Annotated in this window: 57 protein-coding genes (1 of these 57 running past the window's edge); 42 read left to right on the top strand and 15 right to left on the bottom strand. The window is 71.1% G+C overall.

Annotated elements, in window-relative coordinates; translation table 11 throughout:
- Positions 1 to 10, top strand: the final stretch of a protein-coding gene (locus ASD62_RS06500; RefSeq protein WP_056915262.1) for an MraY family glycosyltransferase. Its footprint begins 1,103 nt before the window's first position; only the last 10 of its 1,113 coding nucleotides appear in the window; the start codon falls outside the window, past its left edge; the stop codon is at positions 8 to 10.
- Here the strand turns inward: ASD62_RS06500 and ASD62_RS06495 are convergent.
- On the bottom strand, positions 7 to 630 hold the full coding sequence (locus tag ASD62_RS06495) for a GNAT family N-acetyltransferase (RefSeq protein WP_056915261.1): 624 nt from the start codon (positions 628 to 630) through the stop codon (positions 7 to 9). The genes ASD62_RS06500 and ASD62_RS06495 overlap by 4 nt on opposite strands.
- A 187-nt stretch (positions 631 to 817) precedes the next feature.
- On the opposite strand from ASD62_RS06495, the gene ASD62_RS06490 reads away from it, so the two are divergent.
- The 10 genes from ASD62_RS06490 (at position 818) to ASD62_RS06445 (ending at position 9,189) form a co-directional block, all read left to right on the top strand.
- Positions 818 to 1,312: a hypothetical protein gene (locus ASD62_RS06490; protein ID WP_056915260.1), complete on the top strand. Its 495-nt coding sequence runs from the start codon at positions 818 to 820 to the stop codon at positions 1,310 to 1,312.
- A gap of 187 nt (positions 1,313 to 1,499) precedes the next feature.
- Positions 1,500 to 2,300: a F0F1 ATP synthase subunit A gene (gene atpB / locus ASD62_RS06485; protein ID WP_235529060.1), complete on the top strand. Its 801-nt coding sequence runs from the start codon at positions 1,500 to 1,502 to the stop codon at positions 2,298 to 2,300.
- 99 nt (positions 2,301 to 2,399) lie between these two features.
- Positions 2,400 to 2,621 carry an ATP synthase F0 subunit C gene (gene atpE, locus ASD62_RS06480; protein WP_030527793.1) on the top strand — a complete coding sequence of 74 codons (222 nt, stop codon included), beginning with the start codon at positions 2,400 to 2,402 and terminating at the stop codon, positions 2,619 to 2,621.
- Positions 2,622 to 2,676: 55 nt separating this feature from the next.
- Positions 2,677 to 3,255 (top strand): F0F1 ATP synthase subunit B, encoded by a 579-nt coding sequence (locus ASD62_RS06475; protein ID WP_082552853.1) that lies wholly within the window; start codon positions 2,677 to 2,679, stop codon positions 3,253 to 3,255.
- Positions 3,255 to 4,067 carry a F0F1 ATP synthase subunit delta gene (locus tag ASD62_RS06470; RefSeq protein ID WP_056915258.1) on the top strand — a complete coding sequence of 271 codons (813 nt, stop codon included), beginning with the start codon at positions 3,255 to 3,257 and terminating at the stop codon, positions 4,065 to 4,067. The genes ASD62_RS06475 and ASD62_RS06470 overlap by 1 nt, the downstream gene beginning before the upstream one ends.
- A gap of 99 nt (positions 4,068 to 4,166) precedes the next feature.
- Positions 4,167 to 5,804, top strand: a complete 1,638-nt coding sequence (gene atpA, locus ASD62_RS06465; protein ID WP_056915257.1) for a F0F1 ATP synthase subunit alpha — start codon at positions 4,167 to 4,169, stop codon at positions 5,802 to 5,804.
- Between the two features lie 134 nt (positions 5,805 to 5,938).
- On the top strand, positions 5,939 to 6,838 hold the full coding sequence (locus tag ASD62_RS06460) for a F0F1 ATP synthase subunit gamma (RefSeq protein WP_056915256.1): 900 nt from the start codon (positions 5,939 to 5,941) through the stop codon (positions 6,836 to 6,838).
- A gap of 18 nt (positions 6,839 to 6,856) precedes the next feature.
- The gene (gene atpD, locus ASD62_RS06455) at positions 6,857 to 8,314 is read left to right on the top strand and encodes a F0F1 ATP synthase subunit beta (protein WP_056915255.1); all 1,458 of its coding nucleotides are present in this window, start codon (positions 6,857 to 6,859) and stop codon (positions 8,312 to 8,314) included.
- 161 nt (positions 8,315 to 8,475) lie between these two features.
- Positions 8,476 to 8,745, top strand: a complete 270-nt coding sequence (locus ASD62_RS06450; RefSeq protein WP_056917208.1) for a F0F1 ATP synthase subunit epsilon — start codon at positions 8,476 to 8,478, stop codon at positions 8,743 to 8,745.
- A gap of 15 nt (positions 8,746 to 8,760) precedes the next feature.
- Positions 8,761 to 9,189 (top strand): DUF2550 family protein, encoded by a 429-nt coding sequence (locus tag ASD62_RS06445; protein WP_056915254.1) that lies wholly within the window; start codon positions 8,761 to 8,763, stop codon positions 9,187 to 9,189.
- A gap of 3 nt (positions 9,190 to 9,192) precedes the next feature.
- On the opposite strand, the gene ASD62_RS06440 is transcribed toward ASD62_RS06445, so the two are convergent.
- The gene (locus ASD62_RS06440; RefSeq protein WP_056915253.1) at positions 9,193 to 9,822 is read right to left on the bottom strand and encodes a cob(I)yrinic acid a,c-diamide adenosyltransferase; all 630 of its coding nucleotides are present in this window, start codon (positions 9,820 to 9,822) and stop codon (positions 9,193 to 9,195) included.
- A gap of 48 nt (positions 9,823 to 9,870) precedes the next feature.
- On the opposite strand from ASD62_RS06440, the gene murA reads away from it, so the two are divergent.
- From murA to ASD62_RS06420, 4 genes are all read left to right on the top strand, one after another.
- Complete coding sequence (gene murA / locus ASD62_RS06435) at positions 9,871 to 11,154, top strand: UDP-N-acetylglucosamine 1-carboxyvinyltransferase (protein ID WP_056915252.1); 1,284 nt, start codon at positions 9,871 to 9,873, stop codon at positions 11,152 to 11,154.
- A 126-nt stretch (positions 11,155 to 11,280) separates the two neighbouring features.
- The gene (locus ASD62_RS06430) at positions 11,281 to 11,646 is read left to right on the top strand and encodes an STAS domain-containing protein (protein ID WP_056915251.1); all 366 of its coding nucleotides are present in this window, start codon (positions 11,281 to 11,283) and stop codon (positions 11,644 to 11,646) included.
- Between the two features lie 80 nt (positions 11,647 to 11,726).
- Positions 11,727 to 13,742 carry a protein meaA gene (locus ASD62_RS06425; RefSeq protein WP_056917207.1) on the top strand — a complete coding sequence of 672 codons (2,016 nt, stop codon included), beginning with the start codon at positions 11,727 to 11,729 and terminating at the stop codon, positions 13,740 to 13,742.
- 42 nt (positions 13,743 to 13,784) lie between these two features.
- The gene (locus ASD62_RS06420) at positions 13,785 to 14,342 is read left to right on the top strand and encodes a GNAT family N-acetyltransferase (protein WP_056915250.1); all 558 of its coding nucleotides are present in this window, start codon (positions 13,785 to 13,787) and stop codon (positions 14,340 to 14,342) included.
- Positions 14,343 to 14,352: 10 nt separating this feature from the next.
- Here ASD62_RS06420 and ASD62_RS06415 read toward each other — a convergent pair whose 3' ends face one another.
- Positions 14,353 to 15,552, bottom strand: a complete 1,200-nt coding sequence (locus ASD62_RS06415; protein WP_056915249.1) for an N-acetylglucosamine-6-phosphate deacetylase — start codon at positions 15,550 to 15,552, stop codon at positions 14,353 to 14,355.
- A complete protein-coding gene (locus ASD62_RS06410; protein ID WP_056915248.1) occupies positions 15,549 to 16,451 on the bottom strand; it encodes an SIS domain-containing protein in 903 nt (300 codons plus the stop codon). Before ASD62_RS06410 ends, ASD62_RS06415 begins: the two co-directional genes overlap by 4 nt.
- A gap of 295 nt (positions 16,452 to 16,746) precedes the next feature.
- On the opposite strand from ASD62_RS06410, the gene ASD62_RS06405 reads away from it, so the two are divergent.
- From ASD62_RS06405 to ASD62_RS06375, 7 genes are all read left to right on the top strand, one after another.
- Entirely contained in the window at positions 16,747 to 17,991 is a 1,245-nt protein-coding gene (locus ASD62_RS06405) for an extracellular solute-binding protein (protein WP_056915247.1), read from the top strand.
- Positions 17,992 to 18,003: 12 nt separating this feature from the next.
- Complete coding sequence (locus ASD62_RS06400; RefSeq protein WP_369818812.1) at positions 18,004 to 18,957, top strand: carbohydrate ABC transporter permease; 954 nt, start codon at positions 18,004 to 18,006, stop codon at positions 18,955 to 18,957.
- Positions 18,954 to 19,793, top strand: a complete 840-nt coding sequence (locus ASD62_RS06395; protein WP_235529058.1) for a carbohydrate ABC transporter permease — start codon at positions 18,954 to 18,956, stop codon at positions 19,791 to 19,793. The genes ASD62_RS06400 and ASD62_RS06395 overlap by 4 nt, the downstream gene beginning before the upstream one ends.
- Positions 19,790 to 20,599, top strand: a complete 810-nt coding sequence (locus ASD62_RS06390) for a DeoR/GlpR family DNA-binding transcription regulator (protein WP_056915246.1) — start codon at positions 19,790 to 19,792, stop codon at positions 20,597 to 20,599. The genes ASD62_RS06395 and ASD62_RS06390 overlap by 4 nt, the downstream gene beginning before the upstream one ends.
- A 2-nt stretch (positions 20,600 to 20,601) precedes the next feature.
- Positions 20,602 to 21,519 carry an ROK family protein gene (locus tag ASD62_RS06385; protein WP_056915245.1) on the top strand — a complete coding sequence of 306 codons (918 nt, stop codon included), beginning with the start codon at positions 20,602 to 20,604 and terminating at the stop codon, positions 21,517 to 21,519.
- Positions 21,516 to 22,445 carry a 1-phosphofructokinase family hexose kinase gene (locus ASD62_RS06380; protein ID WP_056915244.1) on the top strand — a complete coding sequence of 310 codons (930 nt, stop codon included), beginning with the start codon at positions 21,516 to 21,518 and terminating at the stop codon, positions 22,443 to 22,445. Before ASD62_RS06385 ends, ASD62_RS06380 begins: the two co-directional genes overlap by 4 nt.
- Before the next feature lie 2 nt (positions 22,446 to 22,447).
- Positions 22,448 to 23,281, top strand: coding sequence for a class II fructose-bisphosphate aldolase (locus ASD62_RS06375; protein WP_056915243.1), 834 nt, complete (start codon positions 22,448 to 22,450; stop codon positions 23,279 to 23,281).
- Positions 23,282 to 23,348: 67 nt separating this feature from the next.
- Here the strand turns inward: ASD62_RS06375 and ASD62_RS06370 are convergent, their stop codons facing one another.
- On the bottom strand, positions 23,349 to 24,368 hold the full coding sequence (locus tag ASD62_RS06370; protein WP_056915242.1) for an aldo/keto reductase: 1,020 nt from the start codon (positions 24,366 to 24,368) through the stop codon (positions 23,349 to 23,351).
- 100 nt (positions 24,369 to 24,468) lie between these two features.
- Positions 24,469 to 24,855, bottom strand: coding sequence for a MerR family transcriptional regulator (locus ASD62_RS06365; RefSeq protein ID WP_056915241.1), 387 nt, complete (start codon positions 24,853 to 24,855; stop codon positions 24,469 to 24,471).
- 80 nt (positions 24,856 to 24,935) lie between these two features.
- Here ASD62_RS06365 and ASD62_RS06360 point away from each other — a divergent pair, with 80 nt between their 5' ends.
- Positions 24,936 to 25,559: a histidine phosphatase family protein gene (locus ASD62_RS06360; RefSeq protein ID WP_056915240.1), complete on the top strand. Its 624-nt coding sequence runs from the start codon at positions 24,936 to 24,938 to the stop codon at positions 25,557 to 25,559.
- Between the two features lie 4 nt (positions 25,560 to 25,563).
- Here the strand turns inward: ASD62_RS06360 and nucS are convergent, their stop codons facing one another.
- Positions 25,564 to 26,259, bottom strand: a complete 696-nt coding sequence (gene nucS, locus ASD62_RS06355) for an endonuclease NucS (RefSeq protein ID WP_056915239.1) — start codon at positions 26,257 to 26,259, stop codon at positions 25,564 to 25,566.
- Between the two features lie 123 nt (positions 26,260 to 26,382).
- On the opposite strand from nucS, the gene ASD62_RS06350 reads away from it, so the two are divergent.
- From ASD62_RS06350 to ASD62_RS06330, 5 genes are all read left to right on the top strand, one after another.
- Positions 26,383 to 26,787 carry a hypothetical protein gene (locus ASD62_RS06350; protein ID WP_056915238.1) on the top strand — a complete coding sequence of 135 codons (405 nt, stop codon included), beginning with the start codon at positions 26,383 to 26,385 and terminating at the stop codon, positions 26,785 to 26,787.
- 55 nt (positions 26,788 to 26,842) lie between these two features.
- Entirely contained in the window at positions 26,843 to 28,621 is a 1,779-nt protein-coding gene (locus tag ASD62_RS06345) for a 3-hydroxyacyl-CoA dehydrogenase family protein (RefSeq protein ID WP_056915237.1), read from the top strand.
- Positions 28,622 to 28,778: 157 nt separating this feature from the next.
- Entirely contained in the window at positions 28,779 to 30,299 is a 1,521-nt protein-coding gene (locus ASD62_RS06340; protein ID WP_056915236.1) for a hypothetical protein, read from the top strand.
- Positions 30,296 to 30,883 carry a SigE family RNA polymerase sigma factor gene (locus ASD62_RS06335; protein WP_200947707.1) on the top strand — a complete coding sequence of 196 codons (588 nt, stop codon included), beginning with the start codon at positions 30,296 to 30,298 and terminating at the stop codon, positions 30,881 to 30,883. Before ASD62_RS06340 ends, ASD62_RS06335 begins: the two co-directional genes overlap by 4 nt.
- Positions 30,841 to 31,140: a hypothetical protein gene (locus ASD62_RS06330; protein WP_056915235.1), complete on the top strand. Its 300-nt coding sequence runs from the start codon at positions 30,841 to 30,843 to the stop codon at positions 31,138 to 31,140. The genes ASD62_RS06335 and ASD62_RS06330 overlap by 43 nt, the downstream gene beginning before the upstream one ends.
- A gap of 3 nt (positions 31,141 to 31,143) precedes the next feature.
- Here ASD62_RS06330 and ASD62_RS06325 read toward each other — a convergent pair whose 3' ends face one another.
- The 3 genes from ASD62_RS06325 to mce all read right to left on the bottom strand — a co-directional run bounded on the left by ASD62_RS06325 (position 31,144) and on the right by mce (position 34,467).
- On the bottom strand, positions 31,144 to 32,505 hold the full coding sequence (locus ASD62_RS06325) for an AI-2E family transporter (RefSeq protein WP_056915234.1): 1,362 nt from the start codon (positions 32,503 to 32,505) through the stop codon (positions 31,144 to 31,146).
- Between the two features lie 49 nt (positions 32,506 to 32,554).
- Entirely contained in the window at positions 32,555 to 33,892 is a 1,338-nt protein-coding gene (ccrA, locus tag ASD62_RS06320) for a crotonyl-CoA carboxylase/reductase (protein ID WP_056915233.1), read from the bottom strand.
- Between the two features lie 131 nt (positions 33,893 to 34,023).
- Positions 34,024 to 34,467 (bottom strand): methylmalonyl-CoA epimerase, encoded by a 444-nt coding sequence (gene mce / locus ASD62_RS06315; RefSeq protein ID WP_056915232.1) that lies wholly within the window; start codon positions 34,465 to 34,467, stop codon positions 34,024 to 34,026.
- Positions 34,468 to 34,550: 83 nt separating this feature from the next.
- Between mce and gatC the strand changes: the two genes are divergently transcribed.
- From gatC to gatB, 3 genes are all read left to right on the top strand, one after another.
- Complete coding sequence (gene gatC / locus ASD62_RS06310) at positions 34,551 to 34,847, top strand: Asp-tRNA(Asn)/Glu-tRNA(Gln) amidotransferase subunit GatC (RefSeq protein ID WP_056915231.1); 297 nt, start codon at positions 34,551 to 34,553, stop codon at positions 34,845 to 34,847.
- Positions 34,848 to 34,918: 71 nt separating this feature from the next.
- Complete coding sequence (gene gatA / locus ASD62_RS06305) at positions 34,919 to 36,436, top strand: Asp-tRNA(Asn)/Glu-tRNA(Gln) amidotransferase subunit GatA (RefSeq protein WP_056915230.1); 1,518 nt, start codon at positions 34,919 to 34,921, stop codon at positions 36,434 to 36,436.
- 5 nt (positions 36,437 to 36,441) lie between these two features.
- A complete protein-coding gene (gene gatB / locus ASD62_RS06300) occupies positions 36,442 to 37,980 on the top strand; it encodes an Asp-tRNA(Asn)/Glu-tRNA(Gln) amidotransferase subunit GatB (protein ID WP_056917203.1) in 1,539 nt (512 codons plus the stop codon).
- 68 nt (positions 37,981 to 38,048) lie between these two features.
- Here gatB and ASD62_RS06295 read toward each other — a convergent pair whose 3' ends face one another.
- Positions 38,049 to 39,233, bottom strand: a complete 1,185-nt coding sequence (locus ASD62_RS06295; RefSeq protein ID WP_056915229.1) for a sorbosone dehydrogenase family protein — start codon at positions 39,231 to 39,233, stop codon at positions 38,049 to 38,051.
- 93 nt (positions 39,234 to 39,326) lie between these two features.
- On the opposite strand from ASD62_RS06295, the gene ASD62_RS06290 reads away from it, so the two are divergent.
- Complete coding sequence (locus ASD62_RS06290; RefSeq protein ID WP_056915228.1) at positions 39,327 to 40,265, top strand: 2-hydroxyacid dehydrogenase; 939 nt, start codon at positions 39,327 to 39,329, stop codon at positions 40,263 to 40,265.
- On the opposite strand, the gene ASD62_RS06285 is transcribed toward ASD62_RS06290, so the two are convergent.
- The gene (locus tag ASD62_RS06285) at positions 40,253 to 41,050 is read right to left on the bottom strand and encodes a glycoside hydrolase family 16 protein (RefSeq protein WP_056915227.1); all 798 of its coding nucleotides are present in this window, start codon (positions 41,048 to 41,050) and stop codon (positions 40,253 to 40,255) included. The two genes, ASD62_RS06290 and ASD62_RS06285, sit on opposite strands and share 13 nt — an antisense overlap.
- A gap of 77 nt (positions 41,051 to 41,127) precedes the next feature.
- Here ASD62_RS06285 and ASD62_RS06280 point away from each other — a divergent pair, with 77 nt between their 5' ends.
- Both ASD62_RS06280 and ASD62_RS06275 read left to right on the top strand, forming a co-directional pair.
- Positions 41,128 to 42,213: a sialidase family protein gene (locus ASD62_RS06280; RefSeq protein WP_056915226.1), complete on the top strand. Its 1,086-nt coding sequence runs from the start codon at positions 41,128 to 41,130 to the stop codon at positions 42,211 to 42,213.
- The gene (locus ASD62_RS06275) at positions 42,210 to 42,494 is read left to right on the top strand and encodes a MoaD/ThiS family protein (protein WP_056915225.1); all 285 of its coding nucleotides are present in this window, start codon (positions 42,210 to 42,212) and stop codon (positions 42,492 to 42,494) included. The genes ASD62_RS06280 and ASD62_RS06275 overlap by 4 nt, the downstream gene beginning before the upstream one ends.
- 47 nt (positions 42,495 to 42,541) lie before the next feature.
- Here the strand turns inward: ASD62_RS06275 and ASD62_RS06270 are convergent, their stop codons facing one another.
- Positions 42,542 to 43,651 carry a PLP-dependent cysteine synthase family protein gene (locus ASD62_RS06270; protein WP_056915224.1) on the bottom strand — a complete coding sequence of 370 codons (1,110 nt, stop codon included), beginning with the start codon at positions 43,649 to 43,651 and terminating at the stop codon, positions 42,542 to 42,544.
- A 10-nt stretch (positions 43,652 to 43,661) separates the two neighbouring features.
- Positions 43,662 to 44,327, bottom strand: coding sequence for a TetR/AcrR family transcriptional regulator (locus ASD62_RS06265; RefSeq protein WP_235530649.1), 666 nt, complete (start codon positions 44,325 to 44,327; stop codon positions 43,662 to 43,664).
- 87 nt (positions 44,328 to 44,414) lie between these two features.
- Between ASD62_RS06265 and ASD62_RS06260 the strand changes: the two genes are divergently transcribed.
- The 8 genes from ASD62_RS06260 (at position 44,415) to serA (ending at position 55,203) form a co-directional block, all read left to right on the top strand.
- Complete coding sequence (locus ASD62_RS06260; RefSeq protein WP_056915223.1) at positions 44,415 to 45,032, top strand: hypothetical protein; 618 nt, start codon at positions 44,415 to 44,417, stop codon at positions 45,030 to 45,032.
- Positions 45,029 to 47,092, top strand: coding sequence for a YhgE/Pip domain-containing protein (locus tag ASD62_RS06255; RefSeq protein ID WP_056915222.1), 2,064 nt, complete (start codon positions 45,029 to 45,031; stop codon positions 47,090 to 47,092). Before ASD62_RS06260 ends, ASD62_RS06255 begins: the two co-directional genes overlap by 4 nt.
- 84 nt (positions 47,093 to 47,176) lie before the next feature.
- On the top strand, positions 47,177 to 47,701 hold the full coding sequence (locus ASD62_RS06250; RefSeq protein ID WP_056915221.1) for a histidine phosphatase family protein: 525 nt from the start codon (positions 47,177 to 47,179) through the stop codon (positions 47,699 to 47,701).
- Between the two features lie 132 nt (positions 47,702 to 47,833).
- Complete coding sequence (gene ilvD / locus ASD62_RS06245; protein ID WP_056915220.1) at positions 47,834 to 49,549, top strand: dihydroxy-acid dehydratase; 1,716 nt, start codon at positions 47,834 to 47,836, stop codon at positions 49,547 to 49,549.
- 285 nt (positions 49,550 to 49,834) lie between these two features.
- Positions 49,835 to 51,748: an acetolactate synthase large subunit gene (locus ASD62_RS06240; protein WP_056915219.1), complete on the top strand. Its 1,914-nt coding sequence runs from the start codon at positions 49,835 to 49,837 to the stop codon at positions 51,746 to 51,748.
- Positions 51,749 to 51,753: 5 nt separating this feature from the next.
- Entirely contained in the window at positions 51,754 to 52,266 is a 513-nt protein-coding gene (gene ilvN / locus ASD62_RS06235; RefSeq protein WP_056917201.1) for an acetolactate synthase small subunit, read from the top strand.
- 100 nt (positions 52,267 to 52,366) lie between these two features.
- Positions 52,367 to 53,395 carry a ketol-acid reductoisomerase gene (ilvC, locus tag ASD62_RS06230; RefSeq protein ID WP_056915218.1) on the top strand — a complete coding sequence of 343 codons (1,029 nt, stop codon included), beginning with the start codon at positions 52,367 to 52,369 and terminating at the stop codon, positions 53,393 to 53,395.
- 221 nt (positions 53,396 to 53,616) lie between these two features.
- Positions 53,617 to 55,203: a phosphoglycerate dehydrogenase gene (gene serA / locus ASD62_RS06225; protein ID WP_056915217.1), complete on the top strand. Its 1,587-nt coding sequence runs from the start codon at positions 53,617 to 53,619 to the stop codon at positions 55,201 to 55,203.
- Between the two features lie 28 nt (positions 55,204 to 55,231).
- Here serA and ASD62_RS06220 read toward each other — a convergent pair whose 3' ends face one another.
- Positions 55,232 to 55,771 (bottom strand): GNAT family N-acetyltransferase, encoded by a 540-nt coding sequence (locus ASD62_RS06220; protein ID WP_056915216.1) that lies wholly within the window; start codon positions 55,769 to 55,771, stop codon positions 55,232 to 55,234.
- Between the last annotated feature and the right edge of the window lie 61 nt (positions 55,772 to 55,832).

Here is a 55,832-nt window from a genome sequence, read left to right as displayed (position 1 = left end):
CGCCCTCTAGCGCGGGACCCGGCCCAGCCGCTCCTCCAGGCCTGCCCGCACCTGCGGCCACTCGTCGGCGAGCACGCTGAACACGACCGTGTCGCGGAACGTCCCGTCGGCCCGCCGCGTGTGCCGGCGCAGCACCCCCTCGCGGGTGGCGCCCAGCTTCGCGATCGCTGCCTGGGAGCGCTGGTTGACCGCGTCGGTCTGGATCTTGACCCGCCCGAACCCCAGGTCGAACGCGTGCCCGAGCAGCAGCAGCTTGCACTCCGGGTTCACCGCGGTGCCCCACCACCGCGAGCCGTAGAGCGTCCAGCCGAGGTGGGCTCGTTCGTTGACGACGTCGATGTCACCGAGCGACGTGGTGCCCACGACCGTGCCGGCGGCCCCGAGCCCGCCCGCTCCCGTGAGCCGCACCGTGTATGCCGTGCGACCGACCTCCCGCGCCGCCATCGCGGCGGCGACCAGCGCCCGGGTGGCCGCGAGGTCGGGGGGAGGGGAGGCCATGACGTACCCCTGCGTGTAGACGACGGGGTCGCTGTGCACCGCGTGCAGGCCCCCGGCGTCGTCGGCCCGGACCGGGTCGAGGCGGACGAACGTCCCCTCGAGGGGCGAACCGGACGGAGCACGCGCAGGCATGACGGCAGGCTAGTTGCCGAGCCGCGGACGGCGGCGGCGGGCGGCGTCGGGAACCCCTACGGTGGGACCGCGAAAGGCCCCGCTGTGAAAAGGCTGAACGCTTGTGATACCTTTCACAAGCGCCCACCGAAGGGCGTGACCACCCCTTTCGCCAGGCATTCCAGCCCCGACGAGCAGGCAGGCCACCATGACGCAGCAGAGCGCCCAGACGGGTTCCTACCCGTTCAGCGCGACCCTTCGCGGCGCCCTGGTCCCCACCCTCGTCGCAGGTGGCGTCGCGACCGTGGTCCTCGCGCTGACGCGGGGTCTCGACGGTGGCGTCTCCGCCCTCGTGGGTGTGGCCATCGCCGTCGTCTTCTTCGGCTCCGGCCTGCTCCTCATGGACAAGCTGGTGCGCGACCGCGACCCGATGCTCTTCATGGCCGTCGGGATGGCGATCTACTTCGGCCAGGTGCTCCTGCTGCTCGGGGTCCTCGTCGTCGCCGGACGCATCGAGAGCCTCGACAGCTGGGCCGCGGGGGTGGCCATGCTCGTGGCCGTCCTGGCCTGGCAGGTCGGTCAGGTCCGCGCCTGGCGACGTGCCCGCGTCCCCGTCTACGACCCGCCGTCGGACCTGCCGTCCGCGGGTGGCACGGACACCCCTGCCGACCCGTCGTCGACCGGAGCAGGTGAGGGGCGGTGACGGGCCGGTCCCGCGTCGCCCCGATGCTGCGGAGTCGGGTAGCGTACCTACCGTTCTGCGCCGAGCCGGTGTCGAGCATGCATTCGTCCCGGTTGTCCCGCACCGACCGTGAAGTCTTCGCGGTGAACGGGTTGCACGTCAGTTCATTCGAGGAGAGGCAGTGAGCCCAAACATGGTGTCTGCGGACATGGTCACGAATCTCGTGGCCGCAGGAGGCGAGGACGGGTTCAAGACCCCCGGCGTCGCCGACTTCTGGTGGCCGCTCATCGGTGGCAACAGCCCGTGGACGCTGACCCGTCCCGCGCTCGTCCTGCTGATCTCGGTCGGCATCCTGGGCTGGTTCTTCGTCTCGGTGTCGCGCAAGCTCACGGTCGTCCCGGGCAAGACGCAGTTCATGGCCGAGGGCGCCTACAACTTCGTGCGCAACACGATCGGCCGCGACATCATCGGCACCAAGGACTTCATGCAGTTCGTGCCGCTGCTGTTCACGCTCTTCACGATGATCCTGGTCAACAACCTGTTCGGGATCATCCCGTTCGTGCAGTTCCCCACGATGAGCCGCGTCGGCATCCCGATCGTCCTGACCCTCATCGTCTACATCGTCTACCACACGGTCGCGATCCGTCGTAAGCACGGCGTCCTCCCGTACTTCAAGTCGCTGATCCCCCCGGGCCTGCCCGGCTGGCTCAAGCCGATCCTGTTCGTGCTGGAGTTCCTGACCTACTTCGTGATCCGCCCGCTGACGCTCGCCCTGCGACTGTTCGGCAACATGCTCGCCGGCCACCTCATGCTGCTGGTGTTCATCATCGGCGGCGAGTACCTGCTGCTGCACGGCAGCAACCTGTTCCTGAACTTCTCGGGCGTCCTCGCCTTCGGGTTCTCGATCGGCATGACGTTCTTCGAGCTCCTCATCGAGTTCCTCCAGGCGTTCATCTTCACTCTTCTTGCGGCGCTCTACATCTCGGACGCGGTGTCCGAGCACCACTAGCCCGCTCGACCGTCGAGGCCCCCGGCCTCGCGTGCACCACCTGAATATCCACACCCCCGACACCGGGAAGCGGTCCCGGTGCCATGGAAAGGAAATGACATGTACGGCTCCATCGCCTACCTGGGCTACGGCCTCGCTGCTATCGGCCCCGGCATCGGTGTCGGCCTGATCTTCGCCGCCTACATCAACGGCGTCGCCCGTCAGCCCGAGGCTCGCGGCATGCTCCAGACCATCGCCTTCACCGGCATGGCGATCACCGAGGCGCTCGCCATCCTCGGTCTGGTGTTCGCGTTCGTCTTCCAGGGCACCAACCCGAACTGACGCGGCCCCGCCGCCCTCGTGCCACACCCGATCGCTTAAGAGATAAGGACGCGATGTGATCCCCGCATCCATAGTCGCTGAGGGGGAGACCACCGGATTCCCCTCGGGATTCCCGCTGCTCCCGCACCCCGCCGAGATGATCGTCGGGCTCATCGCCTTCGGGATCTTGTACTGGCTGTACAAGACCAAGGTCGTGCCGCGCATGGAGGAGCTGTACGCCGAGCGCACGGCTGCCATCGAGGGCGGCATGCAGCAGGCCGAAGAGGCCCAGCAGCAGGCCCAGGCTGCTCTCGAGCAGTACCAGGCCCAGCTGGCCGAGGCTCGCGCCGAGGCTGCTCGCATCCGCGAGGAGGCTCGCGAGCAGGGTGCGGCGATCGTCGTGGAGATGCGCGGTCACGCGCAGTCCGAGGCGGCTCGCATCACCGAGGCCGCGCACAAGCAGATCGAGGCCGAGCGCCAGCAGGCCGTCGTGTCGCTGCGGGCCGAGGTGGGTCGCCTGTCGACCGACCTGGCCAGCCGCATCGTGGGCGAGTCCCTCGAGGACGAGGCACGCCAGCGCGGGATCGTCGACCGCTTCCTCGCGGAGCTCGAGTCCGGCCAGGTGCAGCCCGAGAAGGTCGGAGAGGGCGCCTGATGCGTGGTTCGTCGCGGGCCTCCGCCATCGCCGGGAGCACGGCCCTCGAGGCCGCGCTCTCCGCAGGCACGGACCGCCGGGCCCTCGCCGAGGAGCTCCTCGCGGTGACCGCCCTCATCGACGGCAACGCCACGCTGCGACGGGCCCTCGCGGACCCGTCACGCGAGGCGGCCGGCAAGCAGGAGCTCGCCGAGCGCCTGTTGTCGGGCAAGGTCTCCGCGGAGACCGTCGTCGTGGTCAAGGCCCTCGTGGGCCAGCGCTGGGCGACCGAGCGCGACCTGTCCGACACGGTCGAGCGGCTCGGGATCGAGGCGCTGCTCGCCGACGCCGAGGCCAACGGGCACATCGACCGGGTCGAGGACGAGCTGTTCCGCTTCGAGCGGATCGTCGCCGGCAACCCGGACCTGCGCGACCGCCTGACCAACCGCCAGGGCGACGTCCAGGCCAAGGCCGGCGTCGTGGCGCAGCTGCTCGAGGGCAAGGCCAGCGAGGAGACGGTCCGGCTCGCACGCCAGGCCGTGCTGGCGCCCCGTGGGCGCAAGCTCGACCGCACGCTCGAGGGCTACCTCGCCCTCGCGGCGACGCGGCGCGAGCAGGTCACGGCTGTCGTCACGGCCGCCACCGACCTCACCGAGCAGCAGCGTGAGCGTCTTGCCGCAGCGCTGCAGAACATCTACGGCAAGACCATCGTGCTGCAGGTCGTCCGCGACGAGCAGGTCATCGGTGGCATCCGCGTGCAGGTCGGCGACGAGGTCGTCGACGGCACGATCCTGCGGCGCCTCGACGAGGCCCGCAGGCACATCGCCGGCTGACGGCACGCACCACAACTCCACAGCACGACCACCACACCGCCTTCCGGTCCGAGCCCCCTCGGCGCCGGTCACTGCACCACTCAAGGGAGAAGAGATCAGATGACGGAGCTTTCGATCCGTCCGGAGGAGATCCGGGACGCACTGGACAACTTCGTTCAGTCCTACGAGCCCGGCACGGCCTCCCGCGAAGAGGTCGGCCGCGTCAGCGACGCCGGTGACGGCATCGCCCACGTCGAGGGCCTGCCCTCGTGCATGACCAACGAGCTGCTCGAGTTCGAGGACGGGACGCTGGGCCTCGCGCTCAACCTCGACGTCCACGAGATCGGCGTCGTCATCCTCGGTGACTTCTCCAAGATCGAGGAGGGCCAGGAGGTCAAGCGGACCGGCGAGGTGCTGTCGGTGCCCGTCGGCGACGCGTTCCTCGGTCGGGTCGTCAACCCGCTGGGCCAGCCGATCGACGGTCTCGGCGAGGTCGCCACGACCGAGCGCCGCGCCCTCGAGCTGCAGGCGCCCACCGTGGTGCAGCGCAAGTCCGTGCACGAGCCGCTGCAGACCGGCCTCAAGGCCGTCGACGCCATGACCCCCATCGGTCGCGGCCAGCGCCAGCTCATCATCGGTGACCGCCAGACCGGCAAGACCACGGTCGCGGTCGACACGATCATCAACCAGAAGCAGAACTGGGACTCGGGCGACCCGGAGAAGCAGGTTCGCTGCATCTACGTCGCCATGGGCCAGAAGGGCTCGACCATCGCTGCCGTCCGCGGCACGCTGGAAGAGGCCGGTGCCCTGGAGTACACGACCATCGTCGCGGCGCCCGCGTCCGACTCGGCCGGCTTCAAGTACCTCGCGCCCTACACCGGTTCGGCCATCGGCCAGCACTGGATGTACCAGGGCAAGCACGTCCTCATCGTGTTCGACGACCTGTCCAAGCAGGCCGAGGCCTACCGCGCCGTGTCGCTGCTGCTGCGTCGCCCGCCGGGCCGCGAGGCCTACCCCGGTGACGTCTTCTACCTGCACTCCCGCCTGCTGGAGCGCTGCGCGAAGCTGTCCGACGAGCTCGGCGCCGGCTCCATGACGGGTCTGCCGATCATCGAGACCAAGGCCGGTGACGTCTCCGCGTACATCCCGACCAACGTCATCTCCATCACCGACGGCCAGATCTACCTCCAGGCCGACCTCTTCAACGCCAACGTGCGTCCCGCCATCGACGTGGGTGTCTCCGTCTCCCGTGTCGGTGGCGCCGCCCAGATCAAGGCCATGAAGGAGGTCTCCGGTCGTCTGAAGCTCGACCTCGCGCAGTTCCGCGCGATGGAGGCGTTCGCCATGTTCGCCTCGGACCTCGACCCGGCCTCCCGCGCCCAGCTCGCGAAGGGTGCCCGCCTCGTCGAGCTCCTCAAGCAGAAGCAGGCCGCGCCGTTCCCGGTCGAGGAGCAGGTCGTGTCCATCTGGACCGGCACCACCGGCCAGCTCGACTCGATCGCGGTGGAGGACGTCTCGCGCTTCGAGGCCGAGTTCCTCGACTACCTGCGTCGCGAGAAGAAGGGCCTCCTGGACGCCATCCGCGAGTCCAAGAAGTTCGAGGACGAGACCCGCTCCGGGCTCGAGGACGCGGTCACCGCGTTCAAGCAGCAGTTCGCCGCCTCCGGCTCCGAGCACACCCCCGTCGGCCACGAGGCCGACCCGGGCGAGCTCGAGCACGAGGTCGAGCAGGAGAAGATCGTCAAGCAGAAGCGCTGAATCGGCTGCCGGGTGCGCGCCTGTCGCGCACCCGGCACCGCAGGCGAGCGGCCGCGGGGGAGACCCCGCAGCACCCCCCGAACTGATCGGCGGCGACCAGCCGCACCAGGAACGAACGAGAGAGGCGGCAACATATGGGAGCGCAGATGCGGGTCTACCGCCAGCGCATCCGGTCCGTCCAGGCGACCAAGAAGATCACGCGCGCGATGGAGCTCATCGCAGCCTCCCGCGTGGTCAAGGCGCAGCAGCGTGTGCGCGAGTCCTCGCCCTACGCCCGTGCGCTGACCCGGGCCGTCTCGGCCGTGGCGACGTTCTCGAACGTCGACCACCCGCTGACCACCGAGTCCGAGGAGGTGCGCCGCGCCGCGGTGCTCGTCGTGACCTCCGACCGTGGTCTGGCCGGCGCCTACAGCTCCTCCGTCCTCAAGGAGAGCGAGCGCCTCATCGGCGAGCTCAAGGCGGACGGCAAGGAGGTCACGCCCTTCCTCGTCGGACGCAAGGCGGTGGCCTTCTACAAGTTCCGCAAGCGCGAGTACGCCGACGAGTGGACCGGCTTCACCGACCAGCCCACCTTCGAGGTCGCCCGTGAGATCGGGGAGACCCTGGTCGCCGCGTTCAACCGCGACCACTCCGAGGGCGGGGTCGACGAGGTGCACATCGTGTTCACGCGCTTCGTCAACATGGTCTCCCAGGAGCCTGACGTCATCCGCATGCTGCCGCTCGAGGTCGTCGAGGGCGAAGAGGCCCCGGCCGAGGACGACGTGCTGCCGCTCTACGAGTTCGAGCCGAGCGCCGAGCAGGTGCTCGACGCGTTGCTGCCGAAGTACGTCACGGCGCGCATCTACAACTGCCTGCTGCAGGCCGCCGCGTCCGAGCTCGCTTCGCGCCAGAAGGCGATGAAGTCGGCCACGGACAACGCCGAAGAGCTCATCAAGAAGTACACCCGGCTGGCCAACCAGGCTCGCCAGGCTGAGATCACCCAAGAGATCAGCGAGATCGTGGGCGGCGCCAGCGCCCTCGCCGACGCCAGTTGAGAAGGTAGAGAGAAACCAATGACTGCCACTGTCACTGAAGAGACCAAGGCCGCCACCCCGGGTGGCATCGGCCGCATCTCCCGCATCATCGGCCCGGTCGTCGACGTGGAGTTCCCCGCGGACGCCATGCCGGAGCAGTACAACCTGCTGACCACGTCGGTCGAGCTCCTGGGGGAGACCAAGAACCTCAACCTCGAGGTCGCCCAGCACATCGGCGACAACATGGTCCGCGCCATCTCCCTGCAGCCGACCGACGGCCTCGTCCGCGGTACGCAGGTCCAGGACACCGGCGGCCCCATCTCGGTGCCCGTCGGTGACCAGACCCTGGGCAAGGTCTTCAACACCACCGGTGAGGTCATGAACCTCGCCGAGGGCGAGACCTTCGAGGTCAAGGAGCGCTGGGGCATCCACCGCAAGGCCCCGGCCTTCGACCAGCTCGAGTCCAAGACCCAGATGTTCGAGACCGGCATCAAGGTCATCGACCTGCTGACCCCCTACGTCCAGGGTGGCAAGATCGGCCTGTTCGGCGGCGCCGGCGTGGGCAAGACGGTGCTCATCCAGGAGATGATCGCCCGTGTCGCCCGCGACCACGGTGGTGTGTCGGTGTTCGCCGGTGTCGGCGAGCGCACCCGTGAGGGCAACGACCTCATGGTCGAGATGGAGGAGGCGGGCGTCCTCGGACAGACCGCCCTCGTCTTCGGCCAGATGGACGAGCCGCCGGGCACGCGTCTTCGCGTCGCGCTCTCCGCGCTGACCATGGCGGAGTACTTCCGTGACGTGCAGAACCAGGACGTGCTGCTCTTCATCGACAACATCTTCCGCTTCACCCAGGCTGGTTCCGAGGTCTCCACCCTCCTCGGCCGCATGCCGTCCGCCGTGGGTTACCAGCCCACCCTCGCCGACGAGATGGGCACGCTCCAGGAGCGCATCACCTCGACGCGTGGTCACTCGATCACCTCGATGCAGGCGATCTACGTGCCGGCCGACGACTACACCGACCCGGCTCCGGCCACGACGTTCGCGCACCTCGACGCGACGACCGAGCTCTCCCGTGAGATCGCCTCGCTGGGCATCTACCCGGCCGTGGACCCGCTCACGTCGACCTCGCGCATCCTCGACCGTCGTTACATCGCCGAGGACCACTACAACACCGCGGTGCGCGTCAAGCAGATCCTCCAGCGCAACAAGGAGCTGCAGGACATCATCGCCATCCTCGGCATCGACGAGCTCTCCGAAGAGGACAAGATCCTCGTCAACCGCGCCCGTCGCATCCAGCGCTTCCTGTCGCAGAACACCTACGTCGCCAAGCAGTTCACCGGCATCGAGGGTTCGACGGTCCCGCTGACCGACAGCATCGAGGCGTTCACGAAGATCGCCGACGGCGAGTACGACCACGTGCCCGAGCAGGCCTTCTTCATGTGTGGTGGCCTCGACGACGTCGAGCGTCAGGCCGCGGAGATCGAGAAGAACCTCTGACGCCACGGCGTCGCAGCACGATGACGCGCGAGCGTCGCCCGCAGCACCCGTAGGTCGTGGGGCCAGCCGCACTGGCTGGCCCCACGGCATACCACCCGTCGGGGGGCCTCCCCACGACGGTCGTTAGACTCGAGCAGTACGCATTCCCCGTGGAGGACACCGTGAGCACCCTGCAGGTTGAACTCGTCGCCGCCGACCGCAAGGTCTGGGAGGGCGAGGCCGAGATGGTCCAGGCCCGCACCATCGACGGCGAGCTGGGCATCCTGCCCGGCCACACGCCCCTGCTCGGCGTCCTCGTCGAGGGCGAGGTCCGCATCAAGACCGGCGGCAGCACCGCCGTCGCCACCGTGGACGGCGGGTTCCTCTCCGTCGACCGCGACAAGGTCATCATCGTCGCCGAGGCCGTCGACGCCTCCCAGATCCCGGCCTAACCGGAAGGGGTGAGCATGTCGCCCGTGGTCTTGTTCGAGATCACCGTGGGGACGCTCGCCCTGCTCGCAGTCCTGGCGCTGGCGTACATCTTCGTGCGCCGGCGCCTCCTGTCGTCCGGGGCTCCCCTCATGCTCTGTGCGCTGCGACTCCCGGGCCGCACGTCGTACCGGTTGGGCCTGCTGCGCTTCTCCGGCCCCTCGCTGGAGTGGTTCACCCTCATCGGGCCCTCCCCGCGCCCGGTCCGTTCGTGGGAGCGGCCACGGCTCGAGCTCGGGCCGCCGGAGGTCGCGCAGGAGCCCATCTCCGGACTGCCCGACGCGGTCACCGTCGAGTGCCACTACGAGGACGAGCAGTTCCGGATCGCCCTCGCCCCGCCTGCCTACACGGCGATGCGCAGCTGGCTGGAGAGCTCGCCCCCGGGCTTCAACGTCAACGTCGCCTGAGCGTCACTTCTTCGCGCGGGGCGCCTCGGCACGGCCGCCACCGGGCTGCCAGAGGACGTCGCCGCCGATCGGCAGGTTCGCGACGCGCGCCAGCACGAACAGCAGGTCCGACAAGCGGTTCAGGTATGTCGCGGTGAGGACGTTGACGCCGCCCTCACCCTTGGTGCCGGTGCCCGGCTGGTCCCCATAGGCGTCGATGGCCGCCCACGCAGCCCGCTCGGCCCGGCGCACCACGGTCGTGGCCACGTGCAGGTGGGCCGAGCCCACGGTGCCGCCCGGGAGGATGAAGGACCTCAGCTTCTCGACGCGCTCGAGGTAGCGGTCGCAGTCGGCCTCGAGCTCGTCGATCCAGGCCTGCTCCACCCGCAGCGGTGGGTACTCGTAGGTCGGCTGCAGGGGGGTGCAGAGGTCGGCCCCCACGTCGAACAGGTCGTTCTGCACCCGGAGCAGGGTGGCCCGCAGGTCCTCGGGCAGCTCCCCGGCGGCGAGGGCGACGCCGATGGCGGCGTTCGCCTCGTTGGTGTCGGCGTAGGCGAGGAGGCGGACATCGGTCTTGCTGGTCCGGCTCATGTCGCCGAGGTGGGTCTTCCCGTCGTCGCCGGTGCGGGTGTAGATGCGGGTGAGGTTGACCATGGCTGCAGCCTGTCAGATGGGGGAGTCGGGCGCGGATAGGGTGGGTCGGTGGCTGAGAGATTCAGGGTTGTCGGAGGCACCGCGCTGCGCGGCGAGGTGGCCGTGTGGGGCGCGAAGAACAGCGCCCTCAAGCTCATGGCGGTGGCGTTGCTCGCCGTCGGCCGCACCCGCCTCACGAACGTCCCGGCCATCCTCGACGTGACGATCATGGCCGAGCTCCTCCGGCGCCTCGGCTGCACGGTGGACTACGACGCGCCTTCCGGGGTCGTCGAGATCGACGTGCCGGAGAAGATCGGCCACCGCGCCGACTACGACCTCGTCCGGGCCCTGCGTGCCTCGACCGCCGTGCTGGGGCCACTCGTGGCACGCACCGGTTCGGCGGACGTGGCCGTCCCCGGTGGGGACGCGATCGGTTCGCGCGGGCTCGACCTGCACGCGGCCGGGCTGGAGGCGCTCGGTGCCAGCGTCCACGTGACGCACGGCTTCCTCGTCGCCGAGGCGCCCCGCGGGCTGGACGGTGCAGAGATCCGCCTCGACTTCCCGAGCGTTGGCGCCACCGAGAACGTCCTCACCGCGGCGGTCCTCGCCCGGGGGACGACCCGCCTGGAGAACGCCGCCCGCGAGCCGGAGATCGCCGACATCGCCGCGATGCTCACCTCGATGGGCGCGCAGATCAGCGGTGCAGGCACCTCGGTGATCGAGGTGCACGGCGTCGACAGCCTCACCGCGATCGAGCACGCCGTCGTCCCCGACCGGATCGCCGCCGGCACCTGGGCGTTCGCCGCCTCCGCCACCCGTGGCGACGTCGAGGTGGTCGGCGCCAACAGCGCCCACCTCGTCGCCGCCCTCGAGCTGGTCGAGGCCAGCGGGGCGACGGTCACCGACACCCCGCGCGGCTTCCGCGTCGACTCCGGCGGGCGTCGACCCAGGGCGTTCGACGTCGCCACGCTGCCCTACCCGGGCTTCCCGACCGACCTACAGCCCTTCGCACTCGCCTGCAACGCCGTCGCAGAGGGGTCGGCGATGATCACCGAGAACCTCTTCGAGGCCCGGTTCCGGACGGTGCAGGAGCTCAACCGCCTCGGCGCCGAGACCCGGATCGACGGCCACCACGTCATGGTCCACGGTGTCGAACGGCTCTCCGGGGCGCCGGTCGAGGCCAGCGACATCCGAGCCGGCGCTGCGCTCGTGATCGCCGGGCTGGTCGCCGACGGCGTCACGACCGTCAGCGGGGCCCAGCACATCGACCGCGGGTACGCCGGCTTCGCCGAGAGCATGCAGGGCCTCGGCGCGGACGTCACCCGGGAGCCGGACGACGACCCGTTCCTGTGACCGTCGGCCCCTGGGGGTGTGACGCAGGTCTCAACAGTTACCCAAAAGAGACCTGACCTGCGACAACCAAAGTCCCCTTCACTTGCGTCTGTGTGAGTGAATGTGTCCACGGACAAGGGGGTTCGCATGTCGGTCAGCACCATCGGGGTCCTCCCCGTCGCAGTCCGCCCGGTGCACACGGGCCAGGAGGTCGCGATCACGGGTCGCATCGACGTGCACACGGTCCCCGACGTCCGGCTGCTGCTCCACGAGATCATCGACACCGGCTTCGGCGACGTCCACATCCGCCTCGCGGGCGCGGAGATCGGTGACGCCACCGGTCTCGGGGTCCTCGTCGAGGCGTACAACCGGGCCCGCCGGGCCGGGCGCCGCCTCGCCGTGGTCGACATGAGCGAGCGCACCGGCCGCCTGTTGCGTGCATCACGCCTCGACCGGTCGCTGGTGCTCCGCGAGCTCCCGGACGGCGCGACTGTGGCGGCTGTCACCGCCTGAACGCCTCCCGGCGCGCACCACCCCGCAGGTAACTTCGGGCCATGCCTGCCGAGCCGATCGAACGTGACCGTCCCTGGGTGATGCGCACGTACGCCGGCCACTCCAGCGCCGCCGCCAGCAACGCGCTCTACCGCCGCAACCTCGACAAGGGGCAGACCGGCCTGTCCGTGGCCTTCGACCTGCCCACGCAGACCGGTTACGACCCCGACCACCCGCTCGCGCGCGGTGAGGTGGGCAAGGTGGGCGTGCCGATCTCGCACATCGGCGACATGCGCGCCCTGTTCGACCAGATCCCGCTCGACCAGATGAACACCTCGATGACCATCAACGCCACCGCCATGTGGCTGCTGGCGATGTACCAGGTCGTGGCCGAGGAGCAGGCCCTTGCCGACGGTCGGGACCCGGCCGAGGCGGTGCGATCCCTTGCCGGCACGACCCAGAACGACATCATCAAGGAGTACCTGTCGCGGGGCACGTACGTCTTCGCGCCCGGGCCCTCGCTGCGCCTGATCACCGACATGGTTGCCTACACGGTGTCGGACATCCCGAAGTGGAACCCGATCAACATCTGCAGCTACCACCTGCAGGAGGCCGGCGCGACGCCGGTGCAGGAGATCGCCTATGCGATGTGCACCGCCATCGCCGTCCTCGATGCGGTGCGTGACTCGGGGCAGGTGCCGCCGGAGCGCTTCGGCGAGGTGGTCGCACGGATCTCCTTCTTCGTCAACGCCGGTGTGCGGTTCGTCGAGGAGATGTGCAAGATGCGGGCGTTCGTCCAGCTGTGGGACGACCTCACGCGTGAGCGCTACGGCGTGCAGGACCCCAAGCAGCGTCGCTTCCGGTATGGCGTGCAGGTCAACTCGCTCGGCCTCACCGAGGCGCAGCCCGAGAACAACGTCCAGCGCATCGTCCTCGAGATGCTGGCGGTGACCCTGAGCAAGGACGCGCGCGCCCGGGCCGTGCAGCTGCCGGCGTGGAACGAGGCGCTCGGACTGCCCCGGCCGTGGGACCAGCAGTGGTCACTGCGCATGCAGCAGGTGCTCGCCTTCGAGTCCGACCTGCTCGAGTACGACGACCTGTTCGCGGGTTCGACCGTGGTGGAGGCCAAGGTCGCCTCGCTGGTCGAGGGTGCGCGGGCGGAGATCGCCCGGGTGCAGGAGCTCGGTGGCGCGGTCCCGGCGGTCGAGAGCGGGTACATGAAGTCGGCGCTGGTGGCCTCGCACTCGCTGCGACGCCAGCGGATCGAGACGGGTGAGGACGTCGTCGTGGGCGTGAACCGCTTCCAGACGACCGAACCCAACCCGCTCACGGCCGACCTCGACGCGGCGATCCAGACCGTCGACCACGACGTCGAGGCGAAGGCCGTCGCGGCGGTCCGCTCCTGGCGGGAGCAGCGCGACGCCGATCCCGCGGGGCGCGACCGGGCGGCGGCTGCCGTCGCCGCGCTGCGGGCCGAGGCCCGTGCCGGGTCGAACCTCATGGCGGCGTCGCTCGAGGCGGCGCGGGCAGGTGTCACGACGGGGGAGTGGGCCCAGGCGCTGCGCGAGGAGTTCGGGGAGTTCCGTGCCCCGACCGGGGTGTCCGGGTCGGTCGGCGTGAGCGACGGCGGCACCGACGAGCTGCGCGCGGTGCGTGAGCAGGTGCGCCACACCGCCGGCGAGCTCGGCGAACGGCTCCGGGTGCTGGTCGCCAAGCCCGGACTCGACGGCCACAGCAACGGTGCCGAGCAGATCGCCGTGCGCGCCCGTGACGCGGGCTTCGAGGTCGTCTACCAGGGCATCCGCCTGACCCCGGAGCAGATCGTGGCCGCAGCCGTGGCGGAGGACGTCCACCTCGTCGGCATCTCGATCCTGTCCGGCTCCCACATGGAGCTCGTGCCCCAGATCCTCGACGGGCTGCGCACTGCCGGTGCGGGTGACGTGCCCGTCGTGGTCGGCGGGATCATCCCCGACACGGACGCCAGGGCCCTGCAGGCCCTCGGGGTTGCTGCCGTCTTCACGCCCAAGGACTTCGGCCTCAACGACATCATGGGCGAGTTCGTGCAGATCGTGCGCCGGTCGCGTGGGCTCGCCGCCGAGGTGGCCGCGCCCGCCTGAAAAGGAGGCGACCACCGCTGAGGGAGTTGGCACCATGCCGGTATGACGTTGCCGACCCCCACCCTGCACACCGATCGCCTGCTGCTGCGCCCCTTCGATGACTCCGACGCGGACGCCCTGTTCCGGCAGCAGAGCGACCCCACGGTGCTGCGCTACTGGGACTCACCGCCCTGGGTCGACCGGGCTCGGGCGGACCAGTTCATCGCAACCTGCCGGGACCTCGAGCGAGAGGGCAGCGGCGCGCGCCTGGTGGTCACCCGGCACGCTGACGGGGAGTTCCTCGGCTGGGTCAGCCTCACGCGGTGGAACCCCATGTTCCGCAGCGCGTCCCTCGGCTACTGCTACGGCGAAGCCGCCTGGGGCCGCGGCCATGGCACCGAGGCGGCTCGGGCGGTGCTGCGCTGGGGTTTCGAGACGCTCGACCTCAATCGGGTGCAGGCCGAGGCCGACACCCGCAACATCGGTTCGACCCGGGTGCTGGAGAAGTCGGGCTTCGTGCGGGAGGGCACCTTGCGCGAGGACTGCATCGTCGATGGCGTCATCTCCGACTCGCACGTCTACGGGCTCCTGCGCCGGGAGTGGGAGCAGCAGGTCGCGTAGCCGACCGCGCTCAGAGCCAGGCGCCGTGGCGCAGGACGCCCACGGGGTGCAGCTCGCGGTCCGTGACGAGCACGTCGGCCCGGGACCCCGGGGCCAGGGTGCCCACGCCCACCAGCGACAGCGACCGCGCCGGAGTCGCCGCTGCCGCCGCCACGACATCCACCAGGTCGATGCCGAGCTCCGTCACGCACCACCGGACCTGGTCCAGCAGCGTGGAGACCCCGCCCGCGAGCGATCCGCCCTCGGCGAGCCGGGCCTCGCGACCGCGGACCTCGACGTCCCGGCCCCCGAGCGTGTAGGTGCCGTCGTCGAGGCCGCTGGCCGACATGGCGTCGCTGACCAGCGCGATGCCTGCCGGGCCGACGGTGTCGAAGACCAGCTGCACGGTGGCGCCGTCGAGGTGGACACCGTCGGCGATGAGCTCGACGACAGCCTCGCTGCGGGCGGCCGCGCCCAGCGCGGCGGCGACCGGGCCGGGGGCGCGGTGGTGCAGCGGCGGCATACCGTTGAAGAGGTGGGTGACCAGGGGGAGCCCGCCTCGGACGCCGCCGCCGAGCACGGCGGACAGGGCCCGGGAACAGGTCGCGTGGTCGGCGTCGGTGTGGCCCAGGGCGCCGAGGACCCCGTGTCCGGCGAGGGCCGAGGGGAGGCTGCCGGAGGGATCGCGCTCGGGGGCGAAGGTCATGTGCAGCAAGCCACCACCGGCCGCGGCCACCAGCGCGTCGACCAGGTCGAGGTCGACGTCGACGAGCGCCGCGGGATCCTGCGCCCCGCAGCGCAGGGTCGACAGGAACGGACCCTCGAGGTGCAGGCCCGCGAGCTCCCCGGAGGCCACGAGCGGGGCGAGGGCCGTGGCACCGGCGAGCAGGACGGAGGCCGGGGCGGACACGAGCGAACCCACCACGGACGTCGTCCCCGCCCGGTGGTGGTGGGCCGCGGCCGTCCGCGCGCTGTCCGCGTCGGGGCCGAACTCGCCACCGGCGCCGCCGTGGCAGTGCACGTCCACCAGGCCGGGGAGCAGGGTGACGTCCCCGGGGAGGTCGTCACGGGTGGGCAGCCCCGCCCACAGGTCGGGCAGCTCGGTGCGCGGACCGGCGTAGGAGATGCGGTCGCCCTCGACCACGACGGCCCCGTCCTCGACGACCCCACCGGGCAGGACGAGACGTCCGGTCAGCAGGAGTCGGTCGAGGGTCGGGCCGTCACTGGTCACGACAGGATGATGGACCGCGAGAGGTGCCGCGGTCGATCAGGGTCCACGCCGGCGCGTCCCGCCTTGAGCAGGCACAGCCGGTGGACGCGCAGGAGGTCGGCCAGCGGGTCGATGTCGCGGTGCTCGAAGTGGGCACCCGTCGCGCGGACGTCCTCGTCGAGCCCGGGCGGGACCTCGCCGAACGCCCACGTGGCCCCGCCCTCGGTGGTGATGCTGATCGGCCCGTGGCGGTACTCCATCGCGGGGTACGCCTCGGTCCAGAACTGGGCCGACTCGCGGAGCTTCAGGGCCGCCTCCTGGGCCAGGCCGTTGGTCCAGCCGCGCCCCACGAAGGTCAGCTGGGCGGCATCGGCCACCCCGGCCAGCGCGCTGTCCTCGTCCTCGGCCAGGACGGCCTCGGCGTCGGCGATCGCCGGGCCGAGGTCCTCACCGAGGGTGGCGCGCAGCAGCGCCAGGACGGTCGTGGCGAAGCGGGTCTGCACGACCGACTGCTCGTCCACCTCGGGCAGGAGGAAGGCGTGGGTGGCCAGCGACGGGATCGCCGTGCCCTCGGTCGCCACGATGGCCGTGGTGGTTCGCCCGTCGGCCCGCAGGCGCTCGAGCAGCTCGATCACCTCGGTCGTGGTGCCGGAGCGGGAGATGGCCACGACGTGGTCGAACTCCCGGGTGAGGGGGAACTCGCTCGCGGCGTGGGCTTCCGTGTGCCCGGCGCCGGACTGCTCGCGCAGGGTCGCGTAGGCCTGCGCCATGAAGAAGGAGGTGCCGCAGCCGACCACGGCGACGCGGGCGCCAGGGGCCGGCAGGACGGCCAGGGCCTCGTCGACCCGGCTGCGAACGGCGGCCCAGTCGGTGGGCTGCGTCGCGATCTCGTGGGCGAGGTGGCTCGAGTAGGAAGTCATCGAGATCCCATCTGTGAGTGATTGAGAGTGCTGAAAGTCTCTACCAGTCATATTCGATCAGTCAAGATCCCGGCGGTATGTCCCGTTTCGCGCAGGGGTTTGGTGAGAATCTCTCGGAAATGGGTGCGGTGAAGTGCTTGACGAGGCTCGCGGGGAGGGCCAAGGTTTCCCTCATGCTTCCTCGAAGATGAGCGAAGCGCGCTTGAAACGCTAGGAAACGATCATCCGTTTCGCGACAGTGACGAACGACTTGAGGAGCGACGTGGGCACCACGACTTCACGACACACACAGGCGGTGCGTTGGGGCGGCCTCGCCCTCGGCACGGCATTCGCCCTGGCGGCCTGCTCCGGGGGCACCGGGGCCGGCACGGCCGGCGGCGGCGACAGCTCGGGGAAGAAGGCGACGACCATCAAGCTCGTCGCCGCGGAGTACTCCAAGGACCACACGAAGGCGTTCTGGGACAAGTTCGCCACCGACTACAAGGCCAAGACGGGCAACACCCTCGAGGTGCAGATCGTCAGCTGGGACGACATCGACCAGCAGAGCTCGACGATGGTCCAGAACAACAACCCGCCGGACATCCTCAACCTCAACGCGTACGCGAGCTACGCGAAGGACGACCTGCTCTACAGTGCCGACGACGTGCTGTCGGACTCGGTGAAGTCCGACCTGCTCGAGGCGTTCGTCAAGTCCGGGTCCTACAACGGCAAGATGTACGGCATGCCCGACCTGAGCTCGGCGCGGGCCATGTTCTACAACAAGAAGCTGTTCCAGCAGGCGGGCATCACCGCGGCGCCGAAGACCTGGGACGAGTTCAAGGCCGACGCCAAGAAGGTCTCGGCCCTCGGGAACGGCGCCATCGGCTACGGCCTGCCGCTCGGCCCGGAGGAGTCGCAGGGCGAGTTCTCGATCTGGATGTTCAACAACGGCGGAGACTGGAAGAAGGACGGGAAGTGGACGATCAACTCGGCCCAGAACGTCGAGACGCTGTCGTTCCTCAAGTCGCTGTCGACTGACAAGCTGACCCAGAACAACCCCGGCAAGACGAACCGCCAGGACGCGTTCGACCTGTTCGCCTCCGGCAAGGTCGGCATGGTCGTCGGCTTCTCGCCGCTCGCGGCCACCCTCGACGCTGCGAAGAAGGTCGACTACGGCGTCGCGCCGATGCCGACCAAGGCCGACGGCGGCGAGCCGCAGACCTTCGGCGTCACGGACTACCTCATGGCGTTCAAGAAGGACGGCAACAAGGACGCGGTGAAGGCGTTCTACGACCTGTACTACCAGAAGGACCAGGTCAACTCGTTCATCAAGGCCGAGGGCTTCCTGCCGGTGACCAAGTCCGGCATCGAGGAGTTCAAGTCCGACACCAAGCTCGCGACCTATCTCGAGACGCTGCCGAACGCGCACCTCACGCCGACCGACGACCCCACGTGGGACAAGGTCAAGCTCGCGGTCCAGCAGAACCTCGGCACCGCGATGACGGGCGACCCGAAGGCCGTGCTCGACAAGCTCCAGAAGTCTGCTGAAGCCGGCGGCTGAGCGTGANCTCCCGTGGGTGCGACCGGTGACCCGGCCGCACCCACGGCGGGTCGCCGGCCGCGCCGGGCACGCCCGCGCCGCGGCCGGGCCTCGCTGGGTCAGGCGCTCCTGTGGCTGGGGCCGGCCCTCCTCCTGATCTTCGGCGTCGTCGTCTACCCGGCCGTCGAGCTGGTCAAGGCCTCGCTGTCGCGCTACTCGATCACGGGTCTGCGCAAGGGCGACGCGGGCCTCGACAACTACACGAACGTCCTGGCCAACGAGTCGCTCGGCACCGTGCTGACCAACACCCTCGTCTGGGTGGTCGCCGTCGTGGCCCTGACGATCCTCATCAGCCTCGGCCTCGCGCAGTTCCTCACCAAGGAGTTCTGGGGCAGACGGATCGTGCGCTGGGCCGTCATCGTCCCGTGGGCGGCCTCGCTGGTCATCACGGCGCGGTTGTTCAGCCTCATCTACAGCTACTACTACGGCACCCTCAACGCCGTCCTGCTGAAGATCGGCCTCGTGGACACCCCCATCGACTTCCTGGGTGACGACCGCTGGATCATGCCGTCGATGATCGCGGTCGGGGTGTTCGTGTCGATCCCGTTCACGGCCTACGTGTTCGTCGCCGGCCTGCACGCCATCCCCACCGACGTCTACGAGGCGGCCCGCATCGACGGTGCCTCGCCGTGGCAGATCTGGCGCCGGATCACGTTGCCGCTGCTGCGCCCGGCCATCCTCGTGGCGACGGTGCTCAACATGATCTACGTGTTCAACAGCTTCCCGATCATCTACACCCTCAACGAGTCCAACCCCGGCTTCAGCCACGACACGACGATCACGTTCATGTACAAGCTGGCGTTCAAGAGCGCCGAGAAGGACGTGGGCCAGTCGGCTGCGGCCGGCCTGTTCAACGTGCTGCTGATCCTCGTGGCCGTCGTCATCTACCTGCGTGTCTCGCGCTGGCGCGAGGAGGAGGAGTCGTGAACGGCACCCTGAGCTGGCGTCGGATCCGCCCGGCGGCGATGCCGGTCATCGGCCTCGGGGTCGCGTTCGCGTTCCTGTGGCCCTACCTCGTCATGCTGCTCGACGCGTTCCGCCCGAGCGGCGACGTGGTGCAGACCCCGGCGTCGATCCTGCCGCGGGAGTGGAAGTGGACGACGTTCTCCGAGGTGGTGGGGGACGAGCGCTTCCGCGCCTGGCTCCAGACGTCCCTGATCGTGGCCCTGTCCTCGACGGTGATCGTGGTCCTGGTCGCCGTCCCGGCGGCATACTTCACCGCGCGGTTCCGCTTCCCCGGGCGGATCGCGTTCCTCTTCCTGGTCCTCATCACGCAGATGTTCTCGCCGACCTCGCTCGTCGTGGGCATCTACCGGGAGTTCTACGCGCTCACCCTCGTCGACACCTACCAGGCGCTCATCCTCACGAACGCGGCCTTCAACCTCGCGTTCGCGATCTGGATCCTGCACGGGTTCTTCGCCTCCATCCCCAAGGAGGTCGAGGAGGCGGCGGAGCTCGACGGGTGCGGACCCCTCCTGCGGCTGCGCCGGGTCATGCTGCCCCTCACCCTGCCCGGGCTCGTGACGGCGACGATCTTCACCTTCATCGCGGCGTGGAACGAGTACGTCGTCGCGCTGACCCTGATGCTCAGCGACGAGAAGAAGCCACTCACCGTCGGCATCAACTCCTACGTCACCGGCTACGAGCAGAACTGGGACCAGCTCTTCGGTGCCTCGATCATCGCGATCGTCCCCGTCGTCATCCTGTTCGCGGTCATCGAGAAGCACCTCGTCGGGGGCCTGACTGCCGGGTCGGTCAAGTGACCGCACCCACCGCCAGGCCGGCAGACCGGGGGGCGCGCTGGAGCGCCCTCCTCGGCCTGCTCGCCGAGCACGGGCGGCTCAGCGTGACCGAGGTCGTCGAGTCGCTCGGCGTGAGCGAGGCGACGGTGCGCCGCGACTTCGCCGACCTCGCCGCCCAGCAGCTCGTGACCCGCACGCACGGCGGCATCGTCGCGACGGCGGTGGCCTACGACCTGCCGGCCCGCTACAAGCAGGCCGGCGGCGACGACGCCAAGGACCGCATCGCCGCGTGTGCCGCGGACCTCGCCCTCGAGGGATCGGTGGTCGGCTTCAACGGCGGCACCACCACGAGTGCCGTGGCACGACGCCTCGCCGCCCGGTCGGACCTGGCGATGTCGTCGCGACGCCCCGCCATCACCGTGGTCACCAACGCGCTCAACATCGCCACGGAGATGGTGCTGCGTCCGTTCGTCCGCTGCGTCTCCCTCGGTGGCGTCGCCCGCCCGGAGTCCTACGAGCTCTCCGGCCCGCTGGCGGCGATGGTCCTCGGCGAGCTCTGGCTCGACACCGTCTTCCTCGGCGTCGACGCGGTCTCGGCGACGGCCGGTGCGATGTGCCACCACGAGGGCGAGGCCGGCATCAACTCGCTCATGGTCGAGCGCTCCGAGCGCGTCGTGGTGGTGGCCACGGGCGCCAAGCTCGGCACCAGGGCGTTCGCCCGCATCTGCCCGTCGTCGCGGATCAACCTCGTCGTCACCGACGGCAGTGCACCGAAGGCCGCCGTCGCCGACCTGCGTTCGGCCGGCATCACGGTGGAAGTGGTCTGAGCGTGGCGCAGGTCGTGGCCGCCGTGGACGTCGGCGGCACCAGGGTCAAGGCCGCGCTGGTCGACGCCGCCGGCCACGAGGTCGAGTCCCGGACCGTGCCCACCGTGCCCGGCGCCTCGGTCGAGGGTGTCCTCGTCGGCCAGGTCGCCGGGTTGGTGCGCGACCTGCGCGACAGCGCCGGCAGCCGGCACGAGGTCGGTGCGTGTGGCGTCGTCGTCCCCGGCCTGGTGGACGGCTCCGCGGGGGTGGCCCGCTGGTCGGCCAACCTCGGATGGCGGGACCTTCCCGTGTCAGGTCCCCTGACGGAGCTGCTCGGGCTGCCGGTGGCGCTGGGCCACGACGTGCGCGCCGGGCTCGTGGCGGAGGTGCGCTGGGGCGCGGCCTCCGGCGCACGCAACGTCCTGTTCCTGCCCGTCGGCACGGGCATCGCCGGAGCCCTCATGCTCGACGGCCGCGTCGTCGAGGCCGACGGGTGGGCCGGCGAGCTCGGTCACGTGGTCGTGGAGCCCGACGGTCCGCTCTGCGGGTGCGGTGCCCACGGGTGCCTCGAGGCGGTCGCCTCCGCGGCTGCCGTGGAGCGCCGGTATGCCGCGCTGTCGGTTCCCGTCGCGGGCGGCCACGTCGGCGCCGACCGGATCGCCTCCCTGGTCGACGCCAGCGACCCGCTCGCCGTCGAGGTGTGGGGGGTCGCCGTCGAGGCGCTGGCCCGGGCCGTGACCCTCACCGTGACCCTGACGGGGGTCGAGCGGGTCCTCGTCGGTGGTGGGCTGGCACAGAGCGGGGAGACCCTGCTGGGTCCGCTGCGGGCCGCCGTCGCGTCCCGGCTGACGTTCCAGCGGGCGCCCGCCATCGAGCGGGCGCAGCTGGGGGAGCGGGCCGGGTGCCTCGGCGCGGCCGCACTGGCCTGGGACCTCTCATGATCCTCACCGTCACCCCCAACCCCGCCCTCGACGTGACCTACGACGTCGAGCGGCTGGCCGTGCACGAGAGCCACCGGGTGCTCGCGGTCCACGAGGTGGCCGGTGGCAAGGGCATCAACGTCGCGTCGGTGCTGCACCTGCTCGGCCACGACGTGCTCGTCACCGGAGTCGTCGGCGGCCCGACGGGTGACCAGGTGCGCGCGGACCTCGACCGTCGCGGCATACCCCACCGGTTCGCGCGTGCAGCCACGCCGACCCGGCGCACGACCACCGTGGTGAGTGGGGAGGACGGCGAGGCGACGGCGTTCAACGAGCCCGGGCCACCGTGGCCCGGCGGAGCCTGGGGTGGTCTGCTCGACCACGTCGCGGCCCTGCTCGACGACCTCCCCGTGACGGTGCTGGTCGCGTCAGGCAGCCTGCCGCCGGGCGTGCCCGACCATGCCTTCGCCGACCTGACGACGGTGGGGCGGGACGCCGGCGTGCCGGTCGTCGTCGACGCCTCGAGAGCGGCACTGCTCGGCGCCCTCGCGGCGTCCCCGGACGTCGTCAAGCCGAACCGTGAGGAGCTGCGCGGGGCCACCGGGGTCGACGACCCCGCGATGGGAGCGAAGCTGTTGCAGGACAGGGGCGCCCGCCACGTGGTGGTCTCCCTGGGAGCCGACGGGATCATGGCCGTGGCGCCCACCGGCGAGGTCGTCCGGGCGCGGCTCGGGGCGAGGTTGCGCGGCAACGCCACGGGTGCCGGCGACGCGGCCGTGGCCGCGCTCGCGGTCGCCCTCGCGCGCGGGTCGGACTGGGCGTCCGGAGTTGCCGACGCCGTGGCGTGGTCCGCCGCGGCCGTCCTGCAACCCGTCGCCGGATCCGTCGACCCCCGAGACATCGAACGACTGCGGCCGACCGTCCGCGTCGAGACCCTGGAGGACTGACCGTGCTCGTGCCGTTGACCGAGGTGCTGGGCCCTGCGCGAGACCGGGGCCGGGGGCTGGGCGCCTTCAACGTGATCCACCTCGAGCACGCCGAGGCGCTGGTCGGCGCGGCCGAGGACGTGGGGCTGCCCGTCGTCCTCCAGATCAGTGAGAACACCGTCGCGTGGCACGGTTCGCTCGCGCCGCTGGCCGCGGCCACCAGGACGTTGGCCGAGCGGGCGTCGGTGCCGGTGGTGCTCCACCTCGACCACGCCGTGTCGGTCGACCTGGTCCGCGAGTCGCTCGACCTCGGGTTCACGTCGGTGATGTTCGACGGGTCGACCCTCGACGACGCCGCGAACCGCTCCACGACGCGGGAGGTCGTCTCGCTCTGCCACGAGCGGGGCGTCGATGTGGAGGCCGAGCTGGGCGAGATCGGCGGCAAGGACGGTGTCCATGCCCCAGGTGTGCGGACGGATCCCGTTGAGGCACAAAGGTTTGCGCTCGACACCGGGGTCGACGCGCTGGCCGTGGCCGTCGGCTCCTCCCACGCGATGACCGAGCGCACCGCCGCGCTCGACCTCGAGCTGGTGGTGGCGATCCGCGCCGCGGTGCCGGTCCCGCTGGTCCTGCACGGGTCCTCCGGCGTGCCGGACGACGGCCTGGTGGCCGGGGTGCGGGCCGGCATGACCAAGGTCAACATCGCGACCCACCTGTCCAGCGTGTTCACCGGAGCCGTGCGCCACCACCTCGAGTCCGATGCCCGGCTCGTGGACAGCCGCAGGTACCTCGGACCGGCACGTTCGGCGATGCGGGCCGAGGCGGCGCGCCTGCTCGAGCTCCTCGCCCTGCGCTGACAGGGCGAACCCACGCACGGAGGGGCCGACGCGGCGTACGCGTCGGCCCCTCCGTGGGGGTGTCGGCTCAGGCGTCGATGTGGGACATGTCGCCGTACCGGTCGCCTGCGACCGCGTCGCGCGGCACGGCCTGCTCGAGGGCAGCCAGGTCCTCGGCGCCGAGCTCGACGCCGATCGCGGCGACGTTCTCCTCGAGGTACTTGACCCGCTTGGTGCCGGGGATGGGAGCGATGTCCTGCCCCTGGGCGAGGACCCAGGCCAGGGCCAGCTGCCCGGGCGTGCAGCCCTTGGCCTCGGCGAGCTGCCTGATGCGCTCCACGAGCAGGAGGTTGGCGTCGAGCGCCTCGCCCTGGAACCGCGGGAAGTAGGGCGACCGGCGCGCGTCGGCCTCTCCGTCGGCACCCTGGGTGCGGGAGATCGTGCCGGTGAGCATGCCTCGACCCAGGGGCGAGTACGGGACCAGCCCGATGCCGAGCTCCCGGACCGTCGGCAGGATCTCGTCCTCGAGGTCCCGGGTGAACAACGAGTACTCCGTCTGGAGCGCGGTGATCGGGTGCGTGGCGTGGGCGCGACGGATGGTCTCGGCCGAGGCCTCGGACAGGCCCAGGCGGCGGACCTTCCCGGCCTCGACCAGCTCGGCCATCGCCCCGACGGTCTCCTCGATCGGCACCGTCTTGTCGACGCGGTGCTGGTAGTACAGGTCGATGTGGTCGACGCCGAGACGCTGCAGGCTGGCGTCGGCGGCCTTGCGGACGTACTCGGGGGAGCCGTTGATGCCGAGACGCTCGCCGTTCGCCCCACGCTCGTTGCCGAACTTGGTGGCCAGGACCACCTCGTCGCGACGTCCCGCGATGGCGCGGCCCACGAGCTGCTCGTTCGTGAACGGGCCGTACATGTCTGCCGTGTCCAGGAACGTCACGCCGAGGTCGAGGGCGCGGTGGATCGTGGCGATGCCCGACGCCTCGTCGGGGGTGCCGTAGAACTCGGACATCCCCATGCAGCCGAGGCCGAGGGCGGAGACGGTGAGGTCGGTGCCGTGGTCGGCGCTGCCGAGCACGCGGGTGGGGAGGGCGTTCGATGTCGTCATGGGCTCCACTCTCCGACTTCGAGTGCGCTCCAAGTCAAGCGGGGCGGTACCCGGGCGGGCGGGTCGGGTCAGGTCGGTCAGGCGGGTCCGGTCAGGCCGGTCAGGCGGAGCGGCGACGGGCGGGTCGGGCGAGCCGGGAGCGGTAGAGCTCGATCTTCGTGTCGATGGCCTCGAGGTGCGCCCGGACCTCCTCGAGGTCGGCGAGCACCTTCTCGCGGTGGGTGAGCAGGAGCTCCAGCCGCTCGCGCTCGTTGCCGTCCCCGCCACGCACGAGGTCGGCGTAGGTGCGGACCTCGCGGATCGGCATACCCGTGGCACGCAGGCGGGTGAGCATGGTGATCCACGTGACGTCGTCCTCGGTGTAGCGCCGGTGTCCCGAGGGGGCGCGGTCGACGACGTCGAGGAGCAGGCCGTCGCGCTCGTAGTAGCGCAGGGTGTGGGCGGTCAGACCGGTGCGCTGGGCCGCCTCGGCGATGGTGAAGGTCACCCACCGATGCTCATCGCGCGACGGCGCGAGGTCAAGCGCGGGGCCTACCCGCAGCGCCGCACGCGGCATACCCTCGCAGCGTGAGCGACCTGCACTGCCCGGCGACGTTGCTCGTCGCGCGGCACGGTGACGCGGAGTACGGCCACCCCTCGGTGCTCTCGGACGAGGGCGGCTGGCTCAGCCCCCGGGGGCGGGCGCAGGTGCGCGACCTGGCACGGTCCCTGCGGGACAGGCGGGTCGCCCGGGTCTTCACCAGCACCCTCGAGCGCGCGGTCGAGTCGGGGCAGGTGGTCGCCGAGCTGCTGGGGGTGGACGCGGTGCAGGTCGAGGGTCTCGAGGAGTTCTCGGTGGGGGCGCTCGCCGGCCGTCCCCACGACGACCCCGAGCTCGCCTCGGTGTTCAAGGCCTGGATGCACGGCGATCGCGGCCGGTTCATCCCCGGCGGCGAGTCGGGGGCGGAGGTCCTCCGGCGCTACCGCGAGGCGCTGCAGGGGATCGCCGACCAGCACCGCGGCGAGACGGTCCTGGTGTTCTCGCACGGTGGCGTCATGTCGTTCGTCCTGCCCCGGCTCGGCGACGCGGTCCGTGAGGACCTGGTGGCGCGCGCCTTCCTGCCCAACTGCGGGGCGGCCGAGGTGGAGGTCGACGGTGACGGCTTCCGGGTGCTGAGCTGGCCCGGTTCGCTGGACCGCAGCGTGGTGTGACCGCTCAGAACAGGCGGGTCGTGGTGTCGTCGATCCCGCGCAGCGCGTCGTAGTCGAGGGTCACGCAACGGATGCCGCGGTCGGTGGCCAGCGTCCGGGCCTGGGGCTTGATCTCCTGGGCGGCGAAGATGCCGGTGACCGGGGCCAGGTGCGGGTCGCGGTTCATCAGCTCGAGGTAGCGGGTCAGCTGCTCGACCCCGTCGATGTCACCTCGACGCTTGATCTCCACGGCCACGGAGCTGCCGCCGGCGTCACGGCACAGGATGTCCACCGGCCCGATGGCCGTCATGTACTCACGGCGGACCAGCGTCCAGCCCTCACCGAGGGTGTGGATGTGCTCGGCCAGCAGCTTCTGGAGGTGCGCCTCGACGCCGTCCTTGATCAGCCCCGGGTCGACGCCGAGCTGGTGGGATGAGTCGTGCAGCACCTCGTGGATGAGCACGCGGAGGCGGTCCTCGGACTTGGCGTGCTGGACCTGCCACACGGCCGTGACCCCCTCGGCGGCTTCGTGCTCCTCGGGGGAGACCTCGGCCATCGCGCACGGCGGCGACATCCAGTTGAGCGGCTTGTACGAGCCGCCGTCGCTGTGGACGAGCACCGAACCGTCGGCCTTGACCAGCAGCAGCCTCGTCGCGAGGGGGAGGTGGGCCGAGAGCCGACCGTCGTAGTCCACCGAGCACGTCGCTATCACCAGTCGCACGAAGGGTGACTCTACGGTGGCGCGCAGGGGTCGGGCGAACCGGTGAGGCGATGGCGACGAACACCTGATTGCGCAGGACGAGATCCGGGCGCACACTCGAAGTCCGAGGTGAGGTGAGCTCCCATGAGGAACCTGCTGGGCAACGCGGCCGGGCTGGCGGTCTTCGTCGCCGTCTGCTGCACGGCGTTGCGCTGGCTCGCGAGCGGGATCCCGCCCCGGCTCCTGAGGCCCCTGCTCGAGCGGTGGGAGGCCCGTCGGGCCCGCCGACGCGTGAAGCCCGAACCCCTCCCTCCCGTCCTGATGGCCCTCGAGGTCAGCCGCCTGGCCGACCACGTGCGCTACGTCGAGCACTCCGACCTGCCCAACAAGGCCGAGCGGCTGATGGCGGCCCGCCTGGCGTACGACCACACCCTGCGCGACTACTGCCGCGCCGTGGACATCCCGGTGCCCACGGCCATCCGTGGCCTGTCGACGGAGCAGCGCTTCCACATGGAGTCGGCCCTGATCGGTTCCGGGCACGAGTGGTGACCGTCACGCCGCTCGGGTTCCCCTCCTCCTGAGTGGCTCTGACAGACTGCGCCGCATGGCTCGTGAGTTCAGCAAGGTCGCTGTCGTCGGACTGGGCACCATGGGTGCCGGCATCGTGGAGGTGTTCGCCCGCAACGCCATCGACGTGGTGGCGATCGAGGTCGACGAAGCCGCGGTCGACAAGGGCCGCGGCGTCCTGCAGCACTCCACCGACCGCGCCGTATCCCGCGGCAAGCTCTCCGTCGAGGACCAGGCCGACCTGCACGCCAGGGTCCACTTCACCTCGAGCATGGACGAGGTCGCCGACTGCCAGCTGGTCATCGAGGCGGTGCCCGAGCACCTCCACCTCAAGAAGGAGATCTTCGCCAAGCTCGACGCCGTGGTCGGGCCCGACGCGATCCTCGCCACGAACACCTCGTCGCTGTCGGTCACCGAGATCGCCGTCGCCACGAGCAACCCCAAGCGCGTCGTCGGCATGCACTTCTTCAACCCGGCGCCGGTCCTGCAGTTCGTCGAGGTGATCCGCACGGTCGTCACCGAGGACGAGGTCTTCGAGGACGTCAAGGCGCTCGCGCAGCGCCTCGGCAAGCAGCCGGTGGTGGTCGGCGACAAGGCGGGCTTCATCGCCAACGCCCTGCTGTTCGGCTACCTCAACCACGCCGTCGCCATGTTCGAGAGCCGGTACGCCAGCCGCGAGGACATCGACGCGGCCATGAAGCTCGGCTGTGGCTACCCGATGGGCCCGCTCGCCCTCATGGACCTCATCGGCCTCGACACGGCCTACGAGATCCTCGACACGATGTACAAGCAGGGGCGCGACCGACTGCACGCCCCCAGTCCGATCCTCAAGCAGATGGTGAGCGCAGGCCTCAAGGGCCGCAAGAGCGGACGCGGCTTCTACACCTACGCCGAGCCGGGCAGCTCCCAGCTCGTCGACGACGCCCTCAGCCCTGCCGCCGACGGCGGTGACCACGAGGCGACCCGCACGGTGCGCACCGTGGGCGTCGTGGGGTCGGGGACGATGGCCACCGGAATCATCGAGGTCTTCGCCAAGGCCGGGTTCGACGTCACCTACGTCACCCGCAGCCAGCCCAAGGTCGACGCCGTCACCGCGGCCGTGCAGAAGTCGCTCGAGAAGGCCGTCCAGCGCGGCAAGCTGACGCAGGAGGCCCGTGACGAGGCGCTGCGGCACCTGACCGGGTCCACGTCGCTCGACGACCTCGCGACCGTCGACCTCGTGGTCGAGGCCGTGCTGGAGGACCTCGCCGTGAAGCGGGCGCTGTTCGAGAACCTCGACGAGATCTGCAAGCCCGGCGCCATCCTCGCGACGACCACCTCCTCGCTCCCGGTCGTGGAGTGCGCCGCCGCCACCACGCGGCCGCAGGACGTCATCGGCATGCACTTCTTCAACCCCGCGCAGGTGATGAAGCTCGTCGAGGTCGTCCACACGGTCTCCACCGCGCCCGACGTCGTCGCCACCGTGGAGCAGCTGTGCGCCGACCTCGACAAGCACTCCGTCACCTGTGGCGACCGGTCCGGCTTCATCGTCAACGCCCTCCTCTTCCCGTACCTCAACGACGCGGTGAAGATGCTCGAGGCCAACTACGCGACCGCCGACGCGATCGACACCGCCATGAAGACCGGCTGCGGCCTGCCGATGGGGCCGTTCGAGCTGCTCGACGTCGTCGGCCTCGACGTGTCCCTGGCGATCCAGCGCGAGCTCTACCTCGAGTTCCGTGAGCGCGGCTTCGCCCCGGCCCCGCTGCTCGAGCACCTGGTCACGGCGGGTTACCTGGGCCGCAAGTCCGGGCGCGGCTTCCGCACCTACGCCTGACACGGCCTCCCGCGGCGCGGCGGCACACGGTATGTCGCGCACGCTGCATACCGTGTCCGCGTGGGTCCGGGGCCTCGTGGGGTAACGCGGGCAGGGGGGATCCGCGTCTGGTGGGTGACGGGCTGCGAGGCAGCCGCCACGACCTGAGGGGGGACCCATGACGACGACCGAGGACGAGGCGCTCGAGGCGCTGCTGCGCGACACCTTCGCCGGTGCCCGGACCCGAGCCGGTCTGGACATGCAGGCGGTGACCGAAGGCATCGCGGCCCGCACCACCACGCTGCGGCGGCGACGTGCTGCGGCGCGCGGCGCGGCGCTGACGGCCGGCATCGCGGCGACGGTCCTCGCCGTCGCGATCGGTTCGGGGACCTTCGGTCCCGCCCGCACGGTCCTGTCCGTGAGCACGCACACCGGCTCCACGGACGCGCGGTGGTCCTCGCTCGTGGGGAGCTCGGAGGGCTTCGCCTACCGGTTCCCGACCACGGTGGCCACGCCCTGGCCCGCGGGTCTGGAGGGGCAGACGCAGCCTGACGACACGAACGCGTCCGGGAGCGACGTGGCGACCGACGCCTCCCCGCTCTCCCACGAGGACGCGGACCTCGTGGGTCCGGCAGGCGTCTGCACGTGGGACGTCCGCACCGACCGTCGCCAGCCGGTGGCCGGGCGGTCCTGGGACCTCACCTTCTCGTCGAGCCCGGGTCGCGGTGGAGCGCACCTGGGGCTCGCGGGGTTCACGACGGGGACCGGGGCCGACGCCCTGCGCGACCTGCGGGCGGACGCACTCGCCTGTGGTCCCGGCCCCGACCTGAAGGCCGTCACGTGGGCGGGCCACGCGCAGGACTCGGTGCTCTTCGTCGGGACCTCCACCGTCGCCGACACCACATTCACGCAGGCCATGGCGGTGACGCGGGTCGGTGACGTGCTCGTCAGCGGTGCCGCGATCTCGGGCGACCCCGCCCTCGCCCGGCGTGCCGCGACCAAGCTCGCGGACTCGGCCGTGGGCCACCTGCGCCAGCTGGACTTCCCACCGGGCCTGGGTCAGCCCCTGGGCAGAAGCACTGTCGCGCCCAACGCCGCGTCGGCGCCCGGCGCGAGCCCGGCCGCGCCCCTCGTGGCTGCGGAGGAGTACCGCTTCGGCGACGTCCTGCCCACGGTCGCCGAGCTCGGTCACGGCCTGAGGTACCACGGTGACGCCATCCACGGCCGGACCGTCCCGGCCTCCAGTGGTCAGCTCTGCGACCTGAGCGGACTGCCTGCCGCCCGGGTTGCCCAGGCGAACGCGGCGCCCCACCCTGTCGCAGGGACCCTGCAGAGCGCGTGGTCGGGGGACGGACAGGGCCCCGACCCGAGCGTCGACATCAATGTGACCGGCTACTCCGCGGGCACCGGGCCGGAGGCCTTCCGCCGCCTGCAGCAGGACACCGGGCCCTGCACGTGGCTGCCGGCCCAGGAGCGCCAGGCCTGGCCCGGCGAGGACGACCAGCAGACGTGGCTGTCGCGCGGCGCTGGTGCGGACTCGGCGACCTACATCGCTGCCCGGCGTCTCGGCGACGTCATCGTCTCGGTCCAGGTCGTCGGATTCTCGGCCCAGGACGCGCACGACGAGGCGGTCCGGGTGAACGGCATCATCGCCCAGAAGCTGCGCGACAGCGGCCTCCCCGCAGCCCGGGGGCGGTGACCGTGGGGTTCTTCAACCGGCCGGCGCCACCGTCGCCCGAGCGGACGACCAGCCAGGCCGACGCCTACGTCTCGGCGGCGATCCCACGGCTCATGGGGGCAGCCTTGTCCCTCACCGGCAACCGGCACGACGCCGAGGACCTCGTGCAGGACACCCTGGCCAAGGTGCTGGTCCACTGGCGCAAGGTCGAGCGGGCGGACAGCCCGGACGCCTACGTCCGCAAGGTCATGGTCAACACCTTCGTCTCCGGGAAGCGGCGCCGCTCGTCGAGCGAGGTCGTCTCGCACGTGCTCGTCACAGCGGACGGGTCGGCGACCGCGGACGCCCAGGTCGGCCCCGAGGACCGCGACGAGATGTGGACCCTGCTCGCCGGGCTCTCACCGCGCCAGCGGGCCGTGCTGGTCCTGCGGTACTACGACGACCTCCCGGACGCGGCCATCGCCGACGTGCTGGGGTGCTCGCCGGTGTCGGTACGGGTCACGGCGCACAAGGCGCTGGCCAGGCTCCGCGAGCAGATGCCCGGTCTGGGAGACTCGGGGCCATGCCCCGAGCCAACCGGCGCCGCCGTGACGACGTCCCGCTGAACGTCGACCGTGCCGTCGGCGGGCTCACGCGGCGCGAGTCGTATGGCGGCTCGGAGTGGTTCGTCCGCCGGGTCACCGGGGCGTCGTCGAGCCGGGCCTACCTGTGCCCGGGCTGCCAGCAGAACATCCCGATGGGCACGCCCCACGTCGTCGCGTGGCCCGCCGACGGCATGGGCGGCCTGGACGACCGCCGTCACTGGCACACGACGTGCTGGGAGGCGAGGGAGCGGCGGCACACCCGCGGCGCCATACGCTGAGCGTCAGTGGCGCCGCTGGCGCGGCAGCAGGACCTCTTCGTAGAGCAGCAGCAGGCCTGCGGCGACGGGGATCGCGAGCAGGGCACCCAGCACGCCCAGCAGGGTGCCACCGGCGAGGGCGGCGACGACGGTGACCGCCCCGGGCACCGAGACGGTGCGCTGCATGATCTTCGGGGCGATGACGTAGTTCTCGACCTGCTGGTAGATCACGTAGTAGACCGCCGCGATGACGGCGTCCTGGGTGTTCGTGAAGAGCGCGACGAGGACGACGATGGCCGCGCCGATCGTGGCACCCACCATGGGCACGAGGCCGAGGAAGCCGACCGCGACCGCGAGCACCGCGGCATACGGGATCCCGACGATCGACATCATGATCCACGAGCAGATGGCGTTGATCGTGGCGACGGCGACCTGGCCGATCGCGTAGGAGCCCGTGCGCCGCATGATCTCCTCGGACAGCGAGATCACGCGGGGACGGCGGGACGCCGGGACCATCGCGTAGGCCGCCTGCTTGACGCGCGGCAGCGAGGCGAGCAGGAAGAGGGTGAGGACCAGGACCGTGAAGGCCTGGAAGATGCCACCGATGACCGCGGCACCGACCCCGAGGACGCCGCCGAAGACCTGGCTGATGAAGTTGCCGTCGGTGAGGCGCTTGTTGAACTCCGCCTCGATCTTGTCGACCACCTTGTAGTGCTGGTCGAAGTCCTTGACGACGGGGTTGTTGAGCAGCTGGTTGAGGTAGTCGGGGGACTTCGCCGCCAGGTCGCCACCCTGCTGCACGACCGGCGGCACGACGAGCAGGCCGATGAGCGTGAACACGACGATGACGCCGAGGAAGACGAGGGACACCGCTCCCGACCGCCTGATGCCCCGGCGGGTCAGGAACTCGACGAGCGGGTTCAGGGCGAGGGTCAGGAAGAACGCCACGACGACGAGCGTGATGGTGGTGGTGAGCCTGCCCAGGGTCTGCCACAGCAACAGGGCGAGCAGGACGCCGAGAGCTCCGACGAACCCCATGTAGAACGGCGACTGGCGGTTGAGCGGGCGCCCCGCCCTGCCGTAGCGCTGGGTCGTCTCGGTTTCCTTGACGCCACCCACCTGCTCGGCGGCGTCCCCGCCACCAGCCTCGCGGAGGTCGGGCGCCGTCGCGTCCGTCGTGCCGGACCCGCTGTGTGGAGCCACGTGCTCCTCGTGCGCGTCGCGACCGCCCTCGGCCTCGCTGCCCTGGCGCAGGGCAGGCAGGACGTCCGCCAGCAGGTCGGCCGCCGTCGGCGTCGCCTCACCCCGGTCGTTGGGGTGGTTGCTGGCACGCAGAGCCTCTCGCTGTGCGTGCCGGAACTCGCGCCATCGTTCCAGCACTGACATGTCAGGAACCCTAGGGCACCGCGGGCTGCTGCCGTCGCGAAGGTGCAGGTCAGGTGTTGCGGAACCGGTTGATCGCGGCCAGGTGGGTGGCCCGCTTCTCCTCGTCCGTGACGCCCAGCCCCGCCTCGGGGGAGAGCGTCAGCACGCCCACCTTGCCCTGGTGCAGGTTCTGGTGGACGTCGTATGCCGCCTGGCCGACCTCCTCGAGGGCGTACGTCCGGGACAGGGTCGGGTGGATCAGCCCGCGGTTGACGAGGTCGTTGGCCTCCCACGCCTCGCGGTAGTTGGCGAAGTGGCTGCCGATGACGCGCTTGAGGTTCATCCAGAGGTAGCGGTTGTCGTACTCGTGCATGTAGCCGCTCGTGGACGCACAGGTGACGATCGTGCCGCCCTTTCGCGCGACGTACGTGCTCGCGCCGAAGGTCTCGCGACCGGGGTGCTCGAACACGATGTCGGGGTCCTTGCCCCCGGTGAGCTCGCGGATGCGCGCGCCGAACCGCTTCCACTCGCGCTGGTCCTGGGTCGTCGGGTCGCTCCAGAACCGGTAGCCCTCGGCCGTGCGGTCGATGACCAGCTCCGCACCCATGGCGCGGCAGATGTCGGCCTTGTCGGGGGAGGAGACCACACAGACGGGGGTCGCGCCGCCGGCGAGCGCCATCTGGGTCGCGTAGGAGCCGAGGCCGCCGGACGCACCCCAGATGAGGACGACGTCGCCGAGCTTCATGCCGGCGCCGTTGCGGGAGATGAGCTGGCGGTAGGCGGTGGAGTTGACCAGGCCGGGGGAGGCCGCCTCTTCCCACGTGAGGTGGGTGGGCTTGGGCATCAGCTGGTTGGTCTTGACGATCGCGAGCTCGGCGAGTCCGCCGAAGTTGGTCTCGAAGCCCCAGATGCGCTGCTCGGGGTCGAGCATCGTGTCGTTGTGGCCGTCGGCGCTCTCGAGCTCGACGGACAGGCAGTGCGCCACGACCTCCTCGCCCGGCTTCCACTTCTGGACGCCCGGGCCGGTGCGCAGCACGACACCGGCGAGGTCCGAACCCACCACGTGGTAGGGCAGGTCGTGGCGCTGCGCGTACGTCGAGGTGCGGCCGTAGCGCTCGAGGAAGCTGAACGTCGACACCGGTTCGAAGATCGACGTCCAGACGGTGTTGTAGTTGATCGCGCTGGCCATCACGGCGACCAGGGCCTCGCCGGGGGCCAGCTCGGGGAGCGGCACGTCGTCGACGTGCAGGGACCGGCGGGGGTCCTTGTCGCGGCTCTCGAGCCCCTCGAAGAGGTCGACCTCGTCCTTGTGGACGGTCACCCCTCGATAGGTCTCGGGGAGGGTGAGGGAGGCGTACGTCTGCTCGCTGCGGTCCCCGGAGAGGATGGCGTCGCGGATGTCCTGCATGGGATGTGGCTCCTCGGCGTCGTCGGCGTCTGTGGCACGGCTGCGGCCGAAACTACTGCGGGGTAAAGCGCGTCGGTGGGGAGTGAGACTCCGGTCACGCGGTGACCTACCTCACCCACCCCGAGGACGGGTCAGTGCGTCTCGTACGCCGGTTGCACCAGCTCCACCAGGACCCCGCCGGCGTCCTTGGGGTGGATGAAGTTGACCCTGCTGTTCGAGGTGCCGCGACGCGGCTCGTCGTAGAGCAGGCGCAGACCGCGCTCCCGCAGGACCGCGCTCACGGCCTCGACGTCCTCGACCCGGTAGGCCACCTGCTGCACGCCCGGACCGAAGCGGTCGAGGAACTTCGCGATGGTCGACTCCGGCGTGAGGGGGGCCAGCAGCTGGATGTGCGACCCGCTCCCGCCGACGGCCATCATCGCCTCCCGGACGCCCTGCTCCTCGTTGACCTCCTCGTGGGCCAGCGTCATGCCGTAGGTGTCGCGGTAGAAGGCGATCGCGACATCGAGGTCGGTGACGGCGACGCCGACGTGGTCGATGGCCGTGAAGAGCTCGGTGGGCAGCGCTGCATCCATGTGCCTCACCCTAGGACGCAGCCCGCACGGCGCGACAGGAGTCCTTGGTCACTCCCGCTGCCTGCGCCCCTAGACTGGCTCGCATGTCTGCACTGTCCCGGGACGACGTCGCCCACTTGGCCGGCCTCGCCCGCATCGACCTCTCGGACGCCGAGCTCGACCGGATGTCCGGCGAGCTCGGGGTCATCCTCGACTCCGTCGCGAAGGTGCAGGAGGTCGCCGCCGGTGACATCGAGCCGATGTCCCACCCGCTTCCCCTGACCAACGTCACCCGCCCCGACGTGGTCCGCCCGTCGCTCGGGGCTGCGGCCGCCCTCGCCGGCGCGCCGCAGCAGGACCAGCAGCGCTTCTCGGTGCCGCGCATCCTCGCCGAGGACTGACCGGCGCCCGCGCGGCCGCCCCTGACCCTGCGCTCCTCGCGCACCTCGCGACAGACCAAGGACCACCACTCGTGAACTCCGACCTCACCCGTTCCAGCGCCGCCGAGCTGGCCCACGCCCTGGGCTCCGGCGAGCTCAGCTCCGTCGAGATCGTGCAGGCGCACCTCGACCGCATCGCCGCCGTCGACGCCGACGTCCACTCCTACCTCCACGTCGACGGGGAGGGCGCGCTCGCCGCCGCCCGCCAGGTCGACGAGCGTCGTGCCGCCGGAGAGGACCTGCACGTCCTCGCCGGGGTGCCGATCGCGGTCAAGGACGTGCTCGCGACCAAGGGCCTCCCGACGACCTGCGGCTCGAAGATCCTCGAGGGCTGGGTACCGCCGTACGACGCCACGGTCGTGGCCAAGCTGCGCGCGGCCGGCATGCCGATCCTGGGCAAGACGAACATGGACGAGTTCGCGATGGGTTCCTCCACCGAGCACTCGGCCTACGGCCCCACCCACAACCCGTGGGACCTGACCCGCATCCCGGGTGGGTCCGGCGGTGGCTCCGCAGCCGTCGTCGCGGCATACGAGGCTCCGCTGGCGATCGGCACGGACACGGGTGGTTCGATCCGCCAGCCGGCGTCCGTGACCGGCACGGTCGGCGTGAAGCCGACGTACGGCGGGGTGTCCCGCTACGGGCTCGTGGCCCTGGCGTCGAGCCTGGACCAGGCCGGTCCCTGCACGCGCACCGTCCTCGACGCCGCCCTGCTGCACTCGGTGATCGGTGGGCACGACCCGCTCGACTCGACGTCGATCGACGCACCCGTGCCGGCCGTCGTGGAGGCGGCCCGCCGCGCCGACGTCAAGGGGCTGCGAGTGGGTGTCATCAAGGAGCTGGGTGGCGAGGGCTACCAGGCCGGCGTGCGCGCTCGCTTCGACGAGTCCGTGGCGCTGCTGCAGGAGGCCGGTGCCGAGGTCGTCGAGGTGTCCTGCCCGAGCTTTGACTACGCGCTTGCGGCCTACTACCTGATCCTCCCCAGCGAGGCGTCGTCCAACCTCGCCAAGTTCGACGGAATGCGTTACGGCGCAAGGGTCCTGCCTCCGGGCATCGACGACCCGAGCGCCGAGCAGGTCATGGCTGCCACCCGTGACGCCGGCTTCGGCGACGAGGTGAAGCGCCGCATCATCCTCGGCACCTACGCCCTCTCGAGTGGGTACTACGACGCCTACTACGGCCAGGCGCAGAAGGTTCGCCGCCTCATCGCCGACGACTTCGCCACAGCGTTCGAGAAGGTCGACGTGCTCGTCAGCCCGACCGCGCCGACCACGGCGTTCAAGCTGGGCGACAAGCTCGACGACCCGATGTCGATGTACCTGCAGGACGTCGCGACCATCCCCGCGAACCTCGCGGGTGTCCCCGGCATGTCGCTGCCCAGCGGCCTCGCCGACGAGGACGGCCTGCCGACGGGCATCCAGATCCTCGCCCCGGCGACCCGCGACGACCGGCTCTACGGCGTGGGTGCGGCCCTCGAGCGGATGCTCCTGGACCGTTGGGGCGCTCCGCTGCTCACCAAGGCCCCCGAACTCTCCGCGAAGGGAGCGTGACCCCGATGGCCACCGCTGTCACCGAAGAGGTCGTCGACTACGACGAGGTGCTCGAGCGCTACGACCCCGTGATGGGTCTCGAGGTGCACGTCGAGCTCAACACCGCGACGAAGATGTTCTGCGGCTGCGCGACCGAGTTCGGCGCCGAGCCCAACAGCCAGGTCTGCCCCGTCTGCCTCGGGTTGCCGGGTGCGCTTCCGGTCGTCAACGACAAGGCGGTCGAGTCGGCCATCCGCATCGGGCTGGCGCTCAACTGCGAGATCGCGACCTGGTGCCGGTTCGCCCGGAAGAACTACTTCTACCCGGACATGCCGAAGAACTTCCAGACCTCGCAGTACGACGAGCCGATCGCCTTCAACGGGCACCTCGACGTCGAGCTCGAGGACGGCACGACCTACCGCGTGGAGATCGAGCGCGCGCACATGGAGGAGGACACGGGCAAGTCGCTGCACGTCGGTGGCTCCACCGGTCGCATCCACGGCGCGGAGTACTCGCTCGTCGACTACAACCGCGCCGGCATCCCGCTCATCGAGATCGTCACCAGGCCGCTCACCGGTGCCGGTGGGCGCGCCCCCGAGGTCGCCAAGGCGTATGTCGGTGCGTTGCGGGAGCTGCTGCGTGCCCTCGGCGTCTCCGACGTGAAGATGGAGCAGGGGTCGCTCCGCTGCGACGCGAACGTGTCACTGCGCCCGAAGGTGGGTGACGCGACGAGCGAGGAGCAGGCGGCAGTGCCGCTGGGCACCCGCACGGAGACCAAGAACGTCAACTCGCTGCGCAGCGTCGAGCGAGCCGTCCGCTACGAGATCACGCGGCAGGCCGCGATCCTCGACAAGGGCGGGAAGATCACCCAGGAGACGCGGCACTGGCACGAGGACACCGGGGTCACCACGAGCGGACGCGAGAAGTCCGACGCCGAGGACTACCGCTACTTCCCGGAGCCCGACCTCGTCCCCGTGGCACCGACCCGCGAGACGGTCGACGCCCTGCGCCAGACCCTCCCGGAGCCGCCCGGCGAGCGACGCAGGCGACTCCAGGCCGACTGGGGCTACAGCGATCTCGAGATGCGCGACGTCATGAACGCCGGTGCGGTCGAGCTCATCTCCGAGACCGTCGCCGCGGGTGCGACGCCCGCCGGTGCACGCAAGTGGTGGACCGGTGAGCTCGCCCGCCGGGCCAACGCCGAGGGGCGCTCGGTCGAGGACTTCGGAGTCACGCCGGCCCACATCGCTGAGCTCGACGGGCTGGTTCGGGACGGTCGCCTCAACGACTCCATGGCCCGTCAGGTGCTCGAGGGCGTCCTCGCCGGCGAGGGGACCCCGACCGAGGTCGCCGACGCCCGCGGGCTCGAGCTGGTGCAGGACGACGGGGCGCTCGAAGCCGCGGTGGACAAGGTCATCGAGGCCAACGCCGACGTCGCCCAGAAGGTGCGCGACGGCAAGGTCCAGGCCGCCGGAGCCCTCATCGGCCAGGTCATGAAGGAGATGCGCGGCCAGGCCGACGCCGGGAAGGCGCGCGAGATCATCCTGGCGAAGCTCACCGGCTGAACCTCGTCACGTGAACAGGACGCCCGCCCCGGAGCACTCCGGGGCGGGCGTCCTGCGTCAGGCCGCGGTCACGTGAGGTCGCCGAGGGGGATCGCGAGGAGCTTGTCGTCGTGCTCGCCACCCGTCCCCCGGGAGGTGTTGTTCGACAGGATCCAGAGCCGCTCGTCGGGCGCCACGACCACGTCGCGCAGGCGTCCGTACTCGCCTTGGAGGAGGCGCTCCGGCTCGCCGGCGCGGTTGCCGGACACCGGGATCCGCCACAGCGACTCACCGCGCAGCGCTGCCATCCAGATGGCGCCGTCGGCGTAGGCGATGCCGCTGGGGGAGGCGTCCGAGGTGGGCCACTGCACCAGTGGCTCGACGAACCCGGCGCGCTGCTGCTTGCCCTCGACCACCGGCCACCCGTAGTTCTTGCCGGGCTCGATCCGGTTGAGCTCGTCCCAGGTGTTCTGCCCGAACTCGCTCGCGTACATCGTCCCGTCCGGTGCCCAGGCGATCCCCTGCACGTTGCGGTGGCCGTAGCTCCAGACCGGTGAACCGTCGAACGGGTTGCCGGGTGCAGGCTTGCCGTCCCGGGTGATCCGCAGGATCTTGCCCCCCAGCGAGCTGCGGTCCTGGGACCGGTCGGTCTCTCCGGCGTCCCCGGTCGTGACGTAGAGGAACCCGTCCGGACCGAACTTCAGCCGTCCGCCGTTGTGGTTGCCCGCCTTGGGGATCCCGGTGAGTATGGCGCGCTGCCGGGCCGGTTTCCCGTCCTCGAACGTCACGCGCAGCACGCGGTTGTCCCGCGCCGCGGTCGTGTAGAGGAAGACGCTGCGGTCGCTGGCGAAGGTGGGCGACACCGCGACGCCGAGCAGACCGCCCTCACCTCCGGGCTCGACCCCTGCCACCCGGCCGAGGTCGACGGGGGACCGGCCGTCCCGCACCTGCAGCAGCCTCGCCTCGTCCCGCAGGGTGACCAGGGCCGAGCCGTCGGGCAGGAACGCCGTCGCCCACGGGACGTCGAGGTCCTGGGCCACCGTCGACTGCGTCGTGACCGCAGGATCGGTACCGGTGGTCGAGGACGGCGAGGACGGCGTGGACGTCGCGGTGGCTCCGCTCGACGGGGTGACCGGTGTCCGGCTCCCGCTCACGACGGGTGCCGACAGCTCACCACCTGCGCTGCCGTCGCTGCAGGCCCCGACGGCCAGGGCGAGCACTCCGGTGGCTGCCGCCAGGCGGACACGGGCGGATGGAACGGGACGAAGCGGCATACCCCATTGTGCGCGAGGTGACCGGCCACGGCACCCGGCGTCGCCCGACCCGCCGCCCGGCGGCAGGGACGGGCCGCGGGTTAGCGTGGGGCCATGACGCTCGTGACGCTGCCTGGGCAGGACTGGATCGACGCGGTCGGGCCGGTCCCCGGGCTCGAGCTCGCGGTGTGGGACATGACCGGTCCCCCGGAGCGGGCCGACGAGGTCAGGGTCGTCGTGCCGCCCTACATGGGTGCAGGTCCGCTGCTGCCCAACATCCGCCACGCGCCCTCGGTCGAGCTCGTGCAGACCCTGACCGCCGGGTACGAGGACATCGCGGCCGTCCTGCCCGAGGGCGTGGCCCTGGCGAACGCCGCCGGGGTCCACGACGCCTCGACCGCCGAGCTGGCCCTGGCCCTGACGCTGGCGGCCCTGCGCGACTTCCCCGACTTCCACGCGGCGCAGCAGGAGGGGCGGTGGCTCCCGGGCTCGATCCACCCGGCACTGGCGGACAAGCGCGTCCTGATCCTGGGGTACGGCTCGATCGGGCGGGCCATCGCGGCGAGGTTCACGCCATTCGAGGTCGACCTCACCGCGGTCGCGAGCAGGGCGCGCGCAGGTGACGAGCTGGTGCGCTCCGTGCACGGCGTGGACGAGCTCCCGGGCCTGCTGCCCGAGCACGACGTCGTCGTGGTCATCGTCCCGCTCGGCGAGGCCACGGCCGGCCTCGTGGACGACGCGTTCCTGTCGGCGATGCCGGACGGCGCCCTGCTCGTCAACGTGGCGCGGGGCGGGGTCGTGGACACCGATGCCCTCGTCAAGCACCTCGAGGCCGGTCGGTTGCGGGCGGCGCTCGACGTCACCGATCCCGAGCCGCTCCCCGCGGGCCACCCCCTGTGGTCGGCACCCGGCGTGCTCATCACCCCGCACGTCGGTGGTGCGTCCACCGCCTTCAAGCCGCGCGCCGTGCGCCTCCTGCGCGAGCAGCTCGGCGCGTATGCCGCGGGGCGCCCGCTGAGCAACCTCGTCCGGGGGTCGGTTCAGGGGGCGTAGCCACGCACCCAGTCCACGACGAGCTCAGGGACGTGGACCGCCTCCTGCTCGTCACCGGACGTCGCCCACGTCGGGAAGTCGAACACGGCGAGCATGCTCTGGACGGGGTAGTCGGGCGAGACGGTCGTCGTGCGGACCACTTCCCCGTCGACGAGGAAGTCCGCTGACCCGGGGCGCCAGTCGACGGCATACACGTGGAAGTCGCTGACATCGAGGTCGAGGCGCGGCGCCTCCCAGTCCTCGCGCAGGGCCGGGTCGCGGAAGGCGTGAACCCCCATGCCGACCTCGGCCGAGGCGCCGGCCACCGAGCGGCCGAACACCTCCATGACGCACAGCTCACCGCAGCGCTCGGGGGAGTCCTCGAGGCCGACGAACCACCAGGCGGCCATCGACCGCGGGCTCAGCGACATCCGCCCCCTCAGCTCGAGCCGGCCGAGGTGCGGGGTCCAACCCCACCACGGCTCCTGCACCTCCCGGACGACGCTGCGCTCGTCGACCGGCTGCTGGCCGACCCGGCTGCCCACCGGTCCCGAGAAGACGCCGGACTGGACCCCGGAGACGCGCAGGGGCGGGTCGTCCTGGACCTCCGGGCACCACAGACCCTGGTGCGGCGGCACGCTCAGGTGGAGGCAGGAGTCACGCACCTGCCAGGTCGCCGCGGAGGCGGCCCGCGAGCTCCACTGCGGGAGGTAGTGCGGCAGCCACCGAGAACGGTCGAGCGCGTCCGCGGTGTCGCCGTCGAAGTCGTCCTCGAACACCAGCCCGCCGGCCTGTGGTCCGGTCACCCGTCCTCCTCCACGTGTCGCGAACTCGTCCCATGATGGGCGGTCACACTGACACCGGGCGGTGCCACCATGGGGTCATGACACAGACGATCGTGGGCATCGGGACACGCAAGGGGCTGTGGCTCGCCCGCAGCGAGGACCGCCGGACGTGGCAGGTCGACGGCCCCCACTTCCTCATGAGCGAGGTGCTCTCGCTCCTGTTCGACACCCGCCGCGCGACGCCCCGGCTCGTCGTCGGCTTCCGTTCCTCGCACTGGGGTCCGTCGCTGCAGCACTCCGACGACCTGGGCGCCACGTGGGTCGAGCACCCTGAGGGGTCGATCCGATTCCCGGAGGACACCGACACCGCGCTCAAGGCCACGTGGCAGCTCGTCGCCGACCCGCACGACCCGCAGGTCGTGTGGGCGGGCACCGAACCGCAGGGCCTGTGGCGCAGCGAGGACGGCGGCGAGACGTTCGAGCTGAACCGCGGGCTCTGGGAGCACCCGCACCGGCCCGAGTGGGGGGAGGGGTTCGGGGGCGGCGCGATCCACACGGTGCTGCCGAGCCCCGTCGACGCCGACTCGATGCTCGTCGCGATGAGCACCGGCGGGGTCTACAACACCCGCGACGGCGGCCGCTCGTGGACGCCCGGCAACACCGGCATCCACGCCTATTTCCAGCCGCACGACGAGTGGCCGGAGTTCGGGCAGTGCGTCCACAAGGTCGCACGCGACAGCGCGACCCCGACCCGCCTCTACGCGCAGAACCACAGGGGCGTCTACCGCTCCGACGACGACGGTGTCACGTGGACCTCGATCGAGGCCGGCCTCCCCACCAACTTCGGGATGACGGCGGTGTCCAACCCCGCCCGCGGTGACAGCGTGTGGCTCGTCCCCATCGCCTCCGACGGCGAGCGCATCCCGCCCGGCGCGACCCTGCAGCTGCAGCGCACCGACGACGCCGGCGCGACATGGCACACCCAGGACGCAGGCCTGCCGAAGCCGAGCTACACCAACGTGCTGCGCGACGCCGCCGGGACCGACACGCATGAGGAGCCGGGCCTCTACGTCGGCACGCGCAACGGCGAGGTCTACGCCACCCTCGACGGAGGGGAGTCCTTCACCCGCATCGTCGAGCAGCTGCCCGACGTCCTGTGCGTCCGGGCGGTGACCCTCCCGTGACGGCCCGCGTCGTGCTGCCGGGGCTGCTGCGCGACCTGGCGGACGGGGCGGCCGAGCTCCCGGTCGAGCTCGAGGGGCCGGCCCCGCTGGCCGACGTCCTCGACCTGGCCTTCGAGCCGTGGCCGATCCTCGCCTCCCGGATCCGTGACGAGCGCGGCGAGATCCGCCGGCACGTCAACGTGTTCGTCGACGGTGAGGACGCCAAGCGGGCCGAGGGCGTCCGCACCGAGGTCGGTCCGCAGGCGACGGTGCACGTCATCAACGCCGTGTCCGGTGGCTGACCCGGGCCGCGCGGAGACGACGGTCAGGGTCCGCGGTCGGGTCGCGGTCAGCCGGTCCAGACGCCGTCGTCCCACGCGCGCCGCAGGACGGCCGTGTAGGGCGCGAGGTCCAGCCCGGCGGAGGCGAGCCACGCGTCGTCGTTGTACGTCGCGGCATACCGCTCGGCACCGTCGCACAGGAGCGAGACGATGCTGCCGCGCTCGCCCCGGGCCGAGAGCTCGCAGGCGAGCCGCAGCACGCCGTAGAGGTTGGTGCCCGTGGAGGCGCCGGCCCGTCGGCCGGTGCGTTCGTTGAGGAAGCGCATGGAAGCGACTGACGCGGCGTCGGGGACGAGCATCATGCGGTCGACGACGTTCGGGACGAAGCTGGGCTCGACCCGCGGACGCCCGATGCCCTCGATGCGTGAGCCGCAGGCGGCGGCCACTCCGGCGTGGTCGCCCCGGAACGCGGGCAGGAACGCCGACCGCTCGGGGTCGACGACGCAGACCTGGCTGGCGAGCCCGCGGTAGCGCACGTAGCGGCCGATGGTGGCGCTCGTGCCGCCGGTCCCGGCCCCGACGACGACCCAGCGGGGGACCGGGTGCCGCTCGAGCGACATCTGCTCGAAGACGGACTCGGCGATGTTGTTGTTGCCTCGCCAGTCCGTGGCCCGCTCGGCGAAGGTGAACTGGTCGAGGTAGTGGCCACCGCGCTCGACCGCGAGCCGGCGGGCGACGTCGTAGACCTCGCCGGCGTCGTCGACGAGGTGGCACTGCCCGCCCTCCCGCTCGATGAGGGCGATCTTCTCCGCGCTGGTGGTCCGCGCCATGACGGCGATGAAGGGGAGCTCGAGCATCCGGGCGAAGTACGCCTCGCTCACGGCGGTGGAGCCGCTCGAGGCCTCGATGACGGTGGTCCCCTCGCGGAGCTCGCCGTTGCAGAGGGCGTAGAGGAACAGCGACCGGGCGAGCCGGTGCTTGAGGCTTCCCGTGGGGTGGGTCGACTCGTCCTTGAGGTAGATGTCGACGTCCGGCAGCCCGGGGACGGGGACGTGCACGAGGTGGGTGTCGGCGCTGCGGTTGGCATCGGCCTGGATGCGTCGCACCGCCTCGTCGAGCCAGGCCCGGTCGGTCGGGGCGGCTGCCGGTACGTCGACGATCGCGGGCACCTGGTCCATGGGGGCGAGGCTAGCGGTCGGCTCGAGGATCCCTGCTCGTCGCCGCCCGGATGAGCAGGGGGAGGAACTCTCGTTCGAGCGAGCCCGCCGGCACGGACCCCGGGTCGAGGAGGTGCTGGCCCAGCCCGCCCTGGAAGACGAGGCTGATGAGGCGCACGAGGTCCGTCGTCGACACGGCGGGGTGCAGCCCCTGGGCGGCGGCGATCCTGTCGACGAGGGCGACGAGCTCGTCGCGGATCGCGGCCTGGGCGCCGGCCCAGGCCGCGCGGGCCTCCTCGTCCCGCAGGGCGTGCAGGGCGAACTCACTGGTGAGCAGGTGCCAGCGACGACGTGACTCGGGGTCGTCGGTCCACACGTCGAACACCGCCTCGAGCACCTGCTCGAGCGACAGGCCGGGTCGCTCGGCGACCTCGGCGATGCGCTGCCGCAGCGCCGACGCGTGGGCGGCGTAGAGCTCGAGGACCAGCTCGTCCTTGGAGGCGAAGTTCGAGTAGAACGCGCCCCGGGTGAAGTGCGCCCGCTCGCACAGGTCCTCGACGCTGGCGCCGTGGAAGCCGCGCTCGGCGAAGACCTCCTCGGCGGCAGCGAGCAGGCGGCCCCGGGTCGCCTCGCGACGAGCGGTCCGGGGGGCGGTGGACGTGGCGGGGCTCACGGCGGCTGGGCTGGCTTCGGGCACGCCCCGGAGCATACACTCCTGTATTGAATACAGTTGTGTATCGAGAGGGGCCGGCACCTCGTGTCGACCACCGGACAGGCAGATCGCATGGAACTCATCGCCGACCACGTCAGTGTCGCGGGCCTGCACGGCCCGCTGCTGCTGCCCACGAGCCTGACGGCCGGTCCCGGGCGCGTCACCCTGGTCGCGGGCGACCCCGGCTACGGCCACGTCGCGCTGGCGCTGGCCCTCGGTGGCCGAGCGCCGCTGATGGACGGAGTCGTCACCGTGGACGGTGACGCGTCGGAAGCGCTCCGTCGACGGCACGTCGCACTCGTCGACGTCCCCGACGTGACCGCGCCCGAGGGCGCGCTCAGCGTCCGGGCCGCCGTCGCCGAGCAGCTCGCGCTGGCGGGACGCCCCGCCAGCAGGGCGGCCACGCGGGCGTTCCTCGCCGGGCACGGGGTGGAGGACCAGGGCGAACGCTTCGAGAGCCTGCCGCCATCCACGCGCACCACGCTGCTCATGCGCGTGGCCGCGTCGCGGGCCGCCACGCGTGTGCTCGTCGTGGCCGCCCCCGACCGCCTCGGGGGAGACCCGACCGACTGGTATGCCGCGGCGGAGCGCCTCGCCGCCGAGGGCCTCACGGTCGTCGTGCAGGTGACCCACGGGACCGCCCGTCAGCTCGCCCTGCCCGCCACCTACGAGCTGGGGGTGGCCGCATGACCGCCCTTCGCCTCGCCCTCACCGAGCTGCGCCGCATCACGGCCGGACGGCTGCCGCGAGCTGCGCTGGCCGCCCTGGTCCTCGTGCCGACGCTCTACGGTGGGCTGTACCTGTACGCCAACAAGGACCCGTACGGCGCCCTCGACCGTGTGCCGGCGGCAGTCGTCGTCGAGGACGCAGGCGCGACCCTGGCCAACGGCGAGCGGTTGCAGGTGGGCGACCGGGTCGCGACCGAGCTGCTCGACTCCCACAGCTTCGACTGGCACCGGGTCTCGCGGGCTGGTGCCGAGGCCGGGGTCGACGACGGGACCTACGACTTCGCGCTGGTCGTGCCCCGCGACTTCTCCGCAGACCTCGCCTCGAGTGCGGAGTTCACGCCGCGGCAGGCCCAGCTCCGGGTGGTCACCAACGACGCGAACAACTACCTGGCCCGCACGATCGCCAACCAGGTCGTCGCCCAGGTCACGAAAACCGTTGCCTCGCAGGTGAGCTCGACGGCGGCCAACCAGCTCCTGGTCGGGTTCGGCACCATCCACGACAAGGTCTCGGACGCGGTCGACGGCGCGGGCCGGCTCGCCAAGGGCCTGTCGGACGCGAAGGCGGGCGTGCACCAGCTCGCCGCAGGGGCCGACCAGCTCGCGGCGGGCCAGCAGCAGCTCCTCGCCGGCTCGAAGGAGCTGTCGTCCGGTGCGACGAGGGCGGCGAACGGCGCGGAGCGGCTGTCGACCGGGGCAACCCGTCTCAGCGAGGGCCTGGGGACCCTCGACGACCGGACCAAGAGCCTCCCCGCCGACACGAAGAAGCTCGCCGCCGGCGCGCAGCAGGTGGCCGACGGCAACGCGAAGGTCGCCGCCGCCGGCCAGCGCGTCGCCACGGCGTCGCAGGACCTCGTGACCTCGCTGACGTCCGCCCGGGGCGACCTCGCGGACCGGCTGCGGGCCGGCGGGTTCACCGACGACCAGGTCCAGGCCGTCCTCGATGCCGCGGGCCAGCTCAGCGGTCCCGTCTCCGACGCGAACTCGCAGGTGCAGACGGCGTCGGGACAGCTCGACCGGCTCGCCGCCGGTGCCGGCCAGGTGGCCGACGGCGCGTCGAGGCTCGCCGCGGCGGCAGGTCCGCTCCACGCGGGCATCCACGATGCGGCCACGGGGGGCAGCACCCTCGCCGCAGGCGCGAGCGACCTGGCCTCGGGCAACCGGTCGCTGGCGTCGGGCGCCGCTCGTCTCTCGGCAGGGGAGCAGGACGCCGTCGACGGGACGAACCGGCTCGACTCGGGTGCCCACCAGCTGGCCGATGGGGTGGACCGACTCTCGGACGGGGCCACGCAGCTGCACGACGGATTGGCCAAGGGGCTGCGCTCCATCCCGGACCCCAGCGCCGACCAGCGCAAGGCCGTGGCGCAGACCCTCGGCAATCCCGTCGGGGTGCAGGGAAGCTCCCTCGCGTCCGCGAACACCTACGGTGCCGGGCTCGCCCCCTTCTTCCTCAGCCTGTCGCTGTGGATCGGGGCCTACGTCCTCTTCCTCCTGCTCAACCCCCTGTCCTCCCGGTCTCTAGCGACGGGGCAGCCCAGCTGGCGCACCGCGCTCGGCGGGTGGTTGGCCCCGGCTGCCCTGGGGCTCGTGCAGGCCGTCCTGGTCTTCACCGTCGTGCGGCTCGCCGTCGGCATCGACGTCGCCCACCCGGTGGCCCTGCTCGCCTTCATGGGGGCGGTGTCGGCGACGTTCGTCATGGTGCTGCACGCCCTGGCGGCGCGGTTCGGAGCCCCCGGCAAGTTCCTCGGCCTGGTCCTCATGGTGGTCCAGCTGGTCAGTGCGGGCGGCACGTTCCCCTGGCAGACGCTGCCCGCACCCCTGCACCCGTTGCACCACGTGCTGCCGATGTCCTACGCCGTCGACGGGGTCCGCCGGCTCATGTACGGCGGCTCGCTGGACCACCTCGGTCTGGACCTCGCGGTCCTGGCCGCATGGCTCCTCGGAGCGTTCCTCGTGTCCACCTCGGCGGCGCGTCGTGCCGGCCGGTGGACGGCCCTGCGGATCAAGCCGGAGCTGGCGATCTGAGCCGACGTCCCACGGCCCCCGAACCCCGTCGGCGCCCGGCTGTCAAGACTGGCTGATCGCCACGGACAGGGCCATGCTCGGGGTATGACCCTGGCCAGCGATGACAAGGTCCTGATCCTCTTCCGGCATGCGAAGGCCGAGGAGGGCCTCGGTAAGCCCGATCACGACCGTGAGCTCACCGCACGGGGACGGCGGGACGCGCGTGCAGCCGGAGCCTGGCTGCACGAGCACGGCCTCGGTCCGGAGCTGGTGCTCTGCTCGACGTCGGCCAGGACGCGCCAGACCTGGGCAGAGGCCGAGAGCGGCGGTGCGTGCGGCGAGACGGTCGAGTACGACTCCTCTGTGTACACCGGGGGTTCGGACGCCGTGCTGCGCACGGTCCGCGAGTCGGCGGGGGAGGCCCAGGTCGTGCTCGTCGTCGGGCACAACCCGACGATGGCGGCGCTCGCCAGCGGGCTCGCCGAGGGGAACGGGTCGCTGCAGGCGCACGACTGCCTCGCTGCCGGGTTCCCGACGTCGACCGTGGCGGTGCTCCGCTATGCCGGTCCCTGGGACGGGCTGGGTTTCGGCGCCGCCGAGCTCGAGCGCTGCCACGTCGCCCGCGGCTGAGGTATGCCGCGACCGCCGGTCGGGGCCCGGCGCACCCGCGGTGCAGGAGGCGGCATACCCGCTGTGCGGGTAGGTGACTCGCACCGTGAGACCCGCGTCCCACGTGCTGGACCCCGGTCCTAGACTGCCCCCATGACGACCACCGAGCCCACCACCAACGGCGTCGACATCAAGCCGCGCAGCCGCGACGTCACCGACGGCATCGAGAAGACCGCGGCCCGGGGCATGCTCCGCGCGGTGGGCATGGGCGACGACGACTGGGTGAAGCCGCAGATCGGGGTGGCCAGCTCGTGGAACGAGATCACCCCCTGCAACCTGTCGCTCGACCGCCTCGCCAAGGCCGTCAAGGACGGGGTGCACTCGGCAGGCGGGTACCCGCTCGAGTTCGGCACGATCTCGGTGAGCGACGGCATCTCGATGGGCCACGAGGGCATGCACTTCTCCCTCGTCAGCCGCGAGATCATCGCGGATTCCGTTGAGACCGTGATGAATGCGGAGCGCCTCGACGGGTCCGTGCTGCTCGCCGGGTGCGACAAGTCGCTGCCGGGGATGCTCATGGCCGCGGCCCGCCTCGACCTCAGCTCGGTGTTCCTCTACGCCGGCTCGATCCTGCCCGGGATCGCCAAGCTCTCGGACGGCTCCGAGAAGACGGTGACCATCATCGACGCGTTCGAGGCCGTGGGCGCGTGCGCCGCGGGGCTGATGTCACGCGCCGACGTCGATGCCATCGAGCGGGCCATCTGCCCGGGCGAGGGTGCCTGCGGCGGCATGTACACCGCCAACACCATGGCCTCCGTCGCCGAGGCGATCGGGATGTCCCTCCCGGGGTCGGCCGCACCGCCGGCCACCGACCGCCGCCGTGACGGGTTCGCCCGCAAGTCCGGTGAGGCCGTCGTCGAGCTGCTCCGCCGCGGCATCACCGCGCGCGACATCATGACCAAGGAGGCGTTCGAGAACGCCATCGCCGTCGTCATGGCCTTCGGTGGCTCGACCAACGCCGTCCTGCACCTGCTGGCGATCGCCAACGAGGCGGAGGTCGACCTGACCCTCGACGACTTCGAGCGCATCGGGTCCAAGGTGCCCCACCTGGCCGACGTGAAGCCGTTCGGGCAGTACGTCATGACCGACATCGACCGCGTCGGGGGAGTGCCCGTCGTCATGCGCGCGCTGCTCGACGCCGGCCTGCTGCACGGCGACTGCCTGACCGTCACCGGGAAGACGATGGCCGAGAACCTCGCCCACATCGCGCCGCCGGACGTCGACGGGAAGGTCGTGCGCGCCATGAAGGAGCCGATCCACAAGACCGGTGGGATCACCATCCTCAAGGGGACGCTCGCCCCCGAGGGTGCTGTCGTCAAGTCGGCCGGGTTCGACTCCGACGTCTTCGAGGGGACTGCTCGCGTCTTCGACGGTGAGCGCGCCGCCATGGACGCCGTCGAGCAGGGGACGCTCAAGGCCGGCGACGTCGTGGTCATCCGCTACGAGGGACCCAAGGGTGGGCCCGGGATGCGCGAGATGCTCGCCGTGACCGGTGCCATCAAGGGTGCCGGCCTCGGCAAGGACGTCCTGCTCCTCACCGACGGCCGGTTCTCCGGCGGCACCACCGGCCTCTGCGTCGGGCACGTGGCGCCGGAGGCGGTCGACGCCGGGCCGATCGCGTTCGTCCGCGACGGCGACAAGATCACCCTCGACGTCGCCAACGGCCGGCTCGACGTGCACGTCGACGAAGCCGAGCTGGCCCGCCGCGCCGAGGGCTTCGAGCCGCCCCCCGCCAAGTACCCGCGGGGCGTCCTGGCGAAGTACCGCAAGCTCGTGGGCAGCGCCAGCGGCGGCGCCGTCTGCGGCTGAGCCGACCCCGCGCCATACCCGTCCGTCGTGGTGGGTATGGCGCGGAGTGGGTCTGTGACTGAGACGACAGGTCCGGATCGCGAGACCGGTCGTCTCGCTCGTTGACACTGCCGGGCCGCCGGGGGGAGAGTGCTCGTGTGGCACGAATTCTCGTACTTCCCTAGCGCGCCGGCCCTGACCGATCAGAGCCAGCGCGCTGCCCTCCGTTGTCCCGCACCGGGACTGGAGGGTTTTTTTGTGAGCAGATCCAGTTGAGCGAGATACGCAACCGAAAGCGGTAGAGACGTGAGCGACACGAGGACGACGCCGGCCCCGAGCCCGTCCCAGGTGGCCCAGAAGGCCCAGCAGGCCCAGCAGGAGGCCCGGGCGAAGACGCCCATCGAGGTCACCGGTGCCCAGAGCCTCGTGCTCTCGCTCGAGGCCGTCGACGTCGACACCGTGTTCGGCATCCCGGGCGGGGCGATCCTGCCCGCGTACGACCCGCTGCTCGACTCGGTCAAGGTCCGCCACATCCTCGTGCGCCACGAGCAGGGCGCCGGCCACGCTGCCGAGGGCTACGCGAGTGCGACGGGCAAGGTCGGCGTCTGCATGGCGACGTCCGGGCCCGGCGCCACGAACCTCGTCACCGCGATCGCCGACGCCTACATGGACTCGGTCCCGATCGTCGCCATCACCGGCCAGGTGAGCTCGGCGTCGATCGGCACCGATGCCTTCCAGGAGGCCGACATCCGCGGCATCACGATGCCGATCACCAAGCACAACTACCTCGTCACCGACGCGTCGCAGATCCCGCGCGTCATCGCCGAGGCCTTCCACATCGCCTCGACGGGCCGACCCGGACCGGTGCTCGTCGACATCTCCAAGGACGCACTCCAGGCCCGCACCACCTTCAGCTGGCCCCCGAAGTTCGACCTGCCGGGCTACCGCCCGGTGGCGCGTCCGCACACCAAGCAGATCCGTGAGGCCGCACGCCTGATCGCGGCGGCCAAGCGGCCGGTGTTCTACGTCGGTGGCGGCGTCATCCGGGGCAACGCGTCCGACGCGCTGCGCGAGTTCGTCGAGCTGACGCAGATCCCCGTGGTCACGACCCTCATGGCCAGGGGCGCCGTCGCCGACAGCCACCCGCTGCACCTGGGGATGCCGGGCATGCACGGATCCGTCGCAGCGGTCACCGCCCTGCAGAAGTCCGACCTGCTCATCACCCTGGGCGCGCGGTTCGACGACCGGGTCACCGGTCAGCTGTCGACCTTCGCCACGGGTGCCAAGGTCATCCACGCCGACATCGACCCGGCCGAGATCTCCAAGAACCGCACCGCCGACGTCCCGATCGTCGGTGACGTGCTCGAGGTCATCGCGGACCTGCACACCGCGGTCGCCGCCGACATCGCGGCCGGCAAGTCCGGTGACTACGCCGCCTGGCGTGGTCAGACGGCCGGCTGGAAGGCGGACTTCCCGCTCGGGTACACCACACCCGAGGGCGGCGAGGCGGTCTCCCCGCAGCACGTCATCGAGCGCATCGGCGCCATCGCCGGTCCCGAGGCCGTGTACGTCGCCGGCGTCGGCCAGCACCAGATGTGGGCCGCCCAGTTCGTCCAGTACGAGCGCCCGAACGCCTGGCTCAACTCCGGCGGGCTCGGGACCATGGGGTATGCCGTGCCGGCCGCCATGGGCGCGAAGGTCGCCCAGCCCGACCGCACCGTGTGGGCCATCGACGGCGACGGGTGCTTCCAGATGACCAACCAGGAGCTGGCCACCTGCGTCATCAACAACATCCCGATCAAGGTCGCGATCATCAACAACAGCAGCCTCGGCATGGTCCGCCAGTGGCAGTCGCTGTTCTACAACCAGCGGTACTCCAACACCGACCTGCACACGTCGGTCGGCAGCCGGATCCCCGACTTCGTCAAGCTCGCCGACGCCTACGGCTGCGCCGGTCTGCGCTGCGAGCGACCGGAGGACATCGACGCGACGATCAAGGCCGCGATGGAGATCAACGACCGCCCCGTCGTCGTGGACTTCGTGGTCCACCGGGACGCGATGGTCTGGCCGATGGTGCCGGCCGGGGTGAGCAACGACGCGATCCAGGTCGCCAAGGACACCGCCCCCCAGTGGGACCGCGAAGAGGACGAGGCGACCGCACAGCCCGAGGACGCCGACAACTCCGAGACGACCGGCGCCGAGAGCGCGGACGGGAAGTGAGCGCCATGAGCAAGCACACCCTCTCGGTCCTCGTCGAGAACAAGCCCGGCGTGCTGGCACGCATCGCGGCACTGTTCTCGAGGCGGGGCTTCAACATCGACTCGCTCGCCGTGGGTCCCACCGAGCACCCCGAGATCTCGCGGATGACCGTCGTGGTCGACGTCGACGCCCTCCCGCTCGAGCAGGTGACCAAGCAGCTCAACAAGCTCGTCGAGGTGCTCAAGGTCGTCGAGCTCGAGCCGACCGCCTCGGTGCAGCGCGAGATCCTGCTCGTCAAGGTGCGCACCGACCTGCACAGCCGCAGCCACGTCCTCGAGACCGTGCAGCTGTTCCGTGCCAAGGTCGTCGACGTGGCCAGTGACACGCTGACCATCGAGGTCACCGGCAACCGCGACAAGCTGGCGGCGTTCCTCGAGGTCCTCGAGCCCTTCGGGGTCAAGGAGCTCGTGCAGTCGGGCATGGTGGCGATCGGACGCGGCTCGCGCTCGATCACCGACCGCGCTCTCCGAAGCGCCTGACCTTCCGCACCCCCGGGGGCACGCGCCATACGCGACCACCGGCTGAACCAGCACGAACCCGAACCGAACCCAGCAGATCCCAACCGAAGGAGTGGCCACCGTGGCCCAGATGTTCTACGACGACGACGCTGACCTGAGTGTGATCCAGGGCAAGAAGGTGGCCGTCATCGGCTACGGCAGCCAGGGGCACGCCCACGCGCTGAACCTGCGCGACTCCGGGGTCGACGTCCGCGTCGGTCTCGCCGAGGGCAGCAAGAGCCGTGCCAAGGCCGAGGCCGAGGGCCTCACCGTGAAGACCGTCGCCGAGGCGGTCAAGGAGGCCGACCTCGTCGTCATCCTCACGCCCGACCAGGTGCAGCGGACGGTCTACGCCAACGACATCAAGCCGAACCTCAAGGAGGGCGCCGCGCTGCTGTTCGGGCACGGCTTCAACATCCGGTTCGACTACATCCAGCCCGAGGCGACCTCCGACGTCCTCATGGTCGCCCCCAAGGGACCCGGCCACCTCGTCCGTCGCGAGTACGTCGACGGCCGTGGCGTGCCCGTCCTGCTGGCCGTCGAGCAGGACCCGTCCGGCACCGCCTGGGACCTCGCGCAGTCGTACGCCAAGGCCCTCGGTGGCCTGCGCGCCGGCGGCATCAGGACCACGTTCACCGAGGAGACCGAGACCGACCTGTTCGGCGAGCAGGCCGTCCTCTGCGGTGGCGCGAGCCAGCTCGTGCAGTACGGCTTCGAGACCCTGACCGAGGCCGGCTACCAGCCCGAGATCGCCTACTTCGAGGTGCTCCACGAGCTCAAGCTCATCGTCGACCTCATGGTCGAGGGCGGCATCGCCAAGCAGCGCTGGTCGGTCTCCGACACCGCCGAGTACGGCGACTACGTCTCCGGGCCGCGGGTCATCGACCCCCGCGTCAAGGAGAACATGGCCGCGGTCCTCGCCGACATCAAGAACGGCGCGTTCGCCAAGCGGTTCATCGAGGACCAGGACGCCGGCGCCCCGGAGTTCAAGGCCCTGCGCCAGAAGGGCGCCCAGCACCCGATCGAGTCCACCGGCAAGGACCTGCGCAAGCTGATGTCCTGGATCAAGGACTCGGACAACGACTACGTCGAGGGGTCCGCCGCGCGCTGACGCGAGCAGCACCGCACGACCGGACGACCCGACCGCAGAACGGTGGTTGCTCGGCGACAGGGGACCGTTTCCCCGGGTCGCCGAGCGACCACCGTTTCGCTGTCGTGTCACATGTCGAGTTGGTCCATCCACATGCTGAACGCCGCCGTATGCTGTGCGGCGGCACAGCGCGGTGCCGCGACCCCCGGTCCGCGCCCTTTCGACCCCCAGAGGACTGACCTGTGAGCAAGCCGATCGTCCTGATCGCAGAGGAACTCTCGCCCGCCACCATCGACGCCCTCGGTCCCGACTTCGAGGTCCGGACGGTCGACGGCGCCTCCCGGGAGGCCCTGCTCCCCGCGCTCGCCGACGTCGACGCCGTGCTGATCAGGTCCGCGACGAAGATGGACGCCGAGGCCATCTCCGCGGCGAAGAAGCTCAAGGTGATCGCCCGCGCGGGCGTCGGCCTCGACAACGTGGACGTCCCCGCCGCGACGAGGGCCGGCGTCATGGTCGTGAACGCCCCGACGTCCAACATCACCTCCGCCGCCGAGCTCGCCGTCGGCCTGCTCCTCGCGACCGCCCGCAACATCGCCCCCGCCAACCAGGCCCTCAAGGCCGGTGCGTGGAAGCGCAGCAAGTACGGCGGTGTGGAGCTGCTCGACAAGAAGGTCGGCGTGGTCGGGTTCGGGCGGATCGGCCAGCTCGTCGCCGAGCGCCTCAAGGGCTTCGGCATGGAGATCCTGGCCTACGACCCGTACGTCTCCGCGCAGCGCGCCGGCCAGCTCGGCGCCCAGCTCGTCACCCTGGACGAGCTGCTGGAGCACAGCGACTTCATCACGGTGCACCTGCCCAAGAGCCCCGAGACCCTCGGGCTCATCGGCAAGGAGGCACTGACCAAGGTCAAGCCCTCGGTGCGGATCATCAACGCCGCCCGCGGCGGGATCGTCGACGAGGAGGCACTTGCCGAGGCGCTGCGCGAGGGGCGGGTGGCCGGTGCCGGCATCGACGTCTTCGCGACCGAGCCGACCACCGAGAGCCCGTTGTTCGAGTTCGAGTCCGTCGTCGTGACGCCGCACCTCGGGGCGTCCACCGACGAGGCCCAGGAGAAGGCCGGCGTGTCGGTGGCCAGGTCCGTGCGTCTAGCCCTCGGTGGCGACCTCGTCCCCGACGCGGTCAACGTGTCCAGTGGTGTCGTGCCCGAGGAGGTGCGTCCGGGGATCGCGCTCGTCGAGAAGCTCGGCCGCATCTTCACCGCGCTGGCCGGCTCCGTCCCCGTGCAGCTCGACGTCGACGTCAAGGGCGAGATCACCGCCCACGACGTGTCCATCTGGAAGCTCGCCGCGCTCAAGGGCCTGTTCACCGACGTGACCGAGGACCCGGTGACGTACGTCAACGCCCCGCTGCTCGCCGAGCAGCGCGGGTGTGAGGTGCGCCTGCTCACCGACCCGTCGACGCAGGACTTCCGCAACGTCACGACCCTGCACGGCACGCTCGCCGACGGCACCACCGTCAGCGTCGCGGGCACCCTCACGGGTCCGCGCCTGATCGAGAAGATCGTCGGGGTCAACGGCTTCGACCTGGAGGTGCCGCTCACCGAGCACCTCGCGTTCTTCACCTATGTCGACCGTCCCGGTGTCATCGGCACGGTCGGCCGCCTCCTCGGCGACGCACAGGTCAACATCGCGGGCATGCAGGTGGCGCGCAACGAGAAGGGCGGCCAGGCCCTGGTGGCCCTCACCGTCGACAGCGCCATCCCCGCGGACGTGCTCGCCGCCATCGTCTCCGAGATCGGGGCCGAGGTCAGCGTGGTCGACCTCGTCGACTGACCGGCCGGGTCCCGTCAGTCAGGCGCGGTCAGGCGCGCGGTGGGCCGTCGTGCAGGACGAGGTTGAACAACAGGCTGGTGCGCCAGGCCCCGTCGAGGAAGAGGAAGTCGGGGATCCGGCCGCACTCCTCGAACCCGCACCGGCGCAGAACCCCCTGGGAGGGGACGTTCGCGACCATGGTGCTGGCCCCGAGCCGGTGCAGCCCGAGGGCGTGGGCCCGCTGCACGAGGTGGTCGAGCGCAGCGACGGCGAGCCCGCGGCGCAGGTGTTGGTGGTCGACCCAGTAACCGACGTCAGCGCCCTGCATGGCGCCGCGGACGATGTTCTGCAGGTTGGCGGCGCCGACGACCTCGTCGCCGTGCCACAGCACCGAGCAGTCGTACAGGCCGAGCTCGACCTGGCGCAGCCGCCCCTGAACCACCTCACGCTGGCCCTCCTCGGTGAAGAACGAGTCGGCACGGACCGGCTCCCACGGGCGCAGGTGGTCGAGATTGCGCACTGCCGCAGCCGCGAGGGCGGCGGCGTCGTCGATCGTCAGGGGACGCAAGGCGTAGCCGTCGGGGAGCACCGGCACACCCTAGGGCGCACGTCGGGGGCGGACGTCCAGAGGTGTCTCACTGCGTGGAAAC

Origin of the sequence: Phycicoccus sp. Root563, assembly GCF_001427915.1 — a bacterium.
Classification (GTDB): domain Bacteria; phylum Actinomycetota; class Actinomycetes; order Actinomycetales; family Dermatophilaceae; genus Pedococcus.
Note: the sequence above shows the minus strand (reverse complement) of the source record. Positions and strands in the feature narration are given on the sequence as shown.

Bases quoted from the DNA above. Each gene is read 5' to 3' on its own strand.
- ASD62_RS06495 (WP_056915261.1), bottom strand. From the start codon at position 630: ATGCCTGCGCGTGCTCCGTCCGGTTCGCCCCTCGAGGGGACGTTCGTC.
- ASD62_RS06490 (WP_056915260.1), top strand. From the start codon at position 818: ATGACGCAGCAGAGCGCCCAGACGGGTTCCTACCCGTTCAGCGCGACC.
- atpB (WP_235529060.1), top strand. From the start codon at position 1,500: ATGGTCACGAATCTCGTGGCCGCAGGAGGCGAGGACGGGTTCAAGACC.
- atpE (WP_030527793.1), top strand. From the start codon at position 2,400: ATGTACGGCTCCATCGCCTACCTGGGCTACGGCCTCGCTGCTATCGGC.
- ASD62_RS06470 (WP_056915258.1), top strand. From the start codon at position 3,255: ATGCGTGGTTCGTCGCGGGCCTCCGCCATCGCCGGGAGCACGGCCCTC.
- atpA (WP_056915257.1), top strand. From the start codon at position 4,167: ATGACGGAGCTTTCGATCCGTCCGGAGGAGATCCGGGACGCACTGGAC.
- ASD62_RS06460 (WP_056915256.1), top strand. From the start codon at position 5,939: ATGGGAGCGCAGATGCGGGTCTACCGCCAGCGCATCCGGTCCGTCCAG.
- atpD (WP_056915255.1), top strand. From the start codon at position 6,857: ATGACTGCCACTGTCACTGAAGAGACCAAGGCCGCCACCCCGGGTGGC.
- ASD62_RS06445 (WP_056915254.1), top strand. From the start codon at position 8,761: ATGTCGCCCGTGGTCTTGTTCGAGATCACCGTGGGGACGCTCGCCCTG.
- ASD62_RS06440 (WP_056915253.1), bottom strand. From the start codon at position 9,822: ATGGTCAACCTCACCCGCATCTACACCCGCACCGGCGACGACGGGAAG.
- ASD62_RS06430 (WP_056915251.1), top strand. From the start codon at position 11,281: ATGTCGGTCAGCACCATCGGGGTCCTCCCCGTCGCAGTCCGCCCGGTG.
- ASD62_RS06425 (WP_056917207.1), top strand. From the start codon at position 11,727: ATGCGCACGTACGCCGGCCACTCCAGCGCCGCCGCCAGCAACGCGCTC.
- ASD62_RS06420 (WP_056915250.1), top strand. From the start codon at position 13,785: ATGACGTTGCCGACCCCCACCCTGCACACCGATCGCCTGCTGCTGCGC.
- ASD62_RS06410 (WP_056915248.1), bottom strand. From the start codon at position 16,451: ATGACTTCCTACTCGAGCCACCTCGCCCACGAGATCGCGACGCAGCCC.
- ASD62_RS06380 (WP_056915244.1), top strand. From the start codon at position 21,516: ATGATCCTCACCGTCACCCCCAACCCCGCCCTCGACGTGACCTACGAC.
- ASD62_RS06370 (WP_056915242.1), bottom strand. From the start codon at position 24,368: ATGACGACATCGAACGCCCTCCCCACCCGCGTGCTCGGCAGCGCCGAC.
- ASD62_RS06350 (WP_056915238.1), top strand. From the start codon at position 26,383: ATGAGGAACCTGCTGGGCAACGCGGCCGGGCTGGCGGTCTTCGTCGCC.
- ASD62_RS06345 (WP_056915237.1), top strand. From the start codon at position 26,843: ATGGCTCGTGAGTTCAGCAAGGTCGCTGTCGTCGGACTGGGCACCATG.
- ASD62_RS06340 (WP_056915236.1), top strand. From the start codon at position 28,779: ATGACGACGACCGAGGACGAGGCGCTCGAGGCGCTGCTGCGCGACACC.
- ASD62_RS06330 (WP_056915235.1), top strand. From the start codon at position 30,841: ATGCCCCGAGCCAACCGGCGCCGCCGTGACGACGTCCCGCTGAACGTC.
- ASD62_RS06325 (WP_056915234.1), bottom strand. From the start codon at position 32,505: ATGTCAGTGCTGGAACGATGGCGCGAGTTCCGGCACGCACAGCGAGAG.
- ccrA (WP_056915233.1), bottom strand. From the start codon at position 33,892: ATGCAGGACATCCGCGACGCCATCCTCTCCGGGGACCGCAGCGAGCAG.
- mce (WP_056915232.1), bottom strand. From the start codon at position 34,467: ATGGATGCAGCGCTGCCCACCGAGCTCTTCACGGCCATCGACCACGTC.
- gatC (WP_056915231.1), top strand. From the start codon at position 34,551: ATGTCTGCACTGTCCCGGGACGACGTCGCCCACTTGGCCGGCCTCGCC.
- gatB (WP_056917203.1), top strand. From the start codon at position 36,442: ATGGCCACCGCTGTCACCGAAGAGGTCGTCGACTACGACGAGGTGCTC.
- ASD62_RS06295 (WP_056915229.1), bottom strand. From the start codon at position 39,233: ATGCCGCTTCGTCCCGTTCCATCCGCCCGTGTCCGCCTGGCGGCAGCC.
- ASD62_RS06290 (WP_056915228.1), top strand. From the start codon at position 39,327: ATGACGCTCGTGACGCTGCCTGGGCAGGACTGGATCGACGCGGTCGGG.
- ASD62_RS06280 (WP_056915226.1), top strand. From the start codon at position 41,128: ATGACACAGACGATCGTGGGCATCGGGACACGCAAGGGGCTGTGGCTC.
- ASD62_RS06270 (WP_056915224.1), bottom strand. From the start codon at position 43,651: ATGGACCAGGTGCCCGCGATCGTCGACGTACCGGCAGCCGCCCCGACC.
- ASD62_RS06260 (WP_056915223.1), top strand. From the start codon at position 44,415: ATGGAACTCATCGCCGACCACGTCAGTGTCGCGGGCCTGCACGGCCCG.
- ASD62_RS06255 (WP_056915222.1), top strand. From the start codon at position 45,029: ATGACCGCCCTTCGCCTCGCCCTCACCGAGCTGCGCCGCATCACGGCC.
- ASD62_RS06250 (WP_056915221.1), top strand. From the start codon at position 47,177: ATGACCCTGGCCAGCGATGACAAGGTCCTGATCCTCTTCCGGCATGCG.
- ilvD (WP_056915220.1), top strand. From the start codon at position 47,834: ATGACGACCACCGAGCCCACCACCAACGGCGTCGACATCAAGCCGCGC.
- ilvN (WP_056917201.1), top strand. From the start codon at position 51,754: ATGAGCAAGCACACCCTCTCGGTCCTCGTCGAGAACAAGCCCGGCGTG.